The organism is Mechercharimyces mesophilus, assembly GCF_059818345.1.
In genome coordinates this window covers 978296-1035966 of the sequence record NZ_JCBAPH010000001.1, presented here as the reverse complement: position 1 = coordinate 1035966, position 57671 = coordinate 978296, and the positions used below count along the sequence as shown (strand labels likewise).

At 46.2% G+C, this 57671-nt stretch carries 66 protein-coding genes and 1 tRNA gene (2 of these 67 running past the window's edge); 6 read left to right on the top strand and 61 right to left on the bottom strand.

Annotated elements, in window-relative coordinates; all coding sequences use genetic code 11:
• The 4 genes from AC6RGY_RS05290 to AC6RGY_RS05275 form a co-directional block, all read right to left on the bottom strand.
• Window positions 1–719: the 5' portion of an amidohydrolase gene (locus tag AC6RGY_RS05290; RefSeq protein WP_499861468.1), read on the bottom strand. Its footprint begins 535 nt before the window's first position; 719 of the gene's 1254 nt are visible here — the first part of the coding sequence; it begins with the start codon at window positions 717–719; its stop codon lies off the left edge, out of view.
• A gap of 219 nt (window positions 720–938) precedes the next feature.
• Window positions 939–1829 (bottom strand): non-homologous end-joining DNA ligase, encoded by an 891-nt coding sequence (ligD, locus tag AC6RGY_RS05285; protein WP_499860240.1) that lies wholly within the window; start codon window positions 1827–1829, stop codon window positions 939–941.
• A 430-nt stretch (window positions 1830–2259) separates the two neighbouring features.
• Window positions 2260–2607 carry a hypothetical protein gene (locus AC6RGY_RS05280; protein WP_499860238.1) on the bottom strand — a complete coding sequence of 116 codons (348 nt, stop codon included), beginning with the start codon at window positions 2605–2607 and terminating at the stop codon, window positions 2260–2262.
• Window positions 2608–2681: 74 nt separating this feature from the next.
• Window positions 2682–3590: an ATP-dependent DNA ligase gene (locus tag AC6RGY_RS05275; protein ID WP_499860235.1), complete on the bottom strand. Its 909-nt coding sequence runs from the start codon at window positions 3588–3590 to the stop codon at window positions 2682–2684.
• A 63-nt stretch (window positions 3591–3653) separates the two neighbouring features.
• On the opposite strand from AC6RGY_RS05275, the gene AC6RGY_RS05270 reads away from it, so the two are divergent.
• On the top strand, window positions 3654–3827 hold the full coding sequence (locus AC6RGY_RS05270) for a hypothetical protein (RefSeq protein ID WP_499860234.1): 174 nt from the start codon (window positions 3654–3656) through the stop codon (window positions 3825–3827).
• Window positions 3828–3837: 10 nt separating this feature from the next.
• Window positions 3838–4143, top strand: a complete 306-nt coding sequence (locus AC6RGY_RS05265; protein ID WP_499860233.1) for a hypothetical protein — start codon at window positions 3838–3840, stop codon at window positions 4141–4143.
• On the opposite strand, the gene ku is transcribed toward AC6RGY_RS05265, so the two are convergent.
• From ku to AC6RGY_RS05205, 12 genes are all read right to left on the bottom strand, one after another.
• A complete protein-coding gene (gene ku / locus AC6RGY_RS05260; RefSeq protein ID WP_499860231.1) occupies window positions 4140–4937 on the bottom strand; it encodes a non-homologous end joining protein Ku in 798 nt (265 codons plus the stop codon). The genes AC6RGY_RS05265 and ku overlap by 4 nt on opposite strands.
• A gap of 85 nt (window positions 4938–5022) precedes the next feature.
• Window positions 5023–6396 (bottom strand): tetratricopeptide repeat protein, encoded by a 1374-nt coding sequence (locus AC6RGY_RS05255; protein WP_499860230.1) that lies wholly within the window; start codon window positions 6394–6396, stop codon window positions 5023–5025.
• A gap of 157 nt (window positions 6397–6553) precedes the next feature.
• The gene (locus AC6RGY_RS05250) at window positions 6554–8626 is read right to left on the bottom strand and encodes an SBBP repeat-containing protein (protein WP_499860228.1); all 2073 of its coding nucleotides are present in this window, start codon (window positions 8624–8626) and stop codon (window positions 6554–6556) included.
• A gap of 213 nt (window positions 8627–8839) precedes the next feature.
• Entirely contained in the window at window positions 8840–9223 is a 384-nt protein-coding gene (gene panD, locus AC6RGY_RS05245) for an aspartate 1-decarboxylase (RefSeq protein ID WP_499860226.1), read from the bottom strand.
• Window positions 9198–10076 (bottom strand): pantoate--beta-alanine ligase, encoded by an 879-nt coding sequence (gene panC, locus AC6RGY_RS05240; RefSeq protein ID WP_499860224.1) that lies wholly within the window; start codon window positions 10074–10076, stop codon window positions 9198–9200. Before panC ends, panD begins: the two co-directional genes overlap by 26 nt.
• Window positions 10063–10938, bottom strand: coding sequence for a 3-methyl-2-oxobutanoate hydroxymethyltransferase (gene panB, locus AC6RGY_RS05235; RefSeq protein ID WP_499860222.1), 876 nt, complete (start codon window positions 10936–10938; stop codon window positions 10063–10065). Before panB ends, panC begins: the two co-directional genes overlap by 14 nt.
• 274 nt (window positions 10939–11212) lie before the next feature.
• Window positions 11213–12187: a biotin--[acetyl-CoA-carboxylase] ligase gene (locus AC6RGY_RS05230; protein ID WP_499860220.1), complete on the bottom strand. Its 975-nt coding sequence runs from the start codon at window positions 12185–12187 to the stop codon at window positions 11213–11215.
• Window positions 12168–13379 (bottom strand): CCA tRNA nucleotidyltransferase, encoded by a 1212-nt coding sequence (locus tag AC6RGY_RS05225; RefSeq protein WP_499861467.1) that lies wholly within the window; start codon window positions 13377–13379, stop codon window positions 12168–12170. Before AC6RGY_RS05225 ends, AC6RGY_RS05230 begins: the two co-directional genes overlap by 20 nt.
• A gap of 93 nt (window positions 13380–13472) precedes the next feature.
• Entirely contained in the window at window positions 13473–14597 is a 1125-nt protein-coding gene (bshA, locus tag AC6RGY_RS05220; protein ID WP_499860217.1) for an N-acetyl-alpha-D-glucosaminyl L-malate synthase BshA, read from the bottom strand.
• A 3-nt stretch (window positions 14598–14600) separates the two neighbouring features.
• A complete protein-coding gene (bshB1, locus tag AC6RGY_RS05215; protein WP_499860215.1) occupies window positions 14601–15326 on the bottom strand; it encodes a bacillithiol biosynthesis deacetylase BshB1 in 726 nt (241 codons plus the stop codon).
• Between the two features lie 37 nt (window positions 15327–15363).
• Window positions 15364–16164: a 4-hydroxy-tetrahydrodipicolinate reductase gene (gene dapB, locus AC6RGY_RS05210; protein ID WP_499860213.1), complete on the bottom strand. Its 801-nt coding sequence runs from the start codon at window positions 16162–16164 to the stop codon at window positions 15364–15366.
• A gap of 40 nt (window positions 16165–16204) precedes the next feature.
• Window positions 16205–16543, bottom strand: coding sequence for a nucleotide pyrophosphohydrolase (locus tag AC6RGY_RS05205; RefSeq protein WP_499860211.1), 339 nt, complete (start codon window positions 16541–16543; stop codon window positions 16205–16207).
• Between the two features lie 166 nt (window positions 16544–16709).
• On the opposite strand from AC6RGY_RS05205, the gene AC6RGY_RS05200 reads away from it, so the two are divergent.
• Entirely contained in the window at window positions 16710–17567 is an 858-nt protein-coding gene (locus tag AC6RGY_RS05200; RefSeq protein WP_499860209.1) for a YitT family protein, read from the top strand.
• Between the two features lie 100 nt (window positions 17568–17667).
• Here AC6RGY_RS05200 and AC6RGY_RS05195 read toward each other — a convergent pair whose 3' ends face one another.
• From AC6RGY_RS05195 to AC6RGY_RS05120, 16 genes are all read right to left on the bottom strand, one after another.
• Window positions 17668–18489, bottom strand: coding sequence for a sporulation protein YpjB (locus tag AC6RGY_RS05195; protein WP_499860207.1), 822 nt, complete (start codon window positions 18487–18489; stop codon window positions 17668–17670).
• A gap of 80 nt (window positions 18490–18569) precedes the next feature.
• The gene (locus AC6RGY_RS05190) at window positions 18570–19205 is read right to left on the bottom strand and encodes a DUF1405 domain-containing protein (protein WP_499860205.1); all 636 of its coding nucleotides are present in this window, start codon (window positions 19203–19205) and stop codon (window positions 18570–18572) included.
• Between the two features lie 76 nt (window positions 19206–19281).
• Window positions 19282–20118, bottom strand: coding sequence for a c-type cytochrome (locus AC6RGY_RS05185; RefSeq protein WP_499860204.1), 837 nt, complete (start codon window positions 20116–20118; stop codon window positions 19282–19284).
• Window positions 20119–20150: 32 nt separating this feature from the next.
• Window positions 20151–20822 carry a menaquinol-cytochrome c reductase cytochrome b subunit gene (gene qcrB, locus AC6RGY_RS05180; protein WP_499860202.1) on the bottom strand — a complete coding sequence of 224 codons (672 nt, stop codon included), beginning with the start codon at window positions 20820–20822 and terminating at the stop codon, window positions 20151–20153.
• 1 nt (window position 20823) lies between these two features.
• Window positions 20824–21345, bottom strand: coding sequence for a Rieske (2Fe-2S) protein (locus AC6RGY_RS05175; RefSeq protein ID WP_499860201.1), 522 nt, complete (start codon window positions 21343–21345; stop codon window positions 20824–20826).
• A 154-nt stretch (window positions 21346–21499) separates the two neighbouring features.
• Window positions 21500–21943, bottom strand: coding sequence for a DUF2487 family protein (locus AC6RGY_RS05170; protein WP_499860199.1), 444 nt, complete (start codon window positions 21941–21943; stop codon window positions 21500–21502).
• A 63-nt stretch (window positions 21944–22006) separates the two neighbouring features.
• Window positions 22007–22552, bottom strand: coding sequence for a YpiB family protein (locus AC6RGY_RS05165; protein ID WP_499860197.1), 546 nt, complete (start codon window positions 22550–22552; stop codon window positions 22007–22009).
• 94 nt (window positions 22553–22646) lie between these two features.
• Entirely contained in the window at window positions 22647–23804 is a 1158-nt protein-coding gene (locus AC6RGY_RS05160; RefSeq protein ID WP_499860196.1) for a hypothetical protein, read from the bottom strand.
• 109 nt (window positions 23805–23913) lie between these two features.
• Window positions 23914–24420, bottom strand: coding sequence for a hypothetical protein (locus AC6RGY_RS05155; RefSeq protein ID WP_499860194.1), 507 nt, complete (start codon window positions 24418–24420; stop codon window positions 23914–23916).
• Between the two features lie 145 nt (window positions 24421–24565).
• Window positions 24566–25660, bottom strand: a complete 1095-nt coding sequence (hisC, locus tag AC6RGY_RS05150; protein WP_499860192.1) for a histidinol-phosphate transaminase — start codon at window positions 25658–25660, stop codon at window positions 24566–24568.
• A 40-nt stretch (window positions 25661–25700) separates the two neighbouring features.
• Window positions 25701–26261, bottom strand: a complete 561-nt coding sequence (locus AC6RGY_RS05145; RefSeq protein WP_499860190.1) for a hypothetical protein — start codon at window positions 26259–26261, stop codon at window positions 25701–25703.
• A gap of 139 nt (window positions 26262–26400) precedes the next feature.
• A complete protein-coding gene (gene aroB / locus AC6RGY_RS05140) occupies window positions 26401–27489 on the bottom strand; it encodes a 3-dehydroquinate synthase (protein ID WP_499860188.1) in 1089 nt (362 codons plus the stop codon).
• A 1-nt stretch (window position 27490) separates the two neighbouring features.
• Window positions 27491–28654: a chorismate synthase gene (gene aroC / locus AC6RGY_RS05135; RefSeq protein ID WP_499860186.1), complete on the bottom strand. Its 1164-nt coding sequence runs from the start codon at window positions 28652–28654 to the stop codon at window positions 27491–27493.
• A gap of 693 nt (window positions 28655–29347) precedes the next feature.
• Window positions 29348–30694 (bottom strand): TrkH family potassium uptake protein, encoded by a 1347-nt coding sequence (locus AC6RGY_RS05130; protein ID WP_499860185.1) that lies wholly within the window; start codon window positions 30692–30694, stop codon window positions 29348–29350.
• 178 nt (window positions 30695–30872) lie between these two features.
• Window positions 30873–31436 (bottom strand): FixH family protein, encoded by a 564-nt coding sequence (locus AC6RGY_RS05125; protein WP_499860183.1) that lies wholly within the window; start codon window positions 31434–31436, stop codon window positions 30873–30875.
• A 24-nt stretch (window positions 31437–31460) separates the two neighbouring features.
• Complete coding sequence (locus AC6RGY_RS05120) at window positions 31461–32042, bottom strand: DeoR family transcriptional regulator (RefSeq protein WP_499860181.1); 582 nt, start codon at window positions 32040–32042, stop codon at window positions 31461–31463.
• Window positions 32043–32227: 185 nt separating this feature from the next.
• Between AC6RGY_RS05120 and AC6RGY_RS05115 the strand changes: the two genes are divergently transcribed.
• Window positions 32228–33388 (top strand): ZIP family metal transporter, encoded by a 1161-nt coding sequence (locus tag AC6RGY_RS05115; protein WP_499860179.1) that lies wholly within the window; start codon window positions 32228–32230, stop codon window positions 33386–33388.
• Between the two features lie 50 nt (window positions 33389–33438).
• Here the strand turns inward: AC6RGY_RS05115 and AC6RGY_RS05110 are convergent, their stop codons facing one another.
• From AC6RGY_RS05110 to AC6RGY_RS05035, 16 genes are all read right to left on the bottom strand, one after another.
• Window positions 33439–33750, bottom strand: a complete 312-nt coding sequence (locus tag AC6RGY_RS05110) for an ArsR/SmtB family transcription factor (RefSeq protein ID WP_499860178.1) — start codon at window positions 33748–33750, stop codon at window positions 33439–33441.
• Window positions 33751–33970: 220 nt separating this feature from the next.
• The gene (locus AC6RGY_RS05105) at window positions 33971–34750 is read right to left on the bottom strand and encodes an SDR family NAD(P)-dependent oxidoreductase (RefSeq protein WP_499860176.1); all 780 of its coding nucleotides are present in this window, start codon (window positions 34748–34750) and stop codon (window positions 33971–33973) included.
• A 71-nt stretch (window positions 34751–34821) separates the two neighbouring features.
• Window positions 34822–35175, bottom strand: coding sequence for a fluoride efflux transporter CrcB (crcB, locus tag AC6RGY_RS05100; protein WP_499860175.1), 354 nt, complete (start codon window positions 35173–35175; stop codon window positions 34822–34824).
• Window positions 35175–35567, bottom strand: coding sequence for a fluoride efflux transporter CrcB (crcB, locus tag AC6RGY_RS05095; RefSeq protein WP_499860174.1), 393 nt, complete (start codon window positions 35565–35567; stop codon window positions 35175–35177). The genes crcB (AC6RGY_RS05100) and crcB (AC6RGY_RS05095) overlap by 1 nt, the downstream gene beginning before the upstream one ends.
• Before the next feature lie 172 nt (window positions 35568–35739).
• The gene (gene ndk, locus AC6RGY_RS05090; protein ID WP_499860172.1) at window positions 35740–36186 is read right to left on the bottom strand and encodes a nucleoside-diphosphate kinase; all 447 of its coding nucleotides are present in this window, start codon (window positions 36184–36186) and stop codon (window positions 35740–35742) included.
• A 125-nt stretch (window positions 36187–36311) separates the two neighbouring features.
• A complete protein-coding gene (locus AC6RGY_RS05085) occupies window positions 36312–37283 on the bottom strand; it encodes a polyprenyl synthetase family protein (RefSeq protein ID WP_499860171.1) in 972 nt (323 codons plus the stop codon).
• Window positions 37284–37338: 55 nt separating this feature from the next.
• Entirely contained in the window at window positions 37339–38073 is a 735-nt protein-coding gene (locus AC6RGY_RS05080) for a demethylmenaquinone methyltransferase (protein ID WP_499860170.1), read from the bottom strand.
• 2 nt (window positions 38074–38075) lie between these two features.
• Complete coding sequence (locus AC6RGY_RS05075) at window positions 38076–38825, bottom strand: heptaprenyl diphosphate synthase component 1 (protein ID WP_499860168.1); 750 nt, start codon at window positions 38823–38825, stop codon at window positions 38076–38078.
• Between the two features lie 84 nt (window positions 38826–38909).
• Entirely contained in the window at window positions 38910–39407 is a 498-nt protein-coding gene (locus AC6RGY_RS05070) for a hypothetical protein (protein ID WP_499860167.1), read from the bottom strand.
• Between the two features lie 172 nt (window positions 39408–39579).
• Window positions 39580–39656: transfer RNA gene (locus tag AC6RGY_RS05065), tRNA-Pro, on the bottom strand.
• A gap of 103 nt (window positions 39657–39759) precedes the next feature.
• The gene (gene folE, locus AC6RGY_RS05060) at window positions 39760–40323 is read right to left on the bottom strand and encodes a GTP cyclohydrolase I FolE (RefSeq protein ID WP_499860166.1); all 564 of its coding nucleotides are present in this window, start codon (window positions 40321–40323) and stop codon (window positions 39760–39762) included.
• Between the two features lie 196 nt (window positions 40324–40519).
• The gene (hbs, locus tag AC6RGY_RS05055; protein WP_499860164.1) at window positions 40520–40795 is read right to left on the bottom strand and encodes a non-specific DNA-binding protein Hbs; all 276 of its coding nucleotides are present in this window, start codon (window positions 40793–40795) and stop codon (window positions 40520–40522) included.
• A gap of 258 nt (window positions 40796–41053) precedes the next feature.
• The gene (gene spoIVA / locus AC6RGY_RS05050) at window positions 41054–42532 is read right to left on the bottom strand and encodes a stage IV sporulation protein A (RefSeq protein WP_499860162.1); all 1479 of its coding nucleotides are present in this window, start codon (window positions 42530–42532) and stop codon (window positions 41054–41056) included.
• 144 nt (window positions 42533–42676) lie between these two features.
• Window positions 42677–42817, bottom strand: coding sequence for a hypothetical protein (locus tag AC6RGY_RS05045; RefSeq protein WP_499860161.1), 141 nt, complete (start codon window positions 42815–42817; stop codon window positions 42677–42679).
• Between the two features lie 62 nt (window positions 42818–42879).
• Window positions 42880–43572, bottom strand: coding sequence for a YphF family lipoprotein (locus AC6RGY_RS05040; RefSeq protein ID WP_499860160.1), 693 nt, complete (start codon window positions 43570–43572; stop codon window positions 42880–42882).
• Between the two features lie 15 nt (window positions 43573–43587).
• Entirely contained in the window at window positions 43588–43749 is a 162-nt protein-coding gene (locus tag AC6RGY_RS05035) for a hypothetical protein (RefSeq protein ID WP_499860159.1), read from the bottom strand.
• A 147-nt stretch (window positions 43750–43896) separates the two neighbouring features.
• Between AC6RGY_RS05035 and AC6RGY_RS05030 the strand changes: the two genes are divergently transcribed.
• The gene (locus tag AC6RGY_RS05030; RefSeq protein ID WP_499860158.1) at window positions 43897–44694 is read left to right on the top strand and encodes a hypothetical protein; all 798 of its coding nucleotides are present in this window, start codon (window positions 43897–43899) and stop codon (window positions 44692–44694) included.
• Between the two features lie 200 nt (window positions 44695–44894).
• Here the strand turns inward: AC6RGY_RS05030 and AC6RGY_RS05025 are convergent, their stop codons facing one another.
• The 9 genes from AC6RGY_RS05025 to ypeB all read right to left on the bottom strand — a co-directional run bounded on the left by AC6RGY_RS05025 (window position 44895) and on the right by ypeB (window position 53518).
• A complete protein-coding gene (locus tag AC6RGY_RS05025; protein ID WP_499860156.1) occupies window positions 44895–45911 on the bottom strand; it encodes an NAD(P)H-dependent glycerol-3-phosphate dehydrogenase in 1017 nt (338 codons plus the stop codon).
• 4 nt (window positions 45912–45915) lie between these two features.
• A complete protein-coding gene (plsY, locus tag AC6RGY_RS05020; RefSeq protein WP_499860154.1) occupies window positions 45916–46527 on the bottom strand; it encodes a glycerol-3-phosphate 1-O-acyltransferase PlsY in 612 nt (203 codons plus the stop codon).
• Window positions 46528–46576: 49 nt separating this feature from the next.
• Window positions 46577–47887 carry a ribosome biogenesis GTPase Der gene (gene der / locus AC6RGY_RS05015; protein ID WP_499860152.1) on the bottom strand — a complete coding sequence of 437 codons (1311 nt, stop codon included), beginning with the start codon at window positions 47885–47887 and terminating at the stop codon, window positions 46577–46579.
• 106 nt (window positions 47888–47993) lie between these two features.
• Window positions 47994–48173: a capping complex subunit for YIEGIA gene (locus AC6RGY_RS05010; protein ID WP_499861466.1), complete on the bottom strand. Its 180-nt coding sequence runs from the start codon at window positions 48171–48173 to the stop codon at window positions 47994–47996.
• A gap of 48 nt (window positions 48174–48221) precedes the next feature.
• A complete protein-coding gene (locus tag AC6RGY_RS05005; protein ID WP_499860150.1) occupies window positions 48222–49121 on the bottom strand; it encodes a YIEGIA family protein in 900 nt (299 codons plus the stop codon).
• A 142-nt stretch (window positions 49122–49263) separates the two neighbouring features.
• On the bottom strand, window positions 49264–50427 hold the full coding sequence (gene rpsA, locus AC6RGY_RS05000; RefSeq protein ID WP_499861465.1) for a 30S ribosomal protein S1: 1164 nt from the start codon (window positions 50425–50427) through the stop codon (window positions 49264–49266).
• 175 nt (window positions 50428–50602) lie between these two features.
• Complete coding sequence (locus AC6RGY_RS04995) at window positions 50603–51190, bottom strand: lysophospholipid acyltransferase family protein (RefSeq protein WP_499860148.1); 588 nt, start codon at window positions 51188–51190, stop codon at window positions 50603–50605.
• A gap of 3 nt (window positions 51191–51193) precedes the next feature.
• Complete coding sequence (gene cmk / locus AC6RGY_RS04990) at window positions 51194–51868, bottom strand: (d)CMP kinase (RefSeq protein ID WP_499860147.1); 675 nt, start codon at window positions 51866–51868, stop codon at window positions 51194–51196.
• Between the two features lie 312 nt (window positions 51869–52180).
• Window positions 52181–53518 (bottom strand): germination protein YpeB, encoded by a 1338-nt coding sequence (ypeB, locus tag AC6RGY_RS04985; RefSeq protein ID WP_499860145.1) that lies wholly within the window; start codon window positions 53516–53518, stop codon window positions 52181–52183.
• A 156-nt stretch (window positions 53519–53674) separates the two neighbouring features.
• On the opposite strand from ypeB, the gene AC6RGY_RS04980 reads away from it, so the two are divergent.
• Complete coding sequence (locus AC6RGY_RS04980; protein ID WP_499860144.1) at window positions 53675–54634, top strand: asparaginase; 960 nt, start codon at window positions 53675–53677, stop codon at window positions 54632–54634.
• A 154-nt stretch (window positions 54635–54788) separates the two neighbouring features.
• Here AC6RGY_RS04980 and AC6RGY_RS04975 read toward each other — a convergent pair whose 3' ends face one another.
• From AC6RGY_RS04975 to AC6RGY_RS04960, 4 genes are all read right to left on the bottom strand, one after another.
• Entirely contained in the window at window positions 54789–56123 is a 1335-nt protein-coding gene (locus tag AC6RGY_RS04975) for a peptidoglycan-binding protein (protein WP_499860142.1), read from the bottom strand.
• 28 nt (window positions 56124–56151) lie between these two features.
• Complete coding sequence (locus AC6RGY_RS04970) at window positions 56152–56415, bottom strand: twin-arginine translocation signal domain-containing protein (protein WP_499860140.1); 264 nt, start codon at window positions 56413–56415, stop codon at window positions 56152–56154.
• 193 nt (window positions 56416–56608) lie between these two features.
• Complete coding sequence (locus AC6RGY_RS04965) at window positions 56609–57577, bottom strand: YpdA family putative bacillithiol disulfide reductase (protein WP_499860138.1); 969 nt, start codon at window positions 57575–57577, stop codon at window positions 56609–56611.
• Between the two features lie 69 nt (window positions 57578–57646).
• Window positions 57647–57671: the end of a Glu/Leu/Phe/Val family dehydrogenase gene (locus tag AC6RGY_RS04960; protein ID WP_499860136.1), read on the bottom strand. It continues 1265 nt past the right edge of the window; the window shows 25 of its 1290 coding nt (coding positions 1266–1290); the start codon falls outside the window, past its right edge; its stop codon occupies window positions 57647–57649.

Here is a 57671-nt window from a genome sequence, read left to right as displayed (position 1 = left end):
AAATGAACAGCATGAGCGACCAAGGTAGGCAAGTCAAATACACCCAGTTCATGTAAGTGAGCAACAGGCCGTTTCCCGTATTGCTGTACATTTTGCTCTACTTCTTGTACTGTCTCCGACATGTGGGTATGAATGGGCAATTGAAGCTCATGTGCTTTTTCTACGATTTGCTCAATGTATTTAGGCGGGCAAGTATAAGGTGCATGAGGGGACATCATCGTCGTGATGCGGCCTTCGGCCCCGTGATGCCAATCACGTGCAAACTGAACGGCTTCTTGCAATTTAGCCTGCCTTTCTTCCTCAGAACCAAGACCAATCACACCACGGCATAAAACAGCACGCATGCCCGCTGTTTCAACCATTTCAGCTACTTGATCCATATGATCGTACATATCAGCAAAGCAAGTAGTGCCCCCTTTGATCATTTCCACTAATGCTAATGCTGTGCCCGCACGTACATGATGAGCCTCAAAACGAGCCTCAATCGGCCACATCTTCTCTTCTAGCCACGTCTTCAATGGGAGGTCATCCGCATATCCCCGTAGAAGAGTCATTGCTGCATGATTGTGTGTGTTAATGAATCCAGGAAGAACAGCTTTCCCTTTTAGATCAATTACTTCATCGTATAAAGAAAGATCGGGCTCCGGTCCTATGTAATCGATGGTGGTTCCATTAACCCCTATACCTCCTGTGAAATAACGGTCTCCTTCTGTTGTCATCGGTACGATGATTCCATTCGTATAAAGTCTCTTCACGTTTTGCCCCTCCTATGTATCTTCACAAAACGGATCGCTAAAATCCTCTGTCAACCATACCGTATCCCTTTCATCCTCGCAAGCTTAGGGAGAGATGATCACTGTTGGGCTTGGAATGCAGGTAATCTAGATGTTTCAGTATGGTTTGGGTTTTCTCCTTGTAGCCTTCTTATTCTGTGGAATTCATTCCAGTTGGCGGAGAATAGCGTCTAATGATTGTAGGCGATCCGGCTTATACAGAGGAGCCAAGGGATCTGGTCGTTTTTGCAACCAGTTGGGAACTTGGGATAACAAAAAATCATCCGGTGTGGCTCCTTCTGCTAGTTCGTCCCAAGTGATAGGCATCGATACGCGTGCGTGTAGCGATGCCCGCGGTGAATAGGGAGCGATCAGAGATTTTCCACGCCAGTGTTGGAGATAATCCAGATAAACCCGTTGTTTGCGTGCTTTCTTCGCACGTTCAATAGTAATGAGATCAGGAAAACGCTCTTTTAAATAATGCGCGATAAAGGAAAGCACTTTTCGTGTATCTGAAAAAGAATAATGTTGAACGATTGGAACAATAACCTGTAGACCCGTGGCACCAGAGGTTTTTACGGCTGATTCCAGTTGGAGATCAGCTAATGTATCACGAACACGGAAGGCCACCTCTCTCACATCGCTCCATTGATCTGTACTTGGATCAAGATCGAAAACGAGCTCGATCGGCATTTCTTTGGAATAAGGATGAAAGGCTGTGTGAAATTCCAGGCAGGCTTGGCTTCCTAACCAGATAAGAGTGGGAGTATCCTCTAGCAGGATGTAATGGATGTCTCCCATTTTTGCAGTTCGAACCCATTCGGGGGCATAAGAAGGAACATTTTTTTGATAAAAAGATTTGCCACTGACGCCGTCTGGATACCGTATAACCGTTAAGGGGCGCGTACGCGTGTAGGGTATCAATAAGGGGGCAATCTGCAGCAACTCCAGTAGGTATTGCCATTTGGTGAGATCTTCTCCCGCAAAAAATACCTTATTGGGATGAGTCACCTTGATCTTTCTACCCTCTACCTTTACCCACTTCACTTCTTCCACTAGCCTGATGACTCCTCTCACTTTATCCCTTTCACTGGGCTAATACCTAATCTTTCTTGGACAAATGTCCCTTTACCACTTTCCTACATACATTGGGGGTGTACCTATCTTTTAAAAGAGGGAGGGTGAAAAACGTGGTGCCAACAGAAGCTTATTATCCAGAGTCTTCACAATCCGGTGCAAGTGATTATCCTGCCCCTACATCCAGTTCTCCACCATCTTATTCACCACCAGCAGTACCTTTCTTCCCTTTTACTAGTAATCAGATCGGAATGGCACGAATTAACAGCCCCTTTTTCCCCTTTTTTGGGTTTCCCTATTTCGGATATCCCTTTTTCCCGTTTTACCGAGGATTTTATGGGGGCTATCGACCTTTTGGACCTATTGGACGTCGATTCTATTGGTAAGCAGGAGGTGAAAGAAAAATTGTCTAGTTATCACAAAAGAAAAGTGAAGGTTCAACCGGAAGAACCGGTTGCACAAGATGATCGTCACAAGAATGAGCAAGAAGAGCCATCCGCCAGGGTGACACAAAGACGACCTTATCCGCCTCCTCCTGGACCAGGACCACGGCCGCCTTATCCCCCTCCACCTGGACCAGGACGAAGACCACCTTATCCACCGCCACCCGGACCAGGGCCACGACCACCTTATCCGCCTCCTCCCCCTCCACCACCGCGGCCACCTTATCCTCCTTACAGACCTTACCCTCCTTACCGACCTTATCCGCCCCCACCCCCGCCACGACCGCCTTATCCCCCTTACCCGCCTTATCCACCACCCCCACCTCCTTATGGCCCCTACTACCCTTGGTGGAGAGTGTATTAAAAAACACCCCGGTTAACCGGGGTGTTACCCCTGAAAGCCCAGTAGCGACGGACTGCGCATCGTTTGTTCAGGTGTCCATCCCATAAACTGAACCGTACAGCCGAGAGTGGGACGTAGCCATCGGATGCTAGAATTTATACGGAGTGGCGGAATGTGAAAGGGAGAATGTGGAATCGATAGTTCGGGCAGAGCATCGGTTAAAAGTTGCCTAGATGCTTGCGTTAATCCGGAGCCGACGCGACCAATGTAATGAAGTCCGTCATTCTTTTCTATTCCAATCAGCAACGAACGAACGCGCTCTTGTTCTATGAGTACACCGCCTATGATCGCCTCAATCGTATCAAAGTGTTTTGCTTTTTTCCACGTAGGATGCTTTTTTCCTGGATGGTAAACGCCTGATTTTTCTTTTATCACCACCCCTTCCAGCCCCAGTTCTTTCGTTGCGGCATAAAGACCAGGCCCATCCTCATAGGATGGACAATAATCAAGTGCTTCATGGGAAAAATTCATTTTGCTTAGAAGATGTAATCGTTCTTCTAACGGGACATGTAGCAAAGAAGTACCTCCAACAGCGAGAAGATCAAACATCATATACAGGACCGGTATGTTCCGTGATTGTTGCAACACGGTTTCGGGCTTGTTGACCCGATCTCGCTTTAACACGCGATAAAAATCAGGCTTGCCATGATGAAGGGCCACCATTTCACCATCAAAGATGGCTGTACGACGGTGAGCAGTTAATCCTTCTACCACCTCGGGGTAAATGAGGGTCCGTTCGTTTCCCTTTCGTGTATAAAGGCGGCACTCGCTTTCTGCCACTTCAGCTACGATACGAACGCCATCCCACTTCACCTGATAAAGATAGCCATCCTTTTGATCTACCTCTGTAACCAATACGGGCTCCATCGGTTGGATTCGTTCCGTTTCCTCCAATTCTTTCCCCCCTTAAGGTATAAATCAATCCTTTTTACATACAAATGAAAGGAGGGACGTCTAATGCCTATCATTTTGGTACAAATTGCCCTTACCTTAATCATCATCCATGCTGTTTTCCAAATCTATCAACTAACACAAATTTCTAAGCCGACGGGAACGCATAATGTACTAGCCATTGTTTATCAAGCATCCATCATCATTGTTGCACTTTGGCTTTTCCCAGAACTTTGGTGAGGAGGTCAACATGTGGGATAACAGACAACCCGTCTTACTCGCAATTGCTGCTGTGAATCTGATGCTAATCACTTTGCTGATAGCCAGCACGACCGTCACTATCCCACCAGTAGATCAAAGTGTCCTAAACACGTCGAATAAACCGGCACGAACAGAGTATCAGCTCCAGCTACAGTCAAGCTCAAGCAAAGGGAATTGGCAAGTAGAACACTATCAAAAAATGGAGATCATTTATGATGGTTCCGGGGAAAAATTAGAGACCAATCCCACATCAGATGAACTTTATTTACGTTATTGGCGAGGTGACTCGCCCTAAGCTTTCTTTTTGCTCTTTTTTGGTTTCTTTGTCTTTTCTAGACTTTGTTTTAACGCTTCCATCAGATCGACCACTTTCTCCGGTTCCGCTCCTCGCGCTTCCACCACTTCTGCACCCGCAATTTTTTGCTCAATTGCTTGAGAAAGCGTTTCGCGATAAGAGTCTGTATATTTCGTTGGATCAAATGAAGTGGACAAGTTCTCAATCAATTGGCGAGCCATTTTCATTTCTTTCTCAGGCAAATCCTTCTCCTGTTTAGGAAGCCCTGGTACCTGCTGCACCGTACGCACTTCGTTTGGATAGAAGATGGTCTCCATAACCAGACACCCTTCGTAGACACGTAAGGCGGCCAATGATTGTTTGGAACGAATGGTAATCTGCGCCACTCCAATCTTCCCTGTCTCTGCTAGTGCTTCACGTAAGAGCGCATAAGCATGTTCTCCTGTATCCGTCGGACCTAAAAAATACGTACGGTCGAAGTAGATCGGGTCAATCTCTTTTAAGTCGACAAAGTCCAGAATAGCAATTGCCTTGCGATTATCTGGCGCGATCGCTTCCAATTCTTCTTTGTCCATTAAAACAAATTTCCCCTCTTCATACTCTACGCCTTTAATAATCTCTTCCCAGCTCACTTCTTTTTCGCACTGCGGACAATAGCGTACATTTTTGACCGGTGTTTGACATGCTTGATGAAGATAACGAAAAGAGATCGCTTGTTTCTCCGTCGCCGCATACATCTTCACCGGTATGTGAACCATTCCAAACTGAATGGATCCCTTCCACATGGTATGCATGTTTCTCTCCTCCCTTTCAGCCAATACAACCTGAAAATGCTCCTGTCTTTCACCAGCAATCCGCCATGATGAGAGGAAGAATGGGTTAACAGATGCACTGCCAGCACTCTTGCATGGCTTCCATCCGTCCTTCGAGAAAGTGACAAACCCCTTCGAAGAAAGCAGGTTCTTTCCAAGAAGGACAAAGACGGGTGGCGTGCTGAAAATGAGCCAGTGCTTCTTTGAGATGATCTTCTTCCAAGTGAATCTGTCCCAGTTGATAAAACCCAAGTGCCTGTAGTGAAGGGGATATATGCTGTGTCGCCTCTTCTGCTAAGCGTTTGGCTGTATCCGCATCCTGATTCTGATAAGCGATCCGTGAGCGCATGACCAGCCACACGGGGTGATGCAAAAGCTCTTGTGTCAGTTGGGATGGTATCTTTGCTGCAAGATCCGTTTCCCCTTCTTGGATGAGGCACCATACATAAAAAAGAAGGAGATCGGAATTTTTCGGGAAAAGGGTAAGTCCTTTTTTTAACCACACCTTAGCAGCAGGACGTTCATCTATAGCCCACAGATTCCAACTGATGCCATGATAGGCCGCTGGTTTCCAAGGATCAAAACGGAGTAACTTTTTATACCAAGTGAGCGCTTCTAACGGCTGACCTCGCTCCTCCCAATCGTGAGCAATCGCCTGAATCACAGAGGGATGACGACTTTTCTTCATGGCTGATAACCGCCAATAAAGTACACTCTTCCATTGGCCTGTTGCTTTGTAACATTCGGATAAGAGTTGCATGGCTTCCCAATCGTGCTCATCCAGAGACAGGGCCTGGTATAAGTGAATAATCGCTTCTTGATATTGACCAAGTCGGTAGTAGCAAGCCCCCATATTAAACCAAGTATCTGGATTCTCTTTGCGTAGTGACAGGGCCCTCTGATAAGAACGAATCGCATCTTCATCCTTTTTCTGTTGTACATTCACACAGCCCATCATATGAAAAGCAAAAGCCGCAAAAGGATAATAATCATCTTTCAAGGCAGCATCCGCTACCCACTGAAACTGCTCTTCTGCTTGATCCCATTGTTCCGCTTGATAATGGTTTAAAGCAAGGTAGAGTCGTCCCAACAGGAAATCCGGCTCGGAGGAGACCACTTGTTGAAAATAGGGATGGGCTTGTGTAAATAATTTCAATTGGTAATACCCCTGCCCTTGACGAAAGGCGCGAATGGTATCCGCATGAATCCAAAACTCCCCGTCCATTTCCTCGTCTTCACCATTTAAGGAAGGGTACTGTTTTGCCAAATGGGCTAATTGATCCTCAACCGTGGCCCAAATCTCCAGTAACTGACGTGAAGACGCTTGAATTTGCTGGTATCGATTTTTAAGTAAACCTTTTTGCGATTCATCACTTTCGGCGAAGTGATGATCGATGGTTTGTAGCTCCTGTTGAACTTGTTGTACCCATTCCTGGAACACAAGAGACCCTCCTTAACCATCAAGTCTTACCTTGAAGTATGTCCGTCTTCCCTGAATCCATGCAGGTAGCCTGTATGTTGGAATGGAAGGGATGAAGGGATCCTTCTCTCTTTTTCTCATCAAAAAAAGCATCCTGAGGATGCCTTTTTTTGAACAACTAATTTCCAAACTCTCCTCCACCACTCCCCCGTGGACCTCTTGGTCCACGGGGCCCACGCCGTCCTCTTCGTCCACGTGGACCTTGTGCCCCGGTCGCTCCAACAGGTCCTGTCGCTCCCGTCGGACCGGTTGCCCCTACAGCTGTCAGACTACCTACCTTGGTAATGAAACCATCTTGAATACCGCCAAATTGCGACTGAAAGGCTTGGAATGTAACAGGGAAATTATTAGGGACATCAGAGGTAGACGTTTGACCAACTATATATGCATTGCCTACTGTATCGAGTGCAATACTGTTCCCATTGTCAATTCCTGCTGCTCCACCGAGATAAGAAGAAAAGAGAAGTCCTTGACCAGAATAGCTTATTTCTGTTACAAAAGCGTTATTTTGTGTTCCGGCACGACTATCCTGGAAGGCATCGGATGTTATCGGGAAATTGGTAGACCCAGTTGTTCCTGTGACCCAAGCGGAACCAAAAGAATCCACAGCAATGCCATCACCACTTTCAAATCCACTTCCACCTAAGTAAGTGGAATAAATCAGCGCGCTTCCCCCAACATTCAACTTGGAAACAAAAGAATCTGCTGCTCCAGCAAGCGTACTTTGAAAAGCATTCGGCGTTGTGGGAAAATCTGATGATCGTGTAAAACCGATTACATAAGCATTATTTGCTCCATCAAGATCAATCGCGTTGCCAGTGTCCGTATTACTTCCACCTAAGTAAGTGGAATAAATCAAAGTAGAAGCATCTGAGTTTAATTTTGTGACAAAGGCAGTCCTTGACCCATCACTAACAACCTGAAAAACTCCTGATGTGACAGGGAAATTGGTCGAGTCTGTAAAACCGGTTACATAAGCCTGGTTACTTTCATCAAGTGCGATATTACCTCCATTTTCTTGCTCGGTTCCGCCCAAGTACGTAGAGTAGATGAGTCCACTTCCCGTAATGTTTAACTTCGTGACAAAAACATCAGTAATTCCTCTGTTATTGGTTTGAAAAACACCGGAAGTAATGGGGAAGTTGGTCGATTCTGTAGTACCTACCCCATACGCACATTGATTCGGATCTACGGCAATCGCATTCCCACTATCGCTTCTTGTTCCGCCAAGAAAGGTGGAGTAGACAAGGGAAGTGGCTGTATCGTTTAGCTTGGTAACAAACGCATCAGAACCACCTGCCAAAATGGTTTGAAAAGCATTTGGGGTAATGGGAAAATTGGTTGAGTTTGTCGTCCCAATTACATACGCATTGTTAAAAACATCCAGTGCAATTCCGTTTCCATTATCTGCTTCGCTTCCTCCTAGGAGTGTCGAATAAAGAAGGGAGCTTCCTCCCGCATTAATTTTTGATATGAAGACATCGCTTCCTCCCGCATTGATTGTTTGAAATACTCCTGAAGTCACAGGAAAATCCATGGATTGGGTCGCGCCTGTGACATATGCATTTTGAGCAGAGTCTACAGCAACGTCGAACGCGGAATCTCTATCACTCCCCCCTAGGTAGGAAGAGTAGAAAACAATAGGATCGATAAGAAGCAACTCGGTGGGGTCATAAACGGTGGAATCGATATCGAACCCGATCGCTTGCTCCGGATACAACTGAAACGACGTTGGGATGCTCTTTTTCCCTTGCTTCGTCCATTGAAAACTAACGGGCCTGCCTTCACGTAGCACCCCATGGCTAGTTTGGATAAACAAGTCCCCCTTATCATTGACGAAGAGATTTTCTGCCCCTTCGTAGACCAAACGCACCTCTTTCTCACAGGCTCGTGGATGGACGACAACATCATACTTTAAATGTTTTTCATCTCCTGAGAAAACGAGGTCGATTCCGTCCCAAACTCCTTTGTAAGCAACCTGTTTTTGGTCAATTAAATTCACTTCCATCGTGGGCAGACCGTTAACAAAGCGCAAATTTAGTTCAGCCCCCTCATGAAAGCAAAAACATACACCCTCATGCGAAAAGAAAAACTGACACCCTTCTCCCTTCGCGCAAAAAACAAAACCCGCATCCCGCCACTCTCCTTCACATGACTGGAAATGAAGGGACTCCACCCTTGCATGGTTCACTTGGCCTACCTCCTAAAGATGAATGTGCATAAATTGTACCTTTCATATGGTTATATTTATGCTCGGAGGATATAAAATGATTATTTAAACCATTAAGATCAAATAGCCACCTACTTGTGACAGTAGATTGGTTTCATCAAAAAAATACACACCGGGTTACCCATAGTGGTAACGTGGTGTGTATTTCAGACCATAAAAACAATAAATGACTGGCTATAAGACCGTGGCGTGAACTTCTTCTCCAATGACTTCTTCTAAACGGTTGCTTTCTCCCATGATGGCAACGCGGGGTTGGTGTGTTTTTACTTCTTCTTCGCTCATCATCGCATACGAGATAATGATCACTTTATCCCCTGGCTGTACAAGACGAGCCGCCGCTCCGTTTAAACAGATGACTCCACTGCCTCGTTCACCCGGAATGACGTAGGTTTCCAAGCGCGCTCCATTGTTATTATTGACGATCTGCACTTGTTCGTTGGGTAGTATATCCACTTTTTCTAAGATATCTTTGTCGATCGTTACACTACCAACATAATTTAAATTGGCCTCTGTCACCGTTGCACGGTGAATTTTAGCCTTCATCATATGACGAAACATTTTCGCTGTTCCCCTTTGTTATCAGGATGTTATCAATAAGTCTAGTCGATCCAAACCAGACAGCTACCAGCACGATCAAGGTTGGATTCTCGTCTGTAGGTGGGTCAAAGTTCGGATAGGAAAGCGCTTCCACATATTCCACTTCCGCTAGAGGTTGGGACTCAATATGCGCGCGAACACCCTCTTCCAAATGGGAGAGGTCCATCTTCGGCTCCGATTGGAGACGTGCTTTCGCTTGTAGTAATGCTTCGCGCAGGATGGGAGCTTGCTCTCGCTCCGTCGCTGTTAAATATTGATTGCGAGAACTAAGTGCTAGCCCGTCTTCTTCCCGTACCGTCGGACAAGGAACAATCGTAACGGGGAAATGCAAATCCTGCACCATTCGTTCAATGACGGCTACCTGTTGGGCATCTTTTAACCCGAAGTATGCACGGTCGGGCTGCACAATATGAAAAAGTTTCGATACAATCGTGGTTACTCCCTCAAAGTGTCCCGGACGTCGTGCGCCACACAGGCGCTCGGTTATCTCGGATACCGTCACTTTCGTCCGCTGTGGAGAAGGAACAATCTCCTCGCTATTCGGTGCAAAGACAACATCAGCTCCCGCAGCTTCAGCAAGTTCAAGATCTCGTTCTAAATCACGGGGATACTCATCATAATCTTCATTCGGCCCAAATTGCAGCGGGTTGACGAAGATCGAAACGATGACGAGCTCACACTCTGCCTTTGCTTGCTCGATTAAGCTAAGGTGTCCCTGGTGGAGTGCTCCCATGGTAGGTACCAGACCCACTGTCTTCGCTTTTTGTTTTTGTAAGTGTGTACGCAAGGAGGTGATTTTCTCAATGAGGTGCATGCTCTTTCTCCTCTTTTTTTGCTCCATACAATCCTTCTACGACTTCTTGAGACAGGTGGGAAGAATGCTCAGGTCCAGGAAAGGTGCCGGAGCGCACTTCTTCTACAAACTGTTTCATGCCATTTACCGCTTGCTCACCCAGATCGGCATACGTTTTGACAAAGGAAGGAGAAAGGTCGCTTCCATACTGTAAGAGATCATGGTAAACCAAGACTTGGCCATCACAATGGATACCAGCACCAATTCCGATCGTCGGAACGTTGATCGTCGCCGTTACTTCTTGAGCCAACTCAGCTGGCACACACTCGAGAACAAGGGAACAAACTCCTGCCTCTTCCAGTGCTTTTGCCTCTTGGACAATGCGTCTAGCAGATTCTAGATCGCGGCCTTGAATCCGGAACCCTCCAAGTTGATGCACGGCTTGTGGTGTAAGCCCGAGATGGCCGACGACGGGGATACCCGCCCGGACTAAGGTGCGGACGCCTTCTAGTATTTCAGTCCCGCCTTCCATTTTTACCGCGTGCGCACCCGCTTCTTGTATGATTCTTCCTGCGGCTCGCAAGAGCTCTTCACGTCCATAGTGAGAGGTGAGAAACGGAAGGTCGGTGCAGATGAAAGCATGTTTTGTACCACGTACGACCGCTTTTGTGTGATGAACCATGTCATCAAGCGTAACAGGGATGGTCGAATCGTACCCTAATACTACCATTCCCAATGAATCTCCTACCAGCAACATCTCTGCGCCTGCCTGGTCTGCCAATTTGGCTGAGGGGTAATCATACGCTGTCAGCATCGAAATCCGTTTGTTCTCTTCTTTCATCTTTCGTAGTGTTCGAGTCGTTACTTTGCGCCGTCCGGACATATTACATCCTCCTCGTGTGCGCTATAAGCCCGAGGAATTGAAAAAACGCCACCATAACTCTTGTCCATTCTATATCGGAGAGTTACAAGGCGTTGGTATAGATAAGTTTCAATACCAAATTCCTCTGTCTCCGTCCATTGGGCTCAGAGCAGAAATATTGTTGTGAACAATAGCAACGCGTGCTTCGCTCCAACGGTGCAACTCCAAAACGGATGTCGCCCTCGCGATATTGTCGCTTTTTGTTCATAAACATTGTACACGATATTGCCACTCGTTACAATTGAATCTCAGCTGAATAAAGAGGCATCATCTCTCCGTCTGCTTTCCGGAGCAAGAGCGCACCATGCTCGTTCAACCCTTGTGCCACACCTTGGACTTCCCCTTGTCCAGTCCGTGCAACAATGGCTTGTCCAAGCATAGAGGACCGCTGTTCCCACTCGCCTTGGATCAAAGAAAACCCTTCACGCAAGTAACGGTCATATAACTCTTCCAATGATTCCAGGATCATGGCCGTTAGTTTTGCCCGCCGGAAAGAGCCATTCGTGGTGGAAAGCGCTGTCGCTCTCGTTTGAATCTCTGGCGGGAAATCCGTAGTCTCTCCGAAAGCATTGATGCCTATTCCTAATATCATGTAGTCAATGCGATCTTGCTCTCCGCGTAATTCAGTCAAAATTCCACACACTTTCTTCCCATCGAGTAACAGATCGTTCGGCCACTTAATGGCTAGTGGCACGCCTATGACCCGCTCGATCCCTTGTGCTACTCCAACCGATGCCAATAAGGTTAATTGGGAGGCATGGGCCATAGGGATGGGTGGACGGACGATTAAACTCATCCAAATCCCTGACCCAGCTGGTGAATGCCATTGGCGCCCCAAACGTCCTCTACCGGCTGTTTGTTCCTCTGCTACGACAAGGGATCCTTCTTTGGCCCCTTCCCTAGCCCATTGGTGCGCAAACGTTTGGGTGGAGGGAAGAGAGTGTTCATAGTGAATTTGGTGACCAAAGCGCTTCGTTTGTAAATACGCTTGGATTTCTTCACCTGCCATCCGATCCGGTTGATTGCGTAGTTGGTATCCCACCTTGGGACGGGCTTCGATCTCGTATCCCGCTTGACGCAATTCATTGATATGCTTCCAGATCGCGGTTCGACTACAGCCGAGCTTTTCACTTAAGCTCTCTCCCGACAGGGGTTGCTTCTCACTTTGCACCAATAGCTTTAATAATTCTTCACGTATACTTTTGCGCAATCGCTTTTCCCTCCCTCAGCAATGTCTGACGCTCATTGGGAAGATCCCCACAAGCGACTCGTTCGAGTAGTTCTGTTAAGGTGTTTCCAAGCCATGGACCGGGCGGTGCTTTCATCTCTCTTCGCAACTGGTGCCCATCGATGGCCAGTTGATGGCGTGCTTGTATCTTCAACTCCTGTGCCCATTGTTGCAGGTGAGTAAGCACCTCTGAGGAGACCTTGCCTGTACATTGGGCAAGGCACCCCGCAGCGAGTGTTAGAGGGATGCCGTGCTTAAGAAGAAGTTTCTTCCCTTCTCTTTCCGTAGGAAAAGAGGGGTACCGCTCACTCAAGGTATACATCGCCTCCACGCGCTGCGCTACTTCCGACTTAAAGCGTAACGTCGTGAGAGCGAAGCGTGCTTGATTCACCTCGACACCGCAGACAGATAAGAGAAGCGCCCAACGTGCCTCAATCTCAACAAGTTCATCGATACACTTCAGCTGTGTTGGAGGATCTTTGGGGATGGTCTCCCAATCACAAAAAGGCGGAAGGTGTCGCCAAAGGTGGTGCTGAAAAAGAAGGGTGAGGCCATAGGAGGGAAGCGATGAGAGCAAGATCTTCTCTAGCTCGCTATGTACCCGCTCCACCGCTACAGCAGGTAAGGAAGCAGAGCCTTCTTTTAATGCCAGAGCTGTTTGTTCTTCTATGGTAAATTGGAGCTGGGTGGCAAAGCGAATGGCCCGTAACATGCGTAACGCATCTTCTTGGAAACGATCTTGTGGCTGACCGACCGTACGAATGATTCCTTGCTCTAAATCGATCTGTCCTCCATAAGGATCATAGAGGTGACCCGCTCGATCTTCTGCCATCGCATTAATAGTAAAGTCGCGACGCGCCAGATCGGCTCGTAAGTCTGTGACGAAAGAAACATGATCCGGATGGCGTCGATCCGAATACCCTTCCTCTGTACGAAACGTCGTTACCTCGAAAGCATTTCCATCGAGCAAGACGGTAACCGTTCCATGTTGAATCCCCGTTGGAATGGTGTGAGCAAACACTTTTTCCACCTCTTGCGGCAGTGCACGTGTAGCCACATCGTAATCGGCAGGTTCTTTTCCTAACAGCCGATCACGTACGCACCCTCCTACGAAATAAGCAGGGTAGCCGGCCTCTTCTAGCTTAATCAGTAGCCACCGTGCGGTTTGATACATGGACAAGGAAGACCCTCCTTTCGTTTAACTGACGCTCGCTTGTCCTGCTTGCAGGCGCTCATGGTAGAGGAAGGATGGATTATAGTGAATCGGTTATTTATTTTGCTCGATCACCTTGCGATACAAAGATTCATACTGATCCACGATATGATTCCCACAAAATGTATCTCGTGAGCGGGCCAACCCATTCTGTGAAAATGTGCGGTAAAGATCCGGGTTGGAAAGAAGAGAAATCGCCCCTTCTGCCATGGAGTCCACATCGCCGATATCTGCCAGGTAGCCGGTTTCCCCATGCTGTACGACTTCGGGAATGCCATCAGCACGAGAGCCTACTGTGGGCACACCACATGCCATGGCTTCCAATGCCACAAGCCCAAAGCTTTCTTTTTCGGAAGGCAACAACAAGAGGTCTGCTAATGAGATCAGACGAGCAACTTCATTTTGTTTTCCTAGGAAACATACCTTATCGGTTAATCCCAAATCCTCAACCTGTTGCCGTGTCTTGGATAGATCTGGGCCTTCCCCTACCAAGAGTAGACGTGCGGGTACCTGTCGTTGAACACGTTCAAAGATCTTAATCACATCGCCTACTCGTTTAACAGGACGAAAATTGGACATGTGAAAGAGAATGTGTTCATCTTCACGTGCATATTGGGCACGAATATCCATGACATCACGCGGATAATACATGCGATGATCAACGAAGTTATAGATGCGCTCAATCGGCTTTTCCGCACAGAAAAGCTCTCGCGTTTGTTGAATCAAGGCTTCAGATACAGCTGTAACCGCATCACTTTGCTGTATTCCAAAACAGATAATATCTTTTAGTGAGGGATCTTCTCCGAGTATCGTAATATCTGTTCCATGCAAAGTCGTCACTACCTGAAAATCTCGCTCCGCCATTTGCTTGGCTAGGTAGGCACAGATGGCATGCGGAACGGCATAATGAACATGCAAAATATCCAACTGGTGCTGTTTTGCTACTTGGGCCATCCGGCTGGCAAGGGATAAGTCATATGGAGGATAGCGAAAGAGCGCATAATGATTGGCTTCTACAGCATGATAATGAATATTATGATGAAATCCCTCTAACCGAAAAGGCATATCATACGAAATAAAGTGAACTTGATGTCCGCGCTCGGCCAACAATTTACCTAACTCCGTGGCTACCACACCGGAACCACCATGAGTAGGATAGCAAGTAATTCCAATTCGCATGTTCTATACCCCCTTCTGTGTATCCACAAGCCATGGGTAAGGGAGAGGGCTAACTAATTTGAGTGCCTCACCATAAGCCACTTGAATTTGATGTCCCCATAGCTGATCGCGGCCACGAATCATTCCTAGATACGTTGGCTGGTTTAAGGGAGTATCGACTTCCCCCTCTTGGCGAGAAAATTGAGAAGCATAAGCTTGGATGGCTTTCATCTTTTGTGAGTGCACACTACTAATATCTACTATCAGGTCCGCTTCTTCTATATGATTGATAAAGTAGCAAAAAACATGGGATACACGATGAGCAGGGAGAGCATGGATCTCTTTCTTGCGAATCCCTGCATCAAAAATCGCTTCTCGAATCAGTTGACTGGCAGCGACGTGATCGGGGTGGCGATCTTTTCCGAACGGCAACAAGACGGTCTCCGGACGTAGACGCCGGATGATTGCAGCGATTTTCTCCACCGCTTCTGGACTCTCCTTCAATCCTCGATCAGGTAATTCTAGATTGTAGCGAGCAACCAGTCCAAGGGCTTTTCCTGCTTCTCTTGCTTCCTGTTGCCGCAATGTGGGATTTCCATTAGAGGATAACTCTGCCTGGGTTAAATCCACAATCGCCACGGGATACCCAGCTGCCGCATGCTTAGCCAGAATCCCTCCAGCACCAATCTCTACATCATCCGGATGCGCTCCGATAGCAAGCAGACGCACCCTATTCTCATTATTTATCACGTCGGTTACTCCTTTCGCTCCCTCTTGTATAGTCATTTTATCTATCTAGAATATGCTCCAATCCATAAACGAGGTGATTCATTTTCATTACTTCCTTTATCGCCAAATGAACCCCTGGCATAAACGATTCTCGGTTTAAAGAGTCATGGCGGATGGATAGGTGTTGCCCTGCTCCGCCGAAGAGTACTTCTTGATGGGCTACCAATCCTGGCAGTCGAACACTGTGAATACGGAAGCCATCTTGATAAGCGCCACGGGCACCTGTGAGAATTTCTTTTTCCTCTGGATGACCTTGTTTCTTTTCTTCCCGATTTTCCCGGATCAGAGCGGCCGTTTTCATCGCTGTTCCAGAGGGTGCGTCTAACTTCTGATCATGATGCATCTCAATAATCTCCACATCGGGTAAATAGCGAGCTGCTTTTTGCGCAAACATCATCATAAGTACAGCGCCAATGGCAAAATTGGGGGCGATAATCGTTCCTATTCCCCGTTCGTTAGCGATCTTTGCTAACTCCTCTACTCTCTCTTCCGCTAGTCCACTCGTCCCCACTACAGGACGAACCCCCTGTTCTAGAGCTAGCTGGATATGTTCCGTTACCGTATCGGGTGTGGTAAAGTCGACGAGCACATCCGGCACCTCGGTTTGTAATGCCTCCGTCAGTGAAGAGTAAAAGGGAGCTTCCACCGTAGCACCTACTACCTTCCCCACTTCTTGTCCGGCATAGGTACGAGAGGTCCCTCCTATCAACTGAAGATCATCGGTTGCTGCAATCATTTTGACTGTTTCTCGTCCCATCCGTCCACTGGCACCAGCGACGAGCACTCTAATTTTCTCCATTTTCTCTATTCCTCTCTATAGAAGTCTTTCTATGTAGAAATCAGTTTTCTTGATCGACCCGCGTCCAGCGATCTCGATCGCGGGTGTTGTATTTTTTCATCACGCTATCAAATGCTTGTTCTAGGTCAATTCCCTGTGAATTGGCGAAGCATATGGTAATAAATAGCAAGTCAGCTAGTTCAGACTCCAAACTGCTTTCTGCTTCCTCTGGCTTCTTCGGCTTTTCTCCAAAGCGATGATTCACTTCACGGGCCAATTCTCCTACCTCTTCACTCATCCGGGCAAGCATCGATAAGGGATGAAAATAGCCTTCGCGAAATTGGCCGATATATTGATCCACTTCTTTTTGCATCTCTGCCATTGTTTTCTCTGCTTTCATCGCTATTCCCTCCGATCCTTCTTCATGGTATCTTATCCTAATGGGGAAGACAAATGCTTTTTGCATTGAAGAGATACAAAGGGGCATGTATAATATATCGGGATACTAACCTTCAAAAGCAACTTAGAAAACATCAAAACAGACAGAAAAGGAGGCGAATACCACAATGAAAAATATAATCACCAAAAGAATAGCTTATGATCTCTTCATTATCCTTCTCGGTTCTCTTGTCTTTTCCATCGGAATTAATACTGCTTTGGCCAATGGGCTGGCCGAAGGAGGATTTACGGGACTAGCGATCTTCTTGCATTATGTGTTTGGTTTTTCAACCGGAATCGTGATTTTCATTATTAATATCCCACTACTTTTTGTAGGGTATCGGGTGTTAGGAAAGCGCACATTTATCTATACCATTATTGGGATTGTGGCGGTTTCCTTGGCCATTGAGTATACAGACAGGTATTCGTATTTAATGGAGCTAGAAAACGACCTCCTGCTTGCTGCCCTGTATACCGGGGTATTTGTAGGGCTAGGACTGGGTCTCATCTTCCGTATCGGTGGTACGACGGGCGGCGTCGATATCATTGCACGGCTGATGAAGAAGTACCATGACTGGAGTATCGGTAAGACGATGTTCCTGTTTGATTTTTTCATCATTGCCATCAATGCTTTCGCAATCGGACGCGAAAAAACAATGTACACGTTGGTTGCCGTGTTTATCGGCTCAAGGGTTGTCGACTTTGTAATCGAAGGTTTAAGCTCTTCAAAAGCCGTCAACATCATCTCGAACTCTGCCGTGTCCATCTCCAATAAAATTACGGTAGAGATGGACAGAGGAATCACCCTGTTAAAAGGCCGCGGGGGGTATACTGGGGTGGATAAAGAAGTTCTATATGTCGTTGTTAGCCGGAATGAGCTTCCTCGGTTGAAACAACTGGTGAACAGTGTGGATCCTGAAGCATTCGTGGTGGTGCACGATGTGAAAGATGTGTTAGGGGAAGGGTTCACCTTTGAAAAAACCTAGACGAACCAATTTCATTAAAAAGGCTTGGGTGATCGATCCATCAACCCAAGCCTTTTTAATATGAGTTTACGCCGATATGCATACTTTTTAGCTTTCTCCCTTATTTTGAATGAGCATCCACCCTAACTCTCCCATTCTCTCCTCGTCTCTCTTGACGGAGCATCGTCCAGCTCATATAAGCTAACACAGTAACGATGATTCCTCCCATCCACACCACTCCCCAGATAGAACTTTCATCCTGCTTCTCTGCCCAAGAAACCACTTCATTTTCTGGTCCAAAGTACAGGGGCTTTAATTGCTTCTGAAAATGACCCAGCCCTTGGGATAACTTTTGTAAGTCTTTATTTTCCGCTTGCTGCTCGATATAGTGCAGGAGGGAGTCCACCTTTTTCACAGTAACCATGTTGCGGTCTACTACTAATGCTGGATAAATCGAGTCATAATGAGCAAGAAGTTGCTCGGTTGCGGTGACTGCCTCTTCTTCTTTCCCCGATTGAATCGCGTGTTGAATCTTTTTCACATCCGATTGCATCACATCATGGAGCTGATGCCACAGGGGTTGTTGATGGGCTACTGCATCAAAGGCCAGATGAAGGCGTTTAGCCGCCAGCTGTGCTTCTGCTATGCGAATCTCTACGCGGGAAAGTGCTTGATCTGTACGGACAATGGTTTCAGACAATACATGAATCGCATCGATGGACAATTCCTGCTTCGATAAATCGGCTTTTGCAAACGATTGTGCTAGATCTTTAATCGTACTTCGTGCTTCCATCCATTCTTCTGCTTGTACCCTTTTCTCTACCCTAGCAGCTTGTTTACTCCAGGTTTCTGCTCCTTCCTCTGCTGCCCATCCCACACTAGGAAAGGAGGATAGTAAGCAAGAAAAAAGAAGGATCCATCCCCATAAGCGCCTTGTCTTCATATTGGACATCCCCTTCAAACAAATCTACTTGTACTACCCTATGCAGAGTTTGTCCGAATCAGTCATCCGAGGGCGCAGAATCACCCCACAGATAAACGATGGTTTGTCTTCTGTTGCAGACGGAGTGTAGCAAATAGAAAGATAGCAATCAGGCTTAAACATACGGTCAAAGCAGCAATCCACGGAACATAGTTATATAGCACTCTTGGCAACCAGGGATGGATACCAAGCCCATAATCCAACACATCATTAAGTAACGTCCAGCATGCTACCCAAGCAAGATGAGACCACCGGAACGTATAAAAGCGGCTGTAGAGAAGAGCTTGCAGTGCCATCCCTAGATGAGAGAAAGAGAGCATCCAATCCGTCCAGTGTAGATTGGAAAAGAAAGAACCCGGCTCAAAAAGTGCACCCAGAACAATGATAAGAACGGCCCAGATTCCATATTTAAATAGCGTAACGGCCGCAAAGGCCTCTAAAAAGGGAAAACGCTTTCCCAATCCATAAAAAAAGAGGACGAATGTAAAAGCGAGAGATGCTGTTGGGCTATCGGGCACAAATAGATTAAGCCAAGAATCTGTATCGATCAGTTGCGCTTTATACCAATAGAAGCCGTAGAGTGAGCCGATTAAATTGATCACAAACAAGCTCCAAATCACCCATGTTTGTTCCAATAGGTACATAAACTGTTTCCAGTAAGTGCGAATCCATTCCATCACATTCACCTCGTATGAAAAAAGGTGATCCACATCAATGGATCACCTTTTCGTATCGTTCCTTATGTGTATTGACTTAGTGCGACTTACTGCCACTTTTATCTTCACTACCAGGAACTTTTTGCATTTCAAGCCATTCGATCAGGAGAGCTTTCTCTTCTTCTGATCCTTGGAACATTCCTTGTGGCATCGTACCTTTACCGTTATTCGTAATATCGTACAGCTCTTCTTCCGTATAACGGTTAGCCACATCGATGAGTGAAGGGCCATTTACCCCTTCTAAGTTCTCACCGTGACATTGGATACAAGCATTTTCTTTATAGATCTCATACCCAGGATGATCCGTGGCTGATACAGCTGGAAGTTCTTCACCCACTTCTTGCTGATAGCCCCCTTGCGCTGCTAGCATCTCTTGGTGCTCCGCTTCGGAGAACCAAGTGAGAAGCGTCATTGCAAGTATGGAAAGGACCATTAAACTGGTTGTAATCGGCCTCTTAAAGGGACGACGTTCTTTACTACGGTCCAACCAGGGTGCCAAGAGTAACGCGGTAAACATGATCCCTGGTAAGACGATAATGCCAATGACCGTATAGGGACCAGATGCCCAGCTGAATTTGAGTAATTCATATAGGAAGAGGAAATACCAGTCCGGTACGGGCAGGAAGCTCGTATTCGTCGGATCGGCAATTTCACCCAATGGTGGCTCGTGAGCCATGACGAGTGCCATAAAACCGGATAGAAAAACAACCCCTACCATCCACTCTTTAAGAAGAAAGTCTGGAAGGAAAGCTTCTGTTTTCCCTGGAAATTCATCATAATCTGGCGGAGCCATCTTCTCACTTTTGTTTCTCGCAGGAACACGGGAATCGCCAACATAGTGAACCTGTTTGTTTTTATCGTTGTTATGTGCCAAGTAAAATCCCCCCTTTGCGCGTCAATGAAGGCTTATAACGGCCCCGAGATGCCTTGTTTCCGAATCAGGATAAAGTGTGCAGCAAGCAATCCAAAGAGTGCTGCTGGCAAGAAGAATACGTGTAGCGCGAAGAAACGAGCAATCGTTTGTGCGCCTACCACGCTTCCTCCTTGTAGGAAGCTAGCGATGTATGACCCGATAAAAGGCACACTAGCTGCGATTTCAACACCAACCTTCGTCGCAAAGTACGCTTTGTTATCCCAAGGAAGTAGATACCCGGTAAAACCAAGCCCAATCATGACGAAGAGAATTAACACCCCGATTACCCAGTTAAATTCACGTGGGTGTTTATACGATCCGGTAAAAAAGACGCGCAAAGTATGAAGAAAGAGCATGACGATCGCAACACTGGCTCCCCAGTGATGCATTCCGCGTACAATTTGCCCGAAGGCAATCTCATTTTGCAGGAATTGTACACTCGCATGGGCGTTTTCAATATCCGGAACATAGTACATGGAGAGAAAGATTCCAGACAAGATTTGAATGACCACGATAAAGAATGTCAATCCACCAAAACAATAGATAAACGCGGAGAAGTGATGTGCCGGGTTTACGTGCTCAGGCACTTCATGGTCGGCTACATCCCGCCAGAGAGGGGTAATGTCGATTCGTTCATCGATCCAATCATATACCTTTTGCAACATCTTATTCCCCTCCTTCCCGCTCAGCAATCGGACCTAAAAAGAGCTTGCCATTTTCCACTTTGGTAGCATACATATCCAGTGGAGCTAGTGGAGGTGTTCCTTTAATGTTCACTCCGTTATTCGTATAGCGGCCACCGTGACATGGGCAATAGAATTCATCCTTAAATTCTGGACTACCTTCCCATTTCACAGTACAACCGAGGTGCTTACAGATGGGAGAAAGAGCAAGGAAATCACCATTATCTTGCTTCTTAACCCAAGCTGTCATCTTGGTCCCGCCTTCTTTTTGGTACCAACCATCTTTCTGTTCAACAAAGAACTGAATGCCTACTGGTTCAGTGCCAAATTCCTCAACGGATCCCACTTCCACAAAAGATGATTGTTCCTGCTTTTGTAGAACTGGGTCGATGGCGAATCGGACCATAGGATACAACATGCCGGCACCCATAAAGGCTCCTGATCCCGCCAATGTGTTGATGAGAAACTGACGACGAGACAAGCGTCGCTTCTTATTATTGCTCACGTACCATCCGACCTCCCTCGTTGCGGGTTGCGTTATATGGACCGGAACCGTATCAAAGTATTACTAGGACATATCAATGATAGCGAACCGGATTAAGCTATGTCAAGAAGTTTGGAAGATCACGTCCTCTTTACTTTTCCCTCAAATATCGCTCTCATTCATACGACCAGATGCGAATCATTTCTTCGCTGATGGAGGTAGATATCTCCTCTATATCGCTATTTTCCTGGTTCGATAGAGGGATGGGAAAGGAAGATAGACGGAATGGCAACTGCTTTTTCTCTAGATGAAAGTCATGTAAGAGAGACTCTTCTCCTAATAAGAAAATGTGATAAAAAGACGAACTTTCCCATCCTCGCACCGCATCTTCGATATATTTTCGGAGAATGGACACATCCTCTCCATACTGAATGGAGGGCAAAAGCAATATTCTCCCTTTTAATTCTTGCTCAATCGTATGAGCAATATCCTCGATAGATTGCTCCGAACGATCCAACTCTTTCTCTTGAAAACGAATACGTGCAATCGGTAACAGCAACGTATCGACATAGGGAGCATATGATTTCCAATCTTCTGTTTTGACGTCAGCTAGTATCATCCTGGTTGCTCCTTTACAATAAAAATACCCGGCCCTCGCCGAGCATTATACCGCAAATCTCCTTCATGATTCTAGCAGGAGGGACCACTCTTCGCTTAATTGTAAAAACTTTTTCTCATCCCTCTGTTCCAGTGCGTGATTAATCTCTTGATACAAAGAACGTATTCGGTACTCTCTTGCCGCTTGATCTAACACAATCTCCGCTAGAACACTTAGTGCTTGATCTTGTGTAATGTTTTGCTTTTCCATTGGATTCGCCTCCAATACAGCAGCATATTCTGGACAAGCGGTTCTTCCTTTAAAAGATAGTGAGATGTACAACTTTTCATCTGAATAAGCACGAATATCATAAAACGCTGTTTCGACATCATCACTCTTACGACGATTCTTAGCAAAAAGGAATGGACGGTTATGAGAACAGCGTGTGGAGATAGACAATGTTTTAGATAAGTTTTGAATATTATCTACAAAATGGACATTCTCTAGGAGTTGTTGATTGGATGCAACATAAGTAAGTAGCCAAGCTGCCTCACGACGTTGCAGCTCATATTTATTTAAAAACCAATAGATAAACTCTTTTTTCTCAAGAGACGTAATCGGTCCTTGCATTTTCATCTCCCCTTGATTGTCAAAGGTGAGTGAAGGGCGGTGCCACTTCAGTCGTATTAGGTGCTTATTATTTATCTCTATTCGCTAGAGGTCGTCACTTTTCCTTCTCTGGAACAGGTTGAGATTCTCTTACCCTTTCTCCTTTTCCCTGGGTTGTGCGATTGGATACGTGCCACTCTTTTCGTTCACTACTTTGCATTAAGTGATGTCCATCGTCCTGAATGGCGATCAGGTTGCCTTCTTCTCCCTCACTTAGTTGGAGTACACCTAGATGAAGAAGCATGGTTAAAATCTGCTGAAACAAATCTTGCTTTGATTTGTAGTAATAAGGTTCAATCCATTCTTCCACTTGTGCTTCAACCAGTGAGCACGGAGTCCAGTTCCGATATACCATAAAATCAATCCAACGCGTGATAAGTGGTAGATGGGGAATGGGTCCACGATAAAGACGCATCCAGAAAGGATACATATCATATTCTTCCCCTCTCACTTCTTCCTCGGTACGTTGCACACCTGCGGATGTTAACGCCAGTAGACCCTCGGGAAGCTCTTTGATGTATCCCTGGTATAGCGCGTAGTCATATAGAAACGAGAATCTGTTAGGGTACAGGTGGTAGTGTTGACCAAACCCAAAGCGAAATCGTTCGGATAAAATGGGGTCTTCCTCCACTGAAAAGGACTTTAGTAAATTCTTTAGTTGCTGCCGGTAAATGGCTCCTTCTGAGGTAAGAGGAAAAGCTTCTTCCTTTACACGATAGAGAAATTGAAGCAGATCATGTTCTAATAAGTGCTCTTCCGAACGATAAACGGGTGGTTGTAGGGTTGGGGCTTGTCTTTGAAATGATTCGGAGCACGAAAGGCGAAGCATACGACCGATAAAATCGCGCGCAGGAAAATAGAGATAGCGATCACGAGAGGTTGTCCCTGGAAAAAGCCATCCTTTCCGTAAAGAGACTCGGATGAGGGAGCGTGGAGAACCTTGCTCTTCTTTTAATGCGGCACGTCCTTTTCCCAATAAGTCCTCGAGGGAATAACGAGATAGATTGTCGAAATAGAGAAGTTGCAAAAAACGTTTCTCCGTCATGGACAATGCATTCCACTCTGATTTTAAAAGAGAGGAGTCCCCCATCTGATAAAGAAGGGATTGTATAAGTTCTCTTTTTGAGTGCGGATTGACGTTGCATTCATAACTAACAGCCATTTGATTTAATTGTTCGATGTCTGCATAAGTAAGAAGTCGTGCCATCTCCATTTCCAATTCAACCCCTTTTATTCCCTTTACAAATTAGTGTGGGTTAAAAGGAAAGCAAATAAACATGGCTCTTTGTTTGTAATGCAAACTGGTTTATATTTTCAGGGATCTAATTTCGCTTGTTTCTTTGTTTATATAGATTAGCTTGAGACTGAGGTTTCTCTTTAGACTGATCTTTTTCGATGATCTCCATTCCTCGTCCTCCTATAAAAAGAAGCAACGCGAGGAGGAACGTAAAGAGAGGCTCTGTGAGATGAGAGGAAGGCGAAAAGAGCTTTAACCACCCTCCTACAATGGCAGACCATTCCTCAGCTAATGAAGGGAGCGCAAAGAAGGTGGGAAGGAAGAGGGGCATGTGTACCCAGAAGAACACGGTGATCGCTTCCGTCAGTGAGAGGTGATAGATATGCTTGGCTGACGAACCAAAGCTGAGATAAATGAAAAAGGTACAGACACCCATAATAAGGATGGACCATTCCAGCATAGAAGACGCAAAGTCTCCACTTGAAAACCATATCCAAATGAAAAATGGGAGTAACCATTCTTTTAATAACAAGATAAAACCAAGTACGATAATCATTTCAAATAAGGTGGAGCGTGCGTTTCTGGGCATCACCTGGTATCCCTCCTCTATTAGACAAGTATTATGAGAAGAGAAAAAAAAGAACTGCCCAGACACAATTACACGGGGCAGTTCAAAAGTATAGGAGTGGAGAGAAACCATAGATTGAAAATTATTATAAGTCAATTCAGTCTGTTCGTCAATCCTTTTCTTCAACCAAAATTTTCTCGAAAGCTTGTAAGAAGTAAGTGTTTTGTTTCTCTGTTCCTACGGTTACTCGAATGAAAGTAGGGTATCCCAGTAAACTCCCGGGACGAACAATGACTCCTTGCTTCAAAAAAGCCCCATATACCTCATCTGAAGGTCTCCCTGTATCTAGCATAACGAAGTTCCCATGAGCAGGAAAAGCGCTTAGGCCCCAGCGATCGAGAAATTGAGAAATGAGTTTTCGACCTCGATCATTTTGTTCGACACAAAAACGGACGAAATCTTGCTCTCTTAATGCCGCTCGAGCAGCATGTTGTGCCAATCGATTGCAATTAAAAGGTTCACGTACCCGATGAAGATCCGAAATCAACTGAGGATGGGCAATCGCGTAGCCAACCCGAAGCGCAGCCAACCCGTAGACCTTAGAAAAAGTTCGTAGAATAATGAGGTTAGGAAAACGGTCCAACAAATAAAGAGAATCAGGGTATTCATGCGATGTCACATATTCATAATAGGCTTCGTCCACTACCACTAGCACCTGATCGGGAACTTGTTTGAGGAAAGAAAGAAAATCGTCTTGCTTCACAATCGTCCCCGTAGGATTATTCGGATTGCAGATCCAAACAATGCGTGTGTTGGTGGTGATCGCTCGGCGCATTCCCTCTAAATCATGTGTTCCATCAATAAGCGGGACTTCAATGGGAGTCGCTCCCTCGATCACCGTATGGGTTTTATAACGAGGAAAAGTGATATCCGCCATGATCACCTCATCCTCTGGCTCAAGGTACGTACGTGAGATCATTTGCACAATTTCATCTGACCCATTTCCCAGTAAAAACGCTTCTTCTTCTTTTCCATAAAATTGAGCCAACTCTTGACGTAGAAGCGGAGCTGTTCCTTCAGGATACATTGCCAATTGGTTACGGACTTCTTGTAATGAATCCCACACTACAGGGGAAGCCCCATGCGGATTCTCATTGGAAGCCAGCTTGATCACTTCGTCTATACCTAATTCTCGCTTCACTTCTTCCAAAGGCTTACCGGGTTGATACATCGGCAAGCCCTGGATGCGTCGCTTCATTTTCATTCTTTCTTCACTCCCCCTCTACTACTCTCAAGCTTCATCATTATTTATTCAACAAAATGACGGTGCTCGCGCTACCTCGTGGTGGCTCCATCTCTTGAATGGGACCAGCCAAAGTAACTTTTACCCTAGCCCCTTTTACTAAAGATTGAATCGTTTTTTTCTCTCCATCCGCGCTAAGTATAGGGGTTTCCTTCGTGACGAGGACGAGCATCTCATCATAAGGGTTTTCATCACCCTCCTCTTTCGTAATCGTCAGGATGTACAATACTTCTTTATTAACCCCTTCTTTAGGCGGGGTGATGGTTTCATCTTTGGGTGCTGATTTTGTTGGAGAGTTTTTCTCCTCTTCATCTGAATTGTAGTTACGCTTAGGGGCGTGCTTCTCAATATGAGTAATCGTTCCTTCGATCATCCCATTCTCCACCTCTTCTTCCCCTTGTGCAGTATTTGAATCCTTTTCTTCATCCTTTTTCTTTTCCTGAACAACTGCTGGAGAAGATGCATCCGTTAACTTTTCCACATCATTTTGATCCGCATTGCCTGTTCCGCATCCCCCGACGAATATAGATAAGCAGAAAACTCCTATTACGATTCGTTTCATCATTGATCCTCCTATAGAAAGTCAGTTGCTATAGTTAGAATTCGATTCTATTTACCTACAGTTGTTAGACGTATAGAGGGGAACAAAAGTTGCATATCCACCTATCTAAATCGTCCGAAGGAAAGAGAGGCATACTCTCTTACTGTTGAAGTCGCTCAATTGTACGCGAGATGGCTCCTTCGTCTATACCGCGAACAATACGAACCTCTCCAATCCGTGTGGGGAGAATAAAAACATATTCATCTTTTCGACGTTTCTTATCTGTTTGAAGAAGGGATAGCACCATGGGGATCTCTACATTGATCGTCAAACGAGTAGGAAGCCCAAAAGCGGTTAACAAGGATGTCGTAGCATCCAGTACTCCATCATCCACCATTCCTAACTCTTCTGCTAACATCGCTGCTCCTACCATTCCGAGTGACACGGCTTCACCGTGAGCGATTTCATATTGGGAGAGCGCCTCAAATGCATGACCGAGGGTATGTCCATAGTTTAGAATGGCTCTTAGGCCAGACTCCCTTTCATCCTGAGAGACCACTTCCGCTTTGATTTCACACCCTCGAAAAAGCGCCATTTCCACTTCCTCGACAGACAGCGAACGCAAAGAGGAAACATGCTGTTTAAGCCATGCGAAGAAGGAAGCATCCCAAATAAGGGCATGCTTAATCACTTCCGCGTAACCCGAGATGACTTGCCGCTGGGGTAATGTCTGCAAGGTATCCACATCGTATGCCACCAATGCTGGCTGATGAAAAGCACCAATGAGATTTTTTCCTTGCGGATGATTGACACCCACTTTTCCTCCCACACTGCTATCATGAGCCAATACGGTGGTTGGTAACTGAACAAAAGGAATGCCTCGTAGATAAGTAGCAGCTACAAAACCAGCTAGATCCCCCACCATTCCCCCACCTAAAGCTAAGATGACACTGTGGCGATCCATACTAAAATCAATACAGGAAGAAAGCACTCTCTCCCATTGTTCCAAGGATTTACTTCCCTCTCCATGAGGAACAGTAAATCCTCCTACTAGATAACCCGCCTTCTCTAAGTTCATCTTCACATCATCTAAATAAAGAGGGGCCACTTGGGAATCAGAAAGAATAAACAACTTCCTGTCTGTACCGATCCCGCGTGAATGAAGATAATGCGGGATCTCCTTTTGTACCCCTGTCCCTATGACGATCGGATAGGTCCTTTCCCCCAGTTCAACCGTTAAGGTACGCATACTAAAAATTCCTCACTCGCTCTCGGTATTGCTTTATGCTTTCTGTTAGTTCGCTCATGGTATCACAAGGGAATTTCTCTAACAGCGCACGAGCCACTTCCCATGCTACTACATGTTCTGCTACAACACTTGCGGCTGGTACGGCACAGCTATCCGAGCGTTCGATGCTAGCGGCGAACGGTTCTTTACTATCTACATCCACACTGGCAAGCGGCTTATATAACGTGGGAATGGGCTTCATGACACCTCGGATAATCAACGGCTCTCCCGTGGTCATTCCGCCTTCAAAGCCACCTAGGCGGTTACTTTCCCGATAGAAACCTTTCTCTTCTGTCCATGCAATTTCATCGTGTACTTGAGAACCTGGTCTTTCCGCCGCTTCAAAGCCAATACCAAATTCCACTCCCTTAAACGCTTGAATACTCATGATCGCCTGGGCAAGACGCGCATCTAGCTTGCGATCCCAATGGACATAGCTGCCCAATCCCGCCGGGACTCCTTCGACAAGGACTTCCACGATACCTCCGACGGAATCCCCTGCTTTTTTGCTACGGTCGATCACCTTCATCATTTCGTTCCCAGCATCTTCGTCTAAAGAACGAACGGGTGAGGCTTCAGAGATTGCTTGGATTTCTTCAAAAGATAATCCTTCCTGAACAGGTGCTTCCACCTCGCCGATGCGCACCACGTGACCGGCAACCCGTATTCCGCACTCTTCCAACAGCAACCGTGCGACTGCCCCTACGGCTACACGTGCAGCTGTCTCCCGTGCACTGGAACGCTCCAACACGTCCCGCATATCACGGTGATTGTATTTCATCGCACCTACCAAATCAGCATGCCCTGGGCGCGGACGTGAAATCCGTCTTTTGTCTGCCATTTCGGATTGAGGCTCAGGTCCCATAACCTTCTGCCAATGAGTCCAATCTTTATTTTGAATGGATAAGGCTACGGGAGCACCGGTCGTCTCCCCAAATCGCACGCCAGATAAAATTTCGATTTCATCGGACTCGATTTGCATCCGTCGACCTCGCCCATATCCTCCCTGTCGACGCTTCAATTGAGCGTTTACTTTTTCCTTTGCGAAAGGCATATGGCTAGGTAATCCTTCCATAATGACCGTCAATTGTGGACCATGTGATTCACCTGCTGTTAAATAGCGCATGCTTACTCTCTCCAGTTCCTGTAATTCTTACTTCATGCTATTTCCCTATCATACCACAGGGAAATAGCATGTTGAGAACATGATTGTATCCTAGTTTTAGTCTGTATTACAAACTGGTCTGATTTTATGAATTCATTTCGAGAGAATCCTCCTTTAGTGATGAGGAGCTAAACACTATTGATCTTCCAATTTTCGCATTAATGGCAGAAAACAGTAAGATGCATAACTCAGAAAGGGCTGTGAAAAAAGGCGAAAATGTCGTCAAGAATATCAGAATTGAAATCTGCCCGAATGCTTCCCACGCAATTAGTGGCGAATATCCCGAAATGATAAATGAAAAAATACTTGAATTTGTAGAACAGAATTCTAATGACAAGGCATTGTAGACACACCCAAAAAATGGCGCACTAAGGGATTCGTCAATTACAACACCCCGTTACCCTGTATGCTAAGGGTCAACGAGGTTTCTTATGGCTATCCCAAACTTTGTCTTTAGCCTTTGTCATTGCCATGATCTTATTTCGAAGTGGTTGAGGATCGTTGATGTCTTCCCGTACAGATAAGCATGTTGCTTAGCTACTTGCTTCATCTACGCAAATGGTTTGTGTTGCAGACTAGTTCACTATTTAATACTTAGTCCTTCCTCTGTTGTCTCCAAAGTCATTGACATCCTCTCAACATCATTTTCTTCTCTTACCCAATTAACGGACTCTCTTCTGGATGGCGAATGGGAGGCTGTTGTTTCCGTTGCATGAGCGCAAATGCTAGTGTTAATGGTCCCAGACGACCCGCAAACATGGTGAGTACAAGAATGATTTTCCCGATATCCGTTAGGTGAGGGGTTAAACCCAGTGAGAGCCCCACTGTTCCCCCTGCAGAAACGGTTTCAAAAAACGAAGTCGTCAAATCGGTATGTTCTGTTATGGTTAATAAACTGGAAATGATGATCGTAACAGACAAAGAAAGAACCCAAATGGTCAGCGCCAAGTATATGTGCCTATAAGGAATTCGTCGACGAAAACTGATCACTTCGTCCTTCCCACGAATCATGCTCCAAACGGCAAGTACAACGATAATAAAGGTGGTTATTTTAATCCCACCCCCCGTCGAATTGGGAGCTGCTCCAACAAACATAAGCAAAATAATGATTAATTGTGAAGCAGGATACATAGTAGATAGATCCAGTGTGTTAAATCCTGCTGTTCGTGGAGATAAACCTTGAAAAAAAGAGGCCATTACCTTGTGTTCAAACGATAGCGGTCCCAAGGTAGTGGGATTTCTCCATTCGATTAGCAGAATCGTCAATCCACCAAACACAATTAAAAAACCAGAAACCGACAATACCAGTTTGGTATGCATGCTTAGTCGGCGTTTTCTGCGATATTGAACCAGATCCGCAATCACGATAAACCCGATTCCCCCTATAAGGAACAGGCCAACAATCGTCAGATTGATCCACGGATCATCGACGTACATGGTGAGGCTACTATACATGCCGTAATCTCCAAACAGGTCGAATCCAGCGTTATTAAAAGCTGAAATCGAATGAAAAAGAGAATAGTAGAGACCTTTTTGCCATCCCCATTCAGGTACCCAGCGGAAGGCAAGCAAGAGAAATCCTATACTTTCAACCAGAAAGGTAATGAGAATGATGTTCCAGGTTAATCTTTCTACCCCTTGAATATGGGGTTGGTGGTAGGAGTAGCGGAGAACCAGTCTCTCTTTTACACCGAGGGTTCTCCCTAATATCAAAACAAACAAAACACTAATCGTCATAAACCCGAGGCCACCCAATTGTACAAGCAGGAGAATGACACATTCGCCAAACAGACTAAAGGTAGTTGCTGTATCGGTTACGACGAGCCCCGTTACACAAACAGCTGAGGTGGCAGTGAACAAAGCATCCAAGAGTCCAAGAGGTACCCTCGACTCTGTTGCAATAGGCATAGATAAAAGTGCAGTACCTACGATGATCATCAAAACAAAGCCAATAACAAGGACTTGAGGCGGGCTTAATCTCTGTAACACTTTTTGTCTCAATAGCTCCCCCACCTTTTGCTAGAAAACCTTTTTGCTAATCCTATCACTTCCCGTTGCAAAAACCAATCTAGCCACTTCATGCTTGAATCCATTAGCTTCTGGCACGAGCAATCATCCCTACCCTGACAAAAACCCGGGCGTGGAATCCTCTCCACACCCGGGTTTAACTAGCGTACTTTTATTTTGCATTGATTGTGACTTGCTTCATACTATGACTTCCCTTAGCTGTTACATGATACATGATATGGTACTTCCCTGCTTTGGGTAATTCTTTTGACCCCATATACATTCCAGCTTCTACATGCTCCGCTTTCACACGCTCGCTGCTCTCTTTGCCTTCACTATCTTTCCAAATTTCAAATTCGACTTCATCCGCTTTGGTGACGGCTTCCTCTTTATGCATAACATTCACCATCATCATTACGGGCTCTCCTGCTTTTGCTTCTTCTGGATCAACCGTAAAGGTTACCTCTAATCCTTCAGCAGTCGTATCTGCGGTACTTCCATCATCGCTTTCATCTGCACCATGCTCATTTCCTGAGCCATCTTTCTCTTTATCTTCTCCTTGCTCTTTCTTCTCTTCTCCGTGCCCAGCATGTTCACCTGATTGTTCTTCTTCTGCGGAATCTGCATGCTCCATGTTGTCCTTGTTTTCTTTTCCTTCTTCGCCTCCACAAGCCGTCAATGCAACCATCAGAGAGAGTCCTACCGCTCCAGAGAGTAACCATTTATTCTTGATCATTTTGTTGTTTGCTCCTTTTATTCATTACTTGTTTTTGCTTTTGCATGTCGTGTGATTCATTTGCTGCTGTAAGGCTTCTACGGCCATGTCGTAAAAGTAGATCATCCCAGAAAAACCTTTAACAAACTTTTCTGCAACCTGCCTCTGCTCAAACGGTAGCATTTGTGGCTGACAACAATGGACGTTTAAGGTTGAGTCCATCACAAACCATCCATGAGCTGCACTAAACGTCGTGTTCAATAGGAAGTCCTGTACCAGCATTTGCGTCGCATCTGCAATTTGCTCCAATCGCAAAAATCCACAGTGTGCGCAACAAGCCGTTTCAACCTGATGATTTTTACGCACGATCCGACAAGTAAGACGTTGATTTAATTGACGATGACAGTAGATACAACTAGATGACGGTAACGGTTTAGCGGACGTTGGTACCATCAACCGAATACCGCCGTATGTCTTTGTGATCAGCCCCTCGTCCAGTAATGGCTTGATATCACGATGAATCGTCATTTCAGATACACCTAGCCCTGCACTTAGTTCACTGATTCTCAGACTTTCTTCGGTTTGTATCCATTCCCGAATTCGACGTTGCCGTTCATCTGGTAGCAACCTCAATCACCTCACTGTATGTGAAGTTTCAACATAAAATAACAAATAGATTCTAGGTATTAATTTAACTAAGAATTCCTCAGTTTTCAAGCTTTCTTTGTGTCAGATCCTTGAATAGAGAGTGCAAATGTGTTAAATGATGAGAAATCGTCATAAATAATGAGTAAGAAAGGAGCGTGCGTTAAATGGGATTGTTTCTGTTTGCTATGCTAACAGGAGTAGGTTATGTTCTCGGAAGTATTTGGATTTGGTGGAAAAGTCCCAAAAAAGCAAGTCACCTCCAAAACCTTTTAGCTGTTAGTATTGGTTTGATCTTAACTGTCGTCATTAGCGGGATGATTTCTCACTCGCTATCCAGCTCCCCGCAGATGGGACCATGGCTTCTTGTCGGTTTTCTGGTTGCGCTGTTTCTACATTATGGACTGACTCGCTTCCGCAAGCAGAGTGGCGATCAAGAACTCATCTGGGTGACACTGACCGGCTTGTCTATTCATGCTTTCTGCGAAGGATTTGCCATTGGCGTTGGATTTCTTGCTACTGCTACCATCGGTTTTGCCCTCGCCTTTGCCTTAATCCTACATAAGATCCCAGAAGGAGCCGCCATTTCTACCCTAATCATTGCACGTAAACAAGGAAAAAAGCAAGCGATCCTCGCCACGATCATCTTAGCGGTTGCCACTTTGCTAGGGACGCTAACCGGGTATGGACTCGGTTTTCTCTTCGCGATGGGATCCTCCTTCACTTCCGCTTCCATACTCTTTTCAGCAGGATTGCTTCTTTATATTGGCGCGAGCGAACTCATGCCACTTCTTAAAAAAGACGGCCGTACGGTCCTTTATCTTACCGTTGGTATTGTGCTCTATTACATCGTGAATTGGGGGGGAAGTACCCTGTTGCCCTCACACGAAGGGATACATGCCCACTCGGCGAATTCATCTGCCAATCACCATTCTGAGCACGCAGAGAGTGGTGAATCTTCTACATCAGCAAATGAGGATGGGCATCATCATCAGGAGAGTCCAGTAGAGTGGGAAAGTACTCCCCTCCCTACACTCGAAATTCATGCCATTCCAGACAATCTCACTGGTTGGAATCTACATATCCAAACCGAGCATTTTACCTTCCAACCAGCAAGGGCAGGTGAAAAACACGAATCCGGACAAGGGCATGCCCACCTCTATGTAGATGGAAATAAAATCGCACGCCTCTATGGGAGTTGGTATCACTTGCCTTCGCTTTCCCCGGGTTCCCATGAGATCACCGTTACGCTAAACGCCAATAACCATGCTCCCTTCACGATCGACGGAAAGACCCTCTCACAAACCATTATCGTTGAAGAAAAATAAAAACCCCCAACCTTGTCAGGAATGAGGGTTTCGTAAAATCTATTCAAGTATTAACATTCGTCCGCGCAAGCCAGTTCAACCGTTCGTACCAGCTCTTTGAGGTGAAGAATGGCATCGTCAAAAGAAAGAGAATAAAGTCGTTGTGTTCCTTTTTGCTCAATCTCTACTAAATTCACATCCCGTAAAACTTTGAGATGATGCGATATCGCCGGGCGCGACAAGGTGGACTGCTCGGCGATCTCATTTACACTTAGTTGCGCGCTTCCTGCAAGCAGGAGAATAATCCGTTGACGCGCAGGGTCCCCCAACGCATGAAATAATGGCGTACACGTACGAAACGTGTCCATTGCGGCTTGTTCCATAACCCTCTCCTCCCTTATACTTACTGAATGGTTAAATATATAGTGAAAAATGACTCTCATTTCTTATATAGAGAAATCTCTATTGAAAGAGTAACCTTCCTCTATTTTAATCCTTTTCACACCAAACTTCTATAAGGGAGCGAGGAACTCTTTCGCACATTGGATGGTCTTTCGTTCATCAGGCGAAAGGGAAACCCCGCGCGGACTACTGGAATGCTGATTATCTACGTGTCTCCTGGAAATTACGAATCACCTGGGTAACCATTTTTCGTGGGAGCCACTTCCCTAAACGAGCCGTCATTCGGTTGCTGAAACCAGGAATGACAAAAGTCTTCCCTTTCGCAAACCCACGGTAGCCTACCTCGGCCACCTCTCGTGCTGCCACTGCTGACTGCATGGCCTTTGATCCCACCCAGCCTGCTCGATTGGAGAAGCCTGTTTCTGTCGGTCCCGGACATAAAGCCGTTACGCTTACCCCAGTCCCCTTCAATTCATTCTCCAGAGACCCTGTAAACGATACGACAAATGCTTTGGTTGCGTAATAGATCGACATCAGCGGTCCTCCAGGCTGGAAACCAACGATGGAGGCCGTATGAAAGATTCCTCCTGATCCCCTCTCCACCATATCGGGAAGAAACAGATGCGTCAAAGAAACCAGAGACTTGATATTGACATCAACCATATTTAAGTTTTGCTTTAGATCCGACTCTAAAAAGGTACCAAAATCTCCGAATCCGGCATTATTCACCAATACATCAACTTGAATCCCCTTTTGCTTCATCGAAGCATAGATGCGGTCAGGCGCATCCGGATCGCTTAAATCCTCTGCCAACACCTCTACCTGAACAGCGTGCTTATTCTGTATTTCCTTTGCCAAATGATGCAATCGCTCTTCTCTCCGTGCGACGAGTATTAGATCGTGTCCCTCTCGAGCAAATACCTTTGCCAGCTCCTCACCAATTCCACTTGATGCGCCTGTAATTAATGCTGTATTCGTCATGTAAATGCACCCTCTCCGTTATCTAATGTTTAAGTGTTTAAACATATAATAATATAGTCCGTATTCTCCTGTCAAGCACTTGTCAGATGAAATCCGAAAAAAGCAGCGAGTCCGCCGATAAGGTAGGTAAGCAACAGATAGAGAATCAACATCTTCCACTTCTTCTGCTGAACAAACAGAACCAGCTCCACATTTAGCGTCGAAAACGTCGTATAGGAACCGAGAAAGCCGACACCGAAGAGCAAAAAAATAGGATAAGAAGTGGAAACACCAAATAATAGACCGAGCAAGAAAGAACCTGTTACGTTGACGAATAACGTTCCTAACGGAAATCGTCCCCACAACTTTTCATTTAGCCAACTACTCACCCACCAACGTACCACAGCCCCTCCAAAACCACCCAGAGCAACATAGAGTATATCCATTACGCCTTCCTCCTGTTCGCACGACGCTCTCCCCACTTCCATCCGATCCAGGCGAGAAGAAAGCCACCACACAAACTCATGCTCACATAGAAAAGAGCCATCACCCATCTGCCTTCGTAAATAAGGTCCATCGTTTCTACACTAAAAGTAGAATAGGTCGTAAACGAACCGATCAGTCCCGTCCCGATTGCGCGCATCCACTCTTCTTTAAACTTTCTTTGTGTTAGTGACCATACCGTCAACCACCCCAATAGCAGACAACCGGTCCAATTGGTAAGAAGAGTCGCAAGTGGATACACCGGATCTCCGAACAACACGAGTACACGCGACACACCATAACGTAATACCGCCCCAACCATTCCAGCTAGACCGATTATCACTGCTCCTCTCACTTTTCTCTCCTCCTCCGCAAAAGCTCGTTGCCAGCCGGCATCGATTTAATCGAGCTTTTTGTTTGTGTTGCAAACTAGTTTTTGATTATCATCCTAAGTACGGTTCCTTTCTCCAATGGAAAAAACCGATGACTCCCTACGGAATCATCGGTTTAAAGAACTGCTATTCGTCTTAATAGATCCACTGATCCATGGTTTTGTTGTACTCACTCTGTTCTTTCTCATCGAAGAACAAACCAATTTCCCGCGATGCACTCTCCGGAGAATCCGAACCATGGATAATATTCATGCCTACGCTAATACCGAAGTCGCCACGGATTGTACCAGGAAGTGCTTCCTTCGGGTTGGTTTTCCCCATCATTTGACGAGCGGTTGCGATCACATCATCGCCTTCCCACACCATCGCAAATACAGGAGCCGATGTAATGAAGCTAACCAATTCACCGAAAAACGGGCGCTCCGCATGCTCACCATAATGCTTCTTAGCTAGCTCTTCCGAAATGGTCATCAACTTTGCGCCAGCCAGTTTAAATCCTTTCTTCTCAAAACGGGATACGATTTCACCAATAAGGCCACGCTGTACAGCATCCGGCTTTACCATCAAAAATGTTTTTTCCATCTTTCGCTCATCCTCCAATAATCATCATCGCCAATTGACCATGATGCAAATATCGATTTCTTGGTACTATGTAACCAAAAGGCATTCTATCAAAAAACGATGGGGAAAGCAAACCAATAAGCCTCCTAATAAGAGCGATGCTCAATAAACTGGGCTAACTTCTCTAATAAGTCGCGTGCAGAACAGACAGGCATTTTTTGCAAAATGGCATAGCCCTTATCCAGATAGCGACGGGCCAACTCATTGGTAAAAGAAATCCCCTGCGATTGACGCACAGCGGCAATCGCCTGCTCAGCAGCTTCCGGACTACGGTCTCCCTGTACGTACTGCAAAACAAGTTGACGGGCCTCTTCCTCTCCACTGTGCAGAGCACAAATCACAGGTAGCGTAATGTTTCCTTGTCGAAGGTCACTTCCAGCTGGCTTGCCTAATTCTTCTTCGTTCCCCATAAAGTCAAGAACATCATCTGTCAACTGAAAAGCCATCCCCATGTAATAGCCAAATAGGTGAAGACGGCGCGTCAAGTCATCCGGAACGTTGCTCACAAGGGCTCCCGCATGAAAGCTGACTGCGATAAGTAAAGCCGTCTTTCGTTTAATCCTACGCAAATAACAGGATAATGTCTGGTTCCAGCGATAAAAATCACGAATCTGGTCTATTTCACCGAGGCACATCTGCGTAACCGCTTTCGATACCACTTGGTGGACTCGAGGATCTCCAACTTCACCTGCGAGTGACAAGGCTTGCCCCAAAATATAATCACCGGTGTACATGGCAATCCGGTTATCCCATTTCGTCTTCACTGTCGGCTGGCCTCTACGTGTTTCCGCATCATCAATCACATCATCATGAACAAGGGTCGCCATATGGATCAACTCAAGCGGAACCGCCACTTTCTTTAGCTTTTCCAGATCATATTGGCCAAACTTTCCTGCTAACAACGAAAAGACCGGGCGCATTCGCTTTCCGCCCGCAACCAATAAATGATTCGCCGATTCATTCAACAGGAGATGGTCCGTTTGAATCACAACGGACAATTGTTGTTCAATCGCACGAATATCCGTTTCTAAACTACGATAAATATCTTCAAGCTTCATACTATTCACCATCGCCGACATAAGATTGAGCACGAATCCATTCCACTACCGTCGTTCATGACTCCATGCCCTTGCGTCCAATATGTATCGCTGCAATCCCACCAGTGAGAGGAGTCACATCAACCAACTCCAACCCCATTTCTTCTTCCAAGATGCGGGCCAACTCACGGTAGTCAGGGAAATCCAGTAGGGATTCAGGAAGCCACCGATATTGTTCATAACGCTTTGCAACAACTTTCCCCAGTAGAGGAAGGACACGCTGAAAATAAAAGTAATACAAAGCACGGAATGGTTTCCACGTGGGCTTGGACAGTTCAAGAGAGACAACTTGTCCACCCGGCTTCACCACCCGCTTCATCTCGGACAATACCTGCCGTATATCCGGGACATTGCGTAAAGCAAACCCAATCGTAACGTGGTCAAAATAATCGTCCGGGAAAGGAAGATTCATGGCGTCTCCATGGAGCAATTGAATCTGGGATTCCAGGTCCAAACTAGCCACTTTCTCCTTCCCGACAGCCAGCATATTCTCACTAAAATCAAGACCCACGATCTTGCCCGTCTGAGAGGCTCGTGCCAAAGAAATGGCCCAATCGCCTGTGCCACAGCATACATCAAGACCGTTGTCACCTAACTGAACATCCATTTTCTTCATGGTCTTCTTTCGCCATGCTTTGTGACGTCGAAAACTGAGAAGGGAATTCATTCGATCATATTTATGAGCTATGCTTTGAAAAACATCGTGCACAAATTCCTTTTTCGTCTCATGCTGCATCTCTCTTCGCTTCATCGTCATCCCTCTCGTACCGCAGATGCTTGTGTCATGGCTTGAAATCGATTTTGTATCAACAATCTAACCTGTGATACTGCCTCGTTTGACGCCAGTTGTTCCAACAGATATAACGCCTTTTGCACGTGAACACGCACTTCATCTTCCGGAATTGGACCCACAACGGGAAGAAGCCCCTCCGCTTTCACTGCATCGGCGAGAACGATATGGTGAATCACTTGCTCCCATATGAGGGATTCATCAGGAAAACAGTGACAAGCAGTCTCTTTCAGAATCATACCACGAATAGCAACAAAGTACTCAGATGCTGTCTCCCATGGGATCTCTGATTGCGCATTCACTAACTGGTAGAAATCAACCTTGGCTTGGTTTACCTTCCAGATCGCTCTTGAAATAGGCGCAATCCATTCTATTTCCTCTATATCAGCTAAACGGCGATAAAATAAACTGCTATAGTAATCGCCAGCTAAAACACGCATTTGTCGTTGGCGCATTCCTGTGAGGGAATGCTCTGGGCCGTTGGAAACATGATCGTGAATATCCAATCCCATTTGCAAAAGCGTGATTGCTACACTTATTTCTCGAACATGCTCGCGTGCTTTCGGGTTACTTTGAACCATTGCGAACACGAGTCGTAAAAAGAACGTCGGTACTTCTGCCTTCCCGACGAACGTTTCAACATAAGAATGCTGAACCTCCGCAGACAAAATGGATTGCAACTCATCCATTTCTTTCTCTTTCATGGATGTCATCTGGCGCCCCTCCCCCAACAAACAACCAACATCAAAAACATTTTCTCTAGCTCAGTATAACATAATTCTACATTCCCCACAGGTTCAAGGATTGGTATATTGCACCTGAAATTGTTCCTCAACATATTTTTTCTCCGATAGTCCTTCTGGGTTTTGCATAGAGGGATCTTTCTGCAATTGAGTTCGCTTGGCTACCACCTGTGCCCATTTCGATGTGTCTGCTTTATTGACTTCTACTTCAACAGCATTCACATTCTCTGTATGGACAAAGCTGTTTTTAAGAAGGATAAATAATTGGCCAAAAACTTCTTCTTCCGTCATCGTCTTCGCTTGGCTGACGGTTACACGTAAAACCTCGCTTTCCCACTCCACATGATGCAAAGCAAGACTCAAGTCTTGTTCAACCAGAAAATTGACGATCGTCTCGTCCGTCAGCTGACTTGGTTGTTCTCCTCCCCATTGAAACGTAGGTTGCTCTCCACCAAATGGATACGTCCACAGGGTTGGAATAAGGGATAAAAGAGCAGCCAGCATGACGCACAGTACAATGGAACCAAGCATGAAACGAGGAAAATGGCTCATCGCATTCCTCTCCTCTCCTTGTCACCAGTTTATCGTGAGAAACAAGGAAACATGCCTCCAAGAGTGAACCACACGCCCCTGGATGAAAGCAGGTAGCATAAAAGTGCCCGGTTCTCTCGGTTTACTCACATAAAAAACTCCCCAGAAAGCTGGAGAGTTTATCGTTCTTCTATGGTCGGGCTAGCCGGAGTTGAACCGACGACCTCTTGCGCCCCATGCAAGCGCGCTACCAAGCTGCGCCATAGCCCGGCATCTGAAACAATGTATGTATCAAGTGACGACAAGTCCTATTATATAAGGGATTATCGCCACTGTCAAGAAAAAATTGCAGATGCCGGCTTTCCGCAACCACTTACTTCGTACTGATCAGACTAAGGGCTTCGGCGCGTGCCGCAGCATCCTCAGCAAAGATCCCCCGTACTGCGGATGTAATGGTCTTTGAGCCCGGTTTTTTGACCCCTCGCATCGTCATGCACATATGCTCTGCTTCAATCACGACAATGACGCCGTGTGGTTCCAATTTTTCTTGGATCGCGTCAGCAACCGTAGCAGTGATCCGCTCTTGCAACTGCGGACGTCGTACAACTGCTTCTAAGGAACGAGCCAACTTACTCAGTCCGGTTACCCGTCCTCCTTTAGGTATATATCCAACGTGCGCTTTGCCGAAGAAAGGGACTAAGTGATGCTCGCACATGGAAAAGAAGGGGATATCTTTGACCAAGACCAGCTCTTCGTGATCCTCGCTAAAAATCACCGAGAAATGCTCGGCTGGATCTTGGTGCAAACCTGAAAACACTTCTTCATACATACGAGCTACCCGCTTCGGTGTATCCATTAACCCTTCGCGGTCAGGATCTTCTCCCACCGCTTCGAGAATCATCCGCACAGCTTCTTGTATCTTTTCATGATTCACCATCTTGTTTTCGTCGCCTCCAATCAAACCCACCTTCTAAGTAAGGAAGGTACGCCCTCGATTATATCACAAATGTGGACCGGCAGTGTTCCTGCCCCTTTCTCCTTAGCATACAAAAAAGCCCCTATCATCATAAGGGGCTTTTTTGTAGGGCCGCGCTTCGTAAAACCACGCGTCTATGTACCCAGTCAGTCGGTTATTAGCCGTTTACTTCGTCTTTCAATGCTTTACCTGGACGGAAAGCAGGAACTTTGCTAGCGGCAATCTCGATTTCTTCACCCGTTTGTGGGTTGCGTCCTTTGCGTGCAGCGCGTTCGCGCACTTCAAAGTTACCGAAACCGATTAATTGTACTTTGTCCCCAGTGCGAAGTGCATCTGTAATGGAATCTAGTACAGCGTCAACTGCCATCGTAGCGTCTTTCTTTGTCATTTCCGTCTTTTCAGCTACTTGCGAAATCAAATCTGCTTTGTTCACGGTATTGACCTCCCAGATATAAAGGAATGTCAGAGAGTAGATGCTCCCCTACCAAAAGAGGGATTCTCTTTTGGCTACTCTTGCTATCCTCGCGATCTCCCATATTCCATCTAGAAGAGGGAATATGGTCAATCTCGCCAGTTCATTGTAATACAGACATTCCGCAAGTTCAAGTGGTTCTAGCCAATAAAGCAAAAAAAGCACCCTTAAATGAGCGCTTCGAAAGAATCAATCATCTTATTCATCCTCTATAGTCCACTATAAAATGATGGCAATTAAGCCTCCAGAACCCTCGTTAATGATGCGTTCCAACGTTTCTTGTAGTTTGTAACGCGCATTTTCTGGCATCATCGACAACTTGGCCTGAATGCCTTCGCGCACGATCGAGTGAAGGGAGCGACCGAAGATATCCGATTCCCAAATTTGCAGAGGATCATCTTCAAAATCCCTCATCAAATAATTGACGAGCTCTTCACTTTGCTTCTCAGACCCAATGATCGGGGCAAATTCCGATTGAACATCGACTTGGATCATGTGAATGGAGGGAGCCGTTGCCTTAAGACGAACACCAAAGCGTGGACCTTGTTTAATCAATTCCGGCTGATCGAGCTTCATTTCTTCCAATGTGGGGGCCGCTACACCGTAACCAGTGGTCTTTACCATCTGCAAGGCGTCTGCCACTTTATCATACTCTGTTTTGGCCTTACTAAACTCTTGCATCAATTGGAGTAAATGATCCTTTCCACGAATCTCCACTCCCACCACTTCTGTTAGCACCTCATCGTACAGTTCATCCGGTGCGTAAAGGTCAATCTCTGCAATACCATGACCCATATCCATCCCAGAGAGTGCCGCTCGCACAATAAACTCGTAATCTTCAAATTGATACACCATTTCGTCCACATCGCGTAACCTTCGAATATCTTTCACTGTTTCATGAACAGACGTTTCAAATTCATTACGGAGCCAATGCTCTTCATCCAGAACCATCACCCAGCTAGGTAAATTCACATTGACTTCATGGACAGGGAACTCGAAGAGAACCTCTTTTAATACTGAGAGAAAATCTTCTTCCATCATGGTAGCTACACTTACTGCCATTACAGGTGTATCATATTTTTCTGCCAACTCTTCTCGTAGCATCTGCACTTCTTCACTGTACGGATGTGTCGAGTTGAGCAGTACGATAAAAGGTTTCCCCACTTCTTTAAGCTCACCAACAATTCGTTCTTCCACTTCTTCGTATGAATGACGCGGAATATCTGCGATCGATCCATCCGTGGTGACGACGATTCCCATCGTAGAATGCTCTTGAATGACCTTGCGGGTTCCCACTTCTGCTGCTTCTTGAAAGGGAATCGGCTCTTCAAACCATGGTGTGTTAATCATCCGGGGCCCCTGCTCATCTTCGTATCCTTTGGCCCCCTCAATCGCATAACCAACACAATCAACCACCCGCACATTGATGTCAAGCCCTTCGCTTACTGCCAAGTTTACCGCTTGATTCGGTACAAATTTAGGTTCAATGGTCGTAATCGTCTTCCCTGCTCCACTGTGCGGGAGTTCATCCGTTGCGCGAGCTCGATCCGCTTCATTACTAATATTAGGGATCACCAGTTGCTCCATAAAACGTTTGATAAACGTAGATTTTCCTGTGCGGACCGCACCGACGACACCGAGATAAATGTCTCCTCCCGTCCGTTCCGCAATATCTGTAAAGATATCTATTTTCTTCATTTCCCATTGCCTCCTTCTATTCTTCCCCTGTCGGCGCGAAGTCGTTGAGCTGAACACTATAAATATATGAGAAGATTCTTTTATTATGATTCAGATGTACAAAAAAGCCTCTCCGATTCATAGCATAAAAAAAATGAGCCCCCGTCATTGGGACCCTCGCTTGTGTGGATTGCCTTCTCTCATCGCCACTTTCGTACGAAATCCCATGATTTTCACCGAGGCAGATAGTCGGCCCAATAGGAAGATAGCAGGAATAGCAATTAAGTGAAACCAAAGACTTTCCAAGTAAACCACCCCTCCTTTCTCTCGTTCTCTTCATCTTTATGAAGGAGAGGTGGTGCTTATGTTTATTGCGCACGCAGAATAGGTTCGCCCTCTTCCATTCTCATCATAGGAGAGTGTGCCGGAACATAGATAGAAGATTCCACAAGCAATCTTCTTGCATCCATCCCCTCTTCCACTTGTAGCGAATCTTTTTGTAAGAGTTGCATCACATCCATGCGGTAGTCTACATAGAGCTGACCGGTTTCATGGATAACCAGTGGCAACTGAATCTGAGCGGAATAGGGACTAGGAACACGGACGGCTTCTCTCCCGAGGGCATCATAATCCAGCTCATAGTACCCTCCTGAAATCTCTTGTTTCAAGGGGAGCTCACCTTCATCTTGCCGATACTGTTGCACCTGATATTGAACTTCTCCTACTCGTTGAGAGGTGCGAAGGTCAAATAATTTCACTTGGGGCTTTTCAGAATCGACCAGCACAAAGAGAAAGTTTCCTCCCTCAGCAAAACTAGATGCTGGAGGCGTCGATCCCAATGCATCGAAGTTGATAACATCCCTTCCATAAGTCGTCTTATCTTCTCGATTCGACTCGACGGGGAGGTTTTCATTATTTTCCACATACAGATCCACCTCCGACTGCACACGCAAAACATCTTCACGCAAATTTTCTTCTTGATTGCCGCCACTCCAGTTAGCAGGGTTGCCACATCCTGATAAGAAGAGAAGCAAAGCCATCAACAACGTTGCTCGTTTCATGGCATATCCACTCCTTTAACTGGTTAAAGCACGCAATCCAAATAGAAAAGCGGGGAAGAGCATGAGAATCGCCAGTGTCCAAAAAAGACCGCGCACCCATTTCCGTTTCACCACGCGAGCAATCGCAACCAAGACATTTACCAATAAAATAAGGGAAACTGCTACATAAAAATCCATCTCATTCATCATCCTTTAAGTACTTATTCACGTTCCATTATAGCAAATCCGCTCTTACCTACCCAAAACCCGGGGCAAGTGCCTTGCGCGAAATCGAACCATCCGAATAGGATGAAGAGACATTAGCCCTGGAATGGAGGTAGCACCATGAGACAACGTGCTGTCGCACCGAAGCGCCCTGCACCCCGATCTCAATCTCAAGGTATCCAACCGAAGAAACCGAGGCGACCCCAACCATCCCAAAAGCCACCCACACCCGCACCTTATCCCAGAGCGAAGAAAAAAGGCACCCAGCGATCGCAAATAAAAAAACCTTCTGCCCAAACAGATACAGGCACCCAGCCACTTTCTTCCCTCAATCTGGCGAATATATTGAGTAATTTCTTTAATATCCGTACCACCGTTTCCGACCTCAGCAGTTCGCTGCAACGATTAGAGCGCATGTTTGATTCTACCTATCAAATGTTCGAATTCGCTCAAAAATATATGGATGATCAGAAAAAGCCGTCCTCTCCGCAACAATCAGAGCGTTCCTATAACCAATCCCCCTTTCCTGATTTTAATAATGAACCGAACTATCCGCCTTATCAACGTGAACCTTCCTCAGAAAATCCTTTTCCGTACTATGACAGAGAAAGGGACAGAAATCGAGCCGACGAACCCCCACCTTTTTCGAATTATGGACGCCCACAAAACCGCCAAGAAGCCCCTTCCTCTTCTCCCTTTCCTTTCTTCGAACAAGAAAATAAACAGGAAAAAAAATCCTCTCCTCCGCCTTTTTTCGCTCCCGAAGAAAGCAATAGAGGTTCAGGGAGTGGGGGAGGTAGCGATCAACTCTCCCTATTCAAATTACTGGAGTTCGTTGATATAGGAAGACTGGTTAAAATCATGCAGTCTCCCATTTTACGCGGTCTGCTCTCCGCCATCTTAAAGGGAGGAAAATAAAAACGGGGTAACGTGGCCATCCAGCCGCGTTACCCCTCTCCTTATCATTACCATCACCAAACTACCCATTTCCTTGACCAACTGGTCCCTTCCCTGATCAACAAAGAGCATAAAGTTGTAGTAATGAAAGGATGTACTACAGCGTATGACAAAATGGGTCAACGGGTAACAAAGGAAACACCTAATCCGCAAAGATCTAGTTATCCTTCAATCCATTCGGCTGATTCAGCTGTTTTACCCCGATTCATTAGCGCTTCCACCGCTGTGCGTGGTTCCTTCTGATGAAAGAGAACGTCATGAAGTTCCTTCGTGATCGGCATCTCCACTGCATACGATTCTGCCAGCTGCTGTGCGGCACGCGTGGTCTTAATCCCTTCTACAACCATGCCCATATGCTCGAGCACCTCTTCTAGAGGCTTTCCTTGCCCAAGATAGTGACCTGTACGCCAGTTGCGGCTATGTTGACTGGTACAAGTGACCATCAGATCTCCCACTCCAGCCAAACCGAGAAAGGTAATCGGCATAGCGCCCATTTTTTTGCCCAAGCGCGTCATCTCAGCTAGACCCCTCGTCATCAATGCCGCTTTCGCATTGTCTCCAAAACCGAGGCCATCGGAGAGTCCCGCTCCAAGAGCGATAATATTCTTCAGTGAGCCACCAATCTCTACCCCAACCACATCCGGGTTGGTATAGACACGGAAATAGGAATTGATGAGAAGCGATTGGACTGCTTCTGCCGTTGCATTTGAAGTAGAAGCAATCACAACCGTCGTCGGTTGCTTTTGAATCACTTCTTCTGCATGACTAGGACCAGACAATACCGCTATGCGCTCTGTCACCCCTGAAATCTCTTCCGCGATAACTTCCGACATCCGTTTTAAGGTGGACAGTTCAAAGCCTTTGGTAGCATGTACAAGCAAAGCCCCTTTCATCACACTAGGCCGTGCCTGACGTACCACCTCACGCATCGCATGCGATGGCACAGCGATCAGCACCATCTCACAACCCTGTACGGCCTCTTTCAAGTTGGAGGTGGCCACAAGGGACTCTGGAAGGGAGTGATGCGGAAGGTAAACCTCATTTTGGTGATGAAGATTGATTGATTGCGCTATGCTTTCTTGACGTGCCCAGAGCGTAACGTCTAACCCGTTATCTGCTAGTACAGCCGCGAGGGCCGTTCCCCAGCTCCCTGCACCTAAGACTGCTACTTTCTTCATGCACTCATTCCGCCTTTCCTGCTTTTTTGGAACCTATCTGACTCTCTTCCCCCTTGATTAAACGTCCGATGTTCTCACGGTGGCGAAAATAAGCAAATGCCATCAACACACCACTAAAGAGCATCGCATAAGGGAGCGGTTCATATCCCAATAGCCAAATAAAGAGCGGGAGCGCAGTAACAAAAACAAGCGAGCCTAATGATACATATTTTGTAATAAAAATCACAAGAATGGCAATAAGTCCAGCAAGTAAACCTGCCTGCAAAAATAACATGGCGACTACACCAATGGTAGTGGCGATCCCTTTTCCCCCGCGAAACTTCATAAACAAGGGCCAATTATGTCCAGCGATCACGGCCAGCCCACACACGAGCGGGAGGATGGCATTCCCATTGCTAAGGGCGAGCCCCAATCCAACCGCACCCACACCTTTTAGCACATCTAACAGGAACACCACAAGCGCTAACTTCTTCCCTCCCACACGTAACGTGTTGGTGGCACCTGCATTGCCACTGCCGAATTCCCGAATATCGATTCCTTTTGTCAAGCGGAGAATCCAATAGCTAAAACTGATTGAGCCGAGAAAATAAGAGACGATTATCGCAAGAAAGTTCAACTCTCTTCACCTCCCACGGAGGGCATCATACCCATATTTTTTCGTTTCTCTATTTCTTACGTAAACCGAGTCGGATCGGGGTTCCTACAAAGCCAAAAGCTTCACGTAAGCGATTCTCTAGATACCGCATATAACTAAAATGCATAATTTCAGGATCATTCACAAACAGCAAAATCAGTGGTGGCTTCACCGACACTTGGGTCACATATTGGATACGCAATCGTTTCCCTTTATCTGATGGCGGTTGCGCTGCCACCAAAGCATGTTGAACGACATCATTGAGCGCAGAGGTGGACACACGCATCGCATGCTGTTCTGCTACTTCTTTTACAACTGGTAATACACGTCCTACCCGTTGGCCTGTTTTAGCAGATAGAAAAATAACCGGTGCATACTTCATAAAATGAAATTGTTCCCGCACCTCTTCTTCAAATTTACGCATGGTGTGCTCATCTTTTTCTACCGCATCCCATTTGTTCACCACAAACACACAGGCTCGCCCTCCTTCATGGGCATAGCCGGCAATCCGTTTATCTTGTTCCGCAATTCCGCGCTCACCGTCTAACACAATAAGCGCTACATCAGAACGCTCCAAGGATTTGAGTGCCCGGAGCACACTATATTTCTCTGTCGTCTCATATACCTTACCCCGCTTACGAATCCCAGCCGTATCGATGAGCACATACTCCTGTTCTTCGTGCGTAAACGGACTGTCGATGGCATCGCGCGTCGTTCCTGCAACCGGACTAACAATCACACGCTCTTCCCCCAAGATCGTATTGACTAAGGAGGATTTCCCTGCATTCGGGCGACCAATGACACAGACGCGGATGGTATCCCCATCGTACTCTTCTACCTCTGTCACTGGGAAAAGATTAACAACTTCATCCAGCAAGTCACCTGTCCCTGTACCATGGACAGCCGATAGCGGAATGGGCTCTCCAAATCCTAGACTATAAAATTCGTATAGATGATCAAAATGCTTGGGATGGTCAATCTTATTTACCGCGACGATCACATTCTTTTTCGAACGGTAAAGCATATGTGCTACTTCTTCATCGGCCGATGTGATTCCTTCGAGTCCATTGACCAGCATAATAATCACATCTGCCTCGGCAATCGCAAGTTCTGCCTGTTGCCGAATATGTTCTACCATTTCATCCTTGCCACCCATCTCTAAACCACCGGTGTCAATAAGATGAAAAGGTCTTCCGTTCCAATCCCCACGACTATAAATTCGATCTCGAGTAATACCGGGCTGATCTTCTACAATCGAAATACGTTCGCCCGCAATTCGGTTAAATAATGTCGATTTCCCTACATTGGGACGTCCGACAATAGCTACAACAGGATACGACATCTCTTTTACGCTCCTTATTCTCACAAATACTCAATTGGACCTTGTCTATTGTATCATACTCATTCATGCGATTTTAAAGGGCTTTTCAAAAACATTTCGTAGAGAATTATCCCGCATGACGAACGATGATCATCACTTGTTCATCCAGTTTGTGCGCGATGCCATCCAAGATTTTCTCCAGAAGAAAGGCGATTTCCTCCAACTGTTCGTCTGTACGCGCAAAAAAGATGGGGGCACCCCCACCTTGCACACGCTCTTTATCACTCGTTATAACGGCCAATATCATCTTCTCATGTGTCGTTCCCACAGTCATCCCTCTCTTCACTGTGAAATTCTATGGAAATTCGTTCGGCAAATGAACGGCACTTTCCAGAACAGGCACATTGCGTATCACTTCTACTGCTCGTGCAACATTTCGTTCTTGGGGAAGAAAGAGAATCCCCAAGCGACCATCATCCAAATCACGCTTTGAGATAGGCGTGAGTGCAGGCTCTCCCGTATCACGATAAACACCTAGAATGGATGCCGAATCATGCAAGATCGCTTGTCGTTGACCCATATTGGACAACGTGATTCTTGCTGAACTGTCAATCGGATTGGCAATCAGACCAATTCCGTTATGTAAGATCCGTTCCTGATTGTCCTGTAAGCCGATGTTCATCAGATAGATATCATCTACATAGAGACTGGGTCCCTCCACACGCAGCTTGCCTTCGCTCACTTCCGCAATGTCTTTCACTTTCCTCCCAGACCGAAGCCAACCCGCCACTACGAACATCAAGAGGGCAAACCCTACGCCCATCCAACCAGACCACAGCATGGTAATAAAAGTGGTCACCAAGGACGCCATGATCACAACATAATTACGCCCTTCAAATACCATTGCAATGCCTTCGATGTAGGAAGCTCCTCGTGGAACCAGTTCCATTTGATCCAATTTGGAGAGGGTCTGCCTCTCCATATTTCGTACATCACGAAATTGCTGTGCCGCCAAAGTTAAGAAGGTGACAGCCGTATAGTTTCGTTCCAGAAGGGCCGGTACCGCAATCGCCCCTAGGGCCGCCGCAATCAGACCCAAGGAAATGTGAATCAGCTGTCCATGGGGGTATGTCGGATATTGGCGATAGTCGATACGCAACATGCGTAAGCGCACAATCAGTCCTGTGATAATCCCTAGCAAAACTGCTTGCGTGTATTTGTTCAAATCAAAATCCAGTAGATTAAAAAGATCCAATCGCGACTCACCCTATTCATTCATCGTCTCCATCACTTCGGTGTTACCTTTTTGTAGTATAGCCGTTTATATTACGTTCTGATACAATCGTTTTCCAATACAAAAAGCCAGCCCCGTAGGACTGGCTTTTTGGGTGAAGAAATTATTTTAGACGGCGAAGCTGATCACCAAATACGTCCCCTAGAGTAATTCCAGAGTTCGAGTTGGTATCTTCCACATCCGCTTGTTCGAATGATTCCATTTCTTGACGCGCTTCTTCGTCTTCTACTTCTTTCATGCTTAAGCTAACCCGCTTTTGGTCTGCTTGCATGTCTAGCACTTTCACTTTTACTTCTTGGCCTTCTTCCAATACTTCTTCTGGAGTAGCAATGTGACGATGCGAGATTTGCGAGATATGAACCAGGCCTTCTACTCCTGGATGCACCTCAACAAATGCACCAAAGGAAACAAGGCGTTTCACCGTTCCAGCTACCACATCACCGGTATGGATTTTCGTAGAAACAACGTCCCACGGTCCAGGAAGTGTTTCTTTCAAGCTTAGACTAATGCGCTCGTTATCACGATCTACGCTTAGCACTTTCACCTTGATTTCGTCTCCTTCTGACAATACGTCAGACGGATGTTCCACACGCTCCCATGCCAATTCGGACACGTGAACCAAACCATCGACACCACCTACGTCGACGAAAGCACCGAAGTCTGTTAAACGTTGAACAACGCCATCCAGCACTTCTCCTTCTTCCAGCTGGTTCAGCGTTTCTACTTTTTTCTGCTCAACTTCATCATCTAAAACCGCTTTTTGTGAAAGGATGAGCTTATTTTTCTCTGGGTCCATTTCGATTACTTTCAGACGCAATGCCTTCCCTTTGTATCCAGAGAAATCTTCTACATAATGACGCTCAACGAGTGAAGCCGGGATAAAGCCACGAACGCCCAAATCAACCACGAGGCCACCTTTAACCACATCAGCCACTTCTGCCTCGATGATTTCACCTGTAGCATGCGCTTTTTCTAACTCTCCCCAAGCTTGCTCTGCATCGATCGCACGTTTGGATAAGATTAGTTTATCTTCGTCATCATTGATGCGTAGCACTTTTACTTCTACTTCGTCACCAACGGATAACACGTCTTCTACTTTTTCAATATGAAGACTGGATAATTCCGAAATTGGAATAACCCCATCAAACTTGTAGCCAACATCGACCATTGCTTGTCGATCCTCTACCTTGCTCACTTTTCCCTTAACGATATCCCCACGTGTAAGCGATGCCACTTCAGCCATCTCAGAATTCATTTCTTCTTCCACCATGAACGACAACCTCCTCATTTAACCTGCAAACATGTATACCCTATCAACTTCTTCCTCCAATGTAAAGAGGGAGTTTCCACTGTGTGGGTGATGAACCTTCCATCTTCCACTACAGCGAGGACGGTTGATACGCCCTGCGACAAGCAAAAGATTTGCTCGTCAAAATTTATGTTCACACTGCCTTCTTCTGCTCGACGATATCCGCCACCTGATCCATCACTTTTTGTGCACGCTGGCGCGCATCCAGAGATTGATAAGCAGGATCTTCATTGATATTCACCGGCGAACCAAAGACAATGCGAATTTTTGTAAAAGGACGATAAGAACCGATAATAGCGGTGGGAATAACAGGCACATTCGACGCTTCAGCGATCAAGGCCGCACCTGGGCGTGCCTTCTTCACCTTCCCATCGCGGGAGCGTGTCCCTTCAGGGAAGATTAGCAGAGCTTTCCCTTTTGACAGTTCATCTACTGCTAACTGAATCGCACTCGTATCACCCACACCCCGTCTGACCGGAAAAGCCCCCAGCACTTTGAGAGCGGGACCCACAACAGGGATCTCCAACAGCTCTGCCTTTGACATAATGGCCAAAGAGCGCCGTCCAGCCGCTCCAATCAAAGGCGGGTCCCAATTGGAACCATGATTGGAACAAAGAATAACGGGGTCTTTCTTGGGGATATTCTCTCTTCCCTCAACCTCCCAGCGAAAGAGAATAACAAAGCAAGGGCGAAAGAAGTAGCCTAAAATCGTATACCACATATGCTACTCCTTTGTACCTGATTTTGTTCTACACAAGTGTAGAATTTCACCAACGACATCACTGATCGCAAGTCCTGTCGTATCAATATGAACCGCATCTGTAGCAGGTTTGAGCGGGGAGTGTTCGCGATTTTGGTCTGCATAATCACGCGCACCAATCTCTTCTTGTAATTGTTTCAGATCCACCGCTTGACCTTGCTCCTTCATCTCGTCATATCGCCGTCGCGCTCGCTCCTCAATGGAGGCCGTCAGAAAAACCTTCACTTCCGCAGTGGGGAAGACATGTGTGCCAATGTCTCGGCCATCCATGACAACTCCACCCGCTTGCGCCATCTGGCGCTGCTTTTCAATCAATGCCCGCCGCACGCCTGGAAATTTAGCAATCTTCGATGCTGCAGCTGTCACTTCCGTACTACGAATCTCACGGGTGACTTGTCTCCCATCCACTAAGACCTTCGACCCGTCCTCCGTTGACTCCAGGGTAATGACCGTTTCCTGCGCCACCTGTGTCACACTTTCTTCAGCACTCTGGCTTAGAGAAAGCGACTTCCAAGCAATCGCTCGATACATTGCACCCGTATCAATATACGTATAATTCAGCTCTTTCGCCACTAAACGAGCGACGGTACTTTTTCCTGCTCCTGCAGGTCCGTCAATTGCTACGATCAATTGCCTCATAACTTAGGTCCTCCAACAACAAAATACAAAGAGCAGGGCACGCCTGCTCGATAGTGGATGAACTTTATTCGATTGACTCGATGTCAAGTGCAATCCATATCGAACGTAACCGACAGCATAGAACAGTCATAAACCTGATGGCACCCACTATGTATTTCGTTTTACTTGTGCATCCACTCTCCACAACATTCAGTAAGAGAAAATTAGGATAGGTAACCTTACGTTTACACTGCTAGCATACCATATTATATCATTGACATGCAATGAAAAAAACGGGTTGTTCGCGAATAACAACCCGTTTTTTCTGTCCTCTTACGAAGTGCTCTGGCTCTGTACTTTTTCCACAAATTCCTCGTCTCCATTGCTGGCATTAATGAAGATACGATACTGATTTCCCTTGATATTTCCCAAGAATTCATAGCAGAGAACAGGGTCACCTGTATCCCCATAAATGATCGCCAAGTTGTCTTTGACGACCTCTAATTTCGGGCTTACATACTTCCGCGCTTCCTTCAAGGTGAGTGCCGGCTTTCCTGTAGGCTTATCTTGATGGTTATACACATATTCATCTGCGGTAAGACCCATGATTTCCCCATTATCTATCGCCACCTTGACCACGACGGTTTCTGGGTACATCAACACCTCACCATCTTGATGAACATAAGTGATCGCATTCATCTTCCCCGCTTGATCGTAAGAGATCGGAATCATGTTGTCATATTCTATCCGCTTTAAGAAGGCATCCGCTTTTGCCCGTGTTTCTTCCAGTGAAAGCTTTTCCTCTTTCACTTCGCGGTCACACATCATCCAGATCACGTGTCCTCCACGATGGGTTAAGTCCACATCCGCCTTTTTCTCTTGCGTATCCACATGAACACTGACGGTTTCGTCATCGTCATTTTTGTTCACCGTAACCTTCATTCCATCCGTAGAATCAAGCGCCAGTAGCTTGGCTACTCGCTTCTTCGCATCCTCTTCTGAGATAAGAGCCCCTTTAAGATGGGTTAACCGCTTGCGCTTCCGCATTTCCATGTTGTTGACGGCCGGTCCCCAGTCTACCTCTGAAAACTCAGTAACCACGTTGTTAACCCCTTGGACACCATCAACCAGTTGGTTCCCTACACCTTTCTCCTGGCTTGCCAATGCCTTCTCCGCTTCTGTCCAACGCATTTGGTCCGTAAAAACCTGTTCCTGTACACTTTGTAAATCCTCCTGCACTTGATTGGCACCATCGTACAGCTGGTTAAGGGTCGTCCATTCTTTGTCACTTAGGGGCTCTTTATTTAAATCCCGTACGCCTACACGATAAGAAAAGTCCCCCATCTTCGCTATCCATTCTTCTGTTTGTTCAAGTAAACCACTATGAAGAGGAAGCTGGCTCATATCATTCTGGGCCGCATACGTCAGCCGCCAAATATTCGTCATGCAGGTTGATAGTTGTTTCCGTGTATTAAGGGCCAATGATTTCCCTAATTCTTCTTGTAGCTTTACCATGTGGTAGTTCAGCTCATGAAAAGAGCGTTGGTATTGATTTTCTGTTCGAACGAGCAATTGATCGCGCTCCTGGTTTATCTGGATTCCCCATACCGCCGCAATAAGCAAGAGCAGGGCGGTGATCGGAAAGAGATAGGCCGCTATCCGCTTGTACACATTCAGGTCTCCTTTACCGGGGATATTTACCGGTATTGTGAGCCTCCTCCCCTCTTTTTATTCTCATGCCAACAGACTTGAAGTATTCTGTTGGCGAATAGGGAAAGAATCACGTATGATAGAGCATGGAGTGACACAGAGAAAGGAGTTTACTATATGAAAAATATTCTTGTCATCAATACCGGCGGGACGATCGCCATGGCAGATGATCCTGAAACCAAGTCCATTACCCCGCAAGACCCGAATACACTAAAGGAGATCCTACCTTATGTGTCCGACTATGCACACGTGGAGATGATGAATCTTTTCAACCTTCCCAGTCCCCATATCACCTTAGAGGATATGGATCACTTAGCACGAGAGATTGCTTCCCGACAGGCGAAGACAGACTGCGACGGTATTGTCGTCACTCATGGTACAGACACCCTCGAAGAAACGGCCTTCTACCTTGATTTGGTCCTTACCAGTAGCAAGCCTGTCGTCCTCACCGGTGCCATGCGTAGCCAGAATGAATTGGGAGCTGACGGACCTTCCAATATTGTTAGTGCCGTGCGCGTAGCCGCCAGCGATAAAGCATGTGGGCAAGGCGCTTTCGTCGTCTTTAATGATGAAATTCATGCAGCACGCTACGTGACCAAAACCCATACTAGTAACGTGGCAACCTTCCGTTCCCCCGCCACCGGGCCGATCGGTCATCTTACAAAGAAAGAAGTCGTCTTCCAGCAGAAAGTGGCCCCCTCCGACACCCTCCCTTTTTTATCGAAAAATATACAGGTTGCACTGACCAAAGCCGCTGCCGGAATCAATGGAGATTTTATTCACTATGCGAAAGAGAAGGGGTATCAGGGGATTGTTATTGAAGCGCTAGGGCAAGGAAACCTGCCTCCACTCATGCTCCCTTCATTAATTGAAGCGATGGAACAGGGAATGACCGTACTAATTGTTTCTCGCTGTTACAATGGGTTTGTGGAAGACTCATATGGTTACGAAGGCGGAGGCCATCACTTAAAACAGTTAGGATGCCTCTTTTCCAGTGGTCTTAATGGACAGAAAGCGAGGATCAAGTTAAGCCTAGCTTTAAGTGGCGAAAAAGAGGCGAAAGAATACTTCGCTTAAATGAAGCCAGCATCCGACCGCCAACGAGTAGTTAGCCTCAGAACCATTCTGTCAGTCATCTAAAGAAATGAAAAAGTGACTCGAGAGTTAGAGGTCATCCTCTCTCCAGTCACTTTTCAAGACCGTTACTGATGCAAATCTTCTTTATCGTAGATTATGAATGCAATCGTTGCCAAGTAGACGGACCCGGAATCCCGTCCGCATCGCTGCCTGTCCATCCTTGTGCTAGCTGAAAAGATCGGCAATTAAGGCGATCGGCTTCACTCCACTTGGGTCCAGCACCTACCGAATAGTGCTGGCCGTGCCCTTTCGCAATCAATCGTTTCCCCATAGCGGTTACATATTCATTATTGGCACCTGGACCAAAAAAATGACTCCCTGGGTATACCGAAAGATTGGGAGAGCTACCCGCCAGTTGAAATAGCCGTTGCCACGTGCTAGGCCCGGGGTAACCATCTGCATCACTCCCCGACCACCCTTGTGCCTGTTGGAACTCTCGACAATTGAGACGGTCCGCTTCACTCCAGGTAGGGCCAGGTCCCGTAGAATAGTGTTGTCCGAACCCTGCTTTGACAAGTTGTACTCCTAATAACGTGACATACTCATTGGATTGACCTAAACCAAAATACTCAGCACCAGGAAAGGAGGGGGCTGAGTAGGAAGGGCCTCCACCATAACCGGCGGCAAGACGCTCCCAAGTCGCGGGGCCCGGGATTCCATCCGCACCACTGCCTGTCCATCCTTGTGCACGCTGAAAGGCTGCGCACGCTTGCTGATCTACTGTTGTAAAATGGGGACCTGCTCCAACTGAATAGTAACTCCCATAGCCCGCTTTGATCAGCATTTTCCCTAGTATCGTAACATAGTTATTATGCGCACCAATATAGAAATAGCGTGCTCCAGGAAAAGCAGATGCTCCACCGCTATCATACGGAGGACCAAGCGGGACAACTCCACCTGTTAGAGGAATTAACTGATCAATTGTGGATCCATCCCAATTCGGAATATTAATATCCAGAATATTAGAATCGGTAATATGCCTCTTCCGCCTCCACACACCATGGTAGGGTTCATCAATAGAAATACAATAAGTATTCCCTTCAATGGTATAAATATTCCCTGTACTATGGTTGTATTCTTCGATAATCCCTATATGAGAAAAACCAGTAAATATCACAAGTGCTCCAATGGCTACTCTTTCACGCATACGAAAAGGGTCAGTTGCCATACTATCAATATAGCTTACGAAAGAATCCTTGGATAATACTTTTCCTCCATGAATAAATTGATAAGTACGGTGATCTTGTACTCTAGCACTCCTTGCGTAACACGAGCGATTTCCCGATTGAGCGGCACACCAGCTAACAAAAGAAGCGCACCACGGTAGATTTGGAACCCCTATCCAATCTCCGTATTTCGAGTCATTTCCAGGTCCTTCGATATACCCAATCTGAGACCGGGCTGTCTCTACCATATTTAATGGATACATTTTATCCCTCCTTGTTTATGTAAAAAGATTAGTCCACACCATAGAAAGCTTCGATATCCACCAGCCGAACATTTGGATCTTGTGGCAGTTCCTCTTGGCCTTCCGCTATGACATCCCCCCACTCGCTTGGATCACGAGGCAACTCCGAAGGGTCAATTGGATCAGTAGTGGGTGAATTTCCACTATCCGCTAATGCTTTCATCGGTTTAAATAAGGTAAAGCTAGCAAAAGCAATGACCCCCGCTCCTACATACCCTAGAAACCTACGCCTACTTATATTCTTCTTTTCCACTCAAAGAAACCCCCTTCATTATAGAGAAACCAGATACTCACCAGCTATTCTGGTCTTAATACACTTTTTTACCAATTCAATTCTCATTATAAAATGAGAGGTGTAAATTGTCAATTTAATAGAATAAAGAGATTATTTTTGTTAGAAGGGAGGAATCTTCCTTCTAACGATTGAGTCTCCCTTCCCCCTCTACTTATTTCATTCTTTTAATATGCTTTGCTATGCGCTCACCATGAAAACGCCCATTTTCGATAAAAACCTTGCTGGTGTCGTTTCCTCCTACAATCACACCTGCTACGTAGCAACCCGCTTTCGTCGATTCCATGGTCTCCTCATCTAGAACAGGCACCCCACTCGCGCGGTCCACTTCAGCACCTATCTGATGAAGCAAATCCAATTGTGGTTTGTATCCTGTCATCGCGAATACGGCATCGTTTTTTAGCGCGAAGCGCCGCTCCCCTTTCTTCAGGAAAACTTCCGCCTCACTGATCTGTACAACTTCTGTCTCCCACAACATCCGAATCTCTCTCTTACGAATGCTACTCTCAATCAAAGGGCGAATCCATGCCTTCACGCTGTCTGTAAAAGCAGAGCGGCGATAAGCCATCGTCACATGAGCCCCCACTTGTTGGAGTTCCATGGCCGCATCGATGGCAGAATTCTTCCCTCCGATAACAAGTACATCCAAGCCAGCGTAGGGATGCGCTTCTCGAAAATAGTGATGCACCTTGGGTAAACTTTCTCCCGGAATATTCATTTGATTAGGAATATCATAGTAACCGGTGGCAATCACCACATTGGGAGCCTGGTACGAAAACTTCTCCCCTCCCCGCTCGGTATGAACCATCCACTGCCCCCTTACAAATTCCATTTCCTGTACTCGTTCATATGTGTGTATGTTTAATTGATATCGTCTCGCCACAGCCAAGTAGTACTTTAACGCCTCTGCTCTCCCTGGCTTTGCTCCCATCGTGGTAAAGGGCATATCACCAATCTCAATCTTGTTAGGCGTACTAAAGAATTCCATATATAATGGGAAGTGATAAATCGAATTGGTTACGCAACCTTTATCCAGCACGAGTGGAGTCAATCCCCGTTTTTTGCATTCTATTGCAACGGACAAGCCACAAGGGCCTGCACCCACAACAATCACATCTTGCACGTAATTTCACCCTCCCAAACAGAAAAACACCCACAAGAAAACTTAGGGGTGCTTTTCAAAAAGAGAACCTTATACCCAGCCACGAAAGCGCGAT

Coding starts and splice junctions, on each gene's coding strand:
- AC6RGY_RS05270 (WP_499860234.1), top strand. CDS start 3,654: ATGCCTATCATTTTGGTACAAATTGCCCTTACCTTAATCATCATCCAT.
- AC6RGY_RS05265 (WP_499860233.1), top strand. CDS start 3,838: ATGTGGGATAACAGACAACCCGTCTTACTCGCAATTGCTGCTGTGAAT.
- ku (WP_499860231.1), bottom strand. CDS start 4,937: ATGCATACCATGTGGAAGGGATCCATTCAGTTTGGAATGGTTCACATA.
- panD (WP_499860226.1), bottom strand. CDS start 9,223: ATGTTTCGTCATATGATGAAGGCTAAAATTCACCGTGCAACGGTGACA.
- panC (WP_499860224.1), bottom strand. CDS start 10,076: ATGCACCTCATTGAGAAAATCACCTCCTTGCGTACACACTTACAAAAA.
- panB (WP_499860222.1), bottom strand. CDS start 10,938: ATGTCCGGACGGCGCAAAGTAACGACTCGAACACTACGAAAGATGAAA.
- AC6RGY_RS05225 (WP_499861467.1), bottom strand. CDS start 13,379: ATGTATCAAACCGCACGGTGGCTACTGATTAAGCTAGAAGAGGCCGGC.
- bshA (WP_499860217.1), bottom strand. CDS start 14,597: ATGCGAATTGGAATTACTTGCTATCCTACTCATGGTGGTTCCGGTGTG.
- dapB (WP_499860213.1), bottom strand. CDS start 16,164: ATGGAGAAAATTAGAGTGCTCGTCGCTGGTGCCAGTGGACGGATGGGA.
- AC6RGY_RS05205 (WP_499860211.1), bottom strand. CDS start 16,543: ATGAAAGCAGAGAAAACAATGGCAGAGATGCAAAAAGAAGTGGATCAA.
- AC6RGY_RS05200 (WP_499860209.1), top strand. CDS start 16,710: ATGAAAAATATAATCACCAAAAGAATAGCTTATGATCTCTTCATTATC.
- AC6RGY_RS05195 (WP_499860207.1), bottom strand. CDS start 18,489: ATGAAGACAAGGCGCTTATGGGGATGGATCCTTCTTTTTTCTTGCTTA.
- AC6RGY_RS05190 (WP_499860205.1), bottom strand. CDS start 19,205: ATGGAATGGATTCGCACTTACTGGAAACAGTTTATGTACCTATTGGAA.
- qcrB (WP_499860202.1), bottom strand. CDS start 20,822: ATGTTGCAAAAGGTATATGATTGGATCGATGAACGAATCGACATTACC.
- AC6RGY_RS05170 (WP_499860199.1), bottom strand. CDS start 21,943: ATGATACTAGCTGACGTCAAAACAGAAGATTGGAAATCATATGCTCCC.
- AC6RGY_RS05165 (WP_499860197.1), bottom strand. CDS start 22,552: ATGCAAGGACCGATTACGTCTCTTGAGAAAAAAGAGTTTATCTATTGG.
- AC6RGY_RS05160 (WP_499860196.1), bottom strand. CDS start 23,804: ATGGAGATGGCACGACTTCTTACTTATGCAGACATCGAACAATTAAAT.
- hisC (WP_499860192.1), bottom strand. CDS start 25,660: ATGAAAATGAAGCGACGCATCCAGGGCTTGCCGATGTATCAACCCGGT.
- AC6RGY_RS05145 (WP_499860190.1), bottom strand. CDS start 26,261: ATGAAACGAATCGTAATAGGAGTTTTCTGCTTATCTATATTCGTCGGG.
- aroB (WP_499860188.1), bottom strand. CDS start 27,489: ATGCGTACCTTAACGGTTGAACTGGGGGAAAGGACCTATCCGATCGTC.
- aroC (WP_499860186.1), bottom strand. CDS start 28,654: ATGCGCTATTTAACAGCAGGTGAATCACATGGTCCACAATTGACGGTC.
- AC6RGY_RS05125 (WP_499860183.1), bottom strand. CDS start 31,436: ATGATCAAGAATAAATGGTTACTCTCTGGAGCGGTAGGACTCTCTCTG.
- AC6RGY_RS05115 (WP_499860179.1), top strand. CDS start 32,228: ATGGGATTGTTTCTGTTTGCTATGCTAACAGGAGTAGGTTATGTTCTC.
- AC6RGY_RS05110 (WP_499860178.1), bottom strand. CDS start 33,750: ATGGAACAAGCCGCAATGGACACGTTTCGTACGTGTACGCCATTATTT.
- AC6RGY_RS05105 (WP_499860176.1), bottom strand. CDS start 34,750: ATGACGAATACAGCATTAATTACAGGCGCATCAAGTGGAATTGGTGAG.
- crcB (WP_499860175.1), bottom strand. CDS start 35,175: ATGGATATACTCTATGTTGCTCTGGGTGGTTTTGGAGGGGCTGTGGTA.
- ndk (WP_499860172.1), bottom strand. CDS start 36,186: ATGGAAAAAACATTTTTGATGGTAAAGCCGGATGCTGTACAGCGTGGC.
- AC6RGY_RS05085 (WP_499860171.1), bottom strand. CDS start 37,283: ATGAAGCTTGAAGATATTTATCGTAGTTTAGAAACGGATATTCGTGCG.
- AC6RGY_RS05080 (WP_499860170.1), bottom strand. CDS start 38,073: ATGAAGCGAAGAGAGATGCAGCATGAGACGAAAAAGGAATTTGTGCAC.
- AC6RGY_RS05075 (WP_499860168.1), bottom strand. CDS start 38,825: ATGACATCCATGAAAGAGAAAGAAATGGATGAGTTGCAATCCATTTTG.
- AC6RGY_RS05070 (WP_499860167.1), bottom strand. CDS start 39,407: ATGAGCCATTTTCCTCGTTTCATGCTTGGTTCCATTGTACTGTGCGTC.
- folE (WP_499860166.1), bottom strand. CDS start 40,323: ATGGTGAATCATGAAAAGATACAAGAAGCTGTGCGGATGATTCTCGAA.
- spoIVA (WP_499860162.1), bottom strand. CDS start 42,532: ATGAAGAAAATAGATATCTTTACAGATATTGCGGAACGGACGGGAGGA.
- AC6RGY_RS05040 (WP_499860160.1), bottom strand. CDS start 43,572: ATGAAACGAGCAACGTTGTTGATGGCTTTGCTTCTCTTCTTATCAGGA.
- AC6RGY_RS05035 (WP_499860159.1), bottom strand. CDS start 43,749: ATGGATTTTTATGTAGCAGTTTCCCTTATTTTATTGGTAAATGTCTTG.
- AC6RGY_RS05030 (WP_499860158.1), top strand. CDS start 43,897: ATGAGACAACGTGCTGTCGCACCGAAGCGCCCTGCACCCCGATCTCAA.
- AC6RGY_RS05025 (WP_499860156.1), bottom strand. CDS start 45,911: ATGAAGAAAGTAGCAGTCTTAGGTGCAGGGAGCTGGGGAACGGCCCTC.
- der (WP_499860152.1), bottom strand. CDS start 47,887: ATGTCGTATCCTGTTGTAGCTATTGTCGGACGTCCCAATGTAGGGAAA.
- AC6RGY_RS05010 (WP_499861466.1), bottom strand. CDS start 48,173: ATGATATTGGCCGTTATAACGAGTGATAAAGAGCGTGTGCAAGGTGGG.
- AC6RGY_RS04995 (WP_499860148.1), bottom strand. CDS start 51,190: ATGTGGTATACGATTTTAGGCTACTTCTTTCGCCCTTGCTTTGTTATT.
- cmk (WP_499860147.1), bottom strand. CDS start 51,868: ATGAGGCAATTGATCGTAGCAATTGACGGACCTGCAGGAGCAGGAAAA.
- AC6RGY_RS04980 (WP_499860144.1), top strand. CDS start 53,675: ATGAAAAATATTCTTGTCATCAATACCGGCGGGACGATCGCCATGGCA.
- AC6RGY_RS04975 (WP_499860142.1), bottom strand. CDS start 56,123: ATGTATCCATTAAATATGGTAGAGACAGCCCGGTCTCAGATTGGGTAT.